Raw genomic sequence first — 57671 nt, forward strand, 5'->3', positions numbered from 1 at the left:
AAACCGTTCTCAATCAATGAAGTTCGTTTCTTACGAATCGAACCGCATTCGCATCTTTCGATGCTCATGTGTAAAGAATTTTCGAGAATCGTATGTGTTTCACTGTTTAGTTATCAAGGTTGTCTGTCTTGCGACAGCTTGTTTACTTTATCACATCTGTTTTTCTTTGTCAAGCACTTTTTTAAGTTTTTTTCAAAGTTTTTCGGACTCTTTCGATTTCTCGAAACGTTTCCCAGATGTATGACTGTCAGCTCTGTTCAAGCGACTTGATTACTTTAACATGTTTGTTTTAAGTTGTCAAGCACTTTTTTTAATTTCTTTTTTCTTTCAGAAATCTATTTAAATTGTTTTTATCTTATAAACAATTATTTCCGACAGCTCATCTAATATAACACCGAAAAACCACAATGTCAACAGTTAATTTCATAATTTGACAAACTTTTTTATTTCCACCTTAGAGCGTGTTTCAAACACACTCCAGGATTCACCCAGTCCACATCAGACATTCATCCCATCTGACACCTGAATTCCATCCCTCCGCCCTCATCCAGCCCTGCCCTACACACAGCACCCACATACCATATATACACAACACCCCAGCTTTTCCGTCCCATTCATACTATATATAGGAAACTTTTCTATTTCGCAAAACCAACAAACCACCATACCCCTTCTCCTTCAGCCGTTTCAGTCACAGCCAACAGCCAGCAAGCTCAAATCATTCTCTTCGGCGACATTTGCAGGGTCTTTAGAAAATCTTAGCCCCGGAAAATCTGCGTTATTCGCAGATCACTCACTGTCTGAGCGCAGCGAGTTTGAGTTATCTGCGAATGCTTTTAGCTGATTTTCCGGGGCTTAGCTTTTCTTAAGACCCGAAACCGAGCCGAAGAGAATGATTTGAGCTTGCGTCCACTTCAGCTGATCTTACAAAAACTTCACTATCTCTTCTGTATCCTTCCTCTTTGGTCGTCCAGGCTCTTCCCCCGGAACTCCGACCGCAATTACCGCAACAACTGTCTCCGTTTCCGGAACAGAACAAAATTCTCTGATCTTATCCGCATCCCTGATCCCCATAATAAGAGTTCCATATCCCAGTTCTTCTGCCTTTAATATCAAGTTCTCATTCTGCAGCCCGAGATCATAGCATCCCCATCCATTTCCAAGTTCATTATCCGCAGTTCCATCTTTTTGAAAACCAGCTCTGTTATGTACGAAAGTACTGACCAGCAATACTGCATTCTCACATTTACCTGCATTCATTTCCGACAGACATTCCCGTCTGAACTGATCCACATCCTTCGTATCCATAATACAGTAATAACGTCCTGTCTGAGAATTCTTCCATGAAGGCGCCTCCTGAGCAGCTTTTATCATACTCAGAATTTCATCCTTAGTCACAGTATTCCCCTCTGCGTATTTACGAACACTCCGCCTCTTTTCAATCAGATTCTGAAATTCCATGTTTGTACCTCCTCTATTCTTTCTCTTTGATCAGACAGACGAAATCCATCCTATATATCTTTAATAAATAATAATAGGATATCCTCCATCTATCGTATTATATATCAATGCTGCCTGATCTTCCGGCAGATTGATACATCCATGACTTCCATTTCCTGTCTTATATCTGTTTCCTCCAAATGCAGACTGCCAGGATGCATCATGAAGTCCCTGCCCATAAACAAATGGCATCCAGTATTTCACGTTCACTGCATATCCATATTCATCACTACTTAACGTAAACGGGCTTGCTTTATATGCTATTGGCCATGCACCTCTGTATGTCTCACGTTCTGCTGTCGGCGCGCCGCTGACAATATCTGTTTCTGTAACCAGTGCACCGTCTTTATACAGCCATAAATGCTGTGAATCAAGACTGACTTCTATATAACTGCCTGCCAGATCATCTGTTCCGTTTCTCTTCATGCCACTGCTGCTGTACACCGGCTCTCTGGATATATTTTCACCACTTTTAAGATCTTCAAGAAGCTGTGTCAGCTCTGCATCCTGATCGATCCTGTATCCATATTCATTATCAGAAACTGTCACATCTGTTCCCAGCGATGTATGAAAGGCACGTGGAACATAAATCGTATTATATTTGTTCGCCATATTCGATATGTAGTCTGCCACCGCATCCTTATCAAGGCTGATACCACTGTTTTTGATTTGCAGCCAGGAACTGATCGTATCTGATTCCAGCACCTGTGTTTCCTCACCAAACAGATAAGTAACTGTTGTACTGCGGTATTTTTTCAGCAGACTATTTAATTTCTTTACCTTCTGTTTCATTTCACCAGATTCTTCAATATCCGGCTGGCGGTAAACTTCTTCACCCAGATTGATTTTCACATCAGATGCAAGCAGTTTAGTCTTAAAATTTTTCTCCAGAGTTTCCTCCACATAGTTAAGCAGCCTGTTTTCATCAATCTGATTTCCCTGAACCTGTTTAACCAGAATATATTTTTTCTTCTTTTTACTGTATCTAATATGGGCATCCGCTGATTCTGTTCTTTCTTTATTATCGAAGTTCTCTGCTGCCAGAGCTGTCTTTTCCTGATTTTCATTCTTAATGATCTGATAATCAATTGTATAATCTTTCTCAGATGCAAAGAGCCTGAAATCCTGACTCCTCTCCTGCTGCAGTGTTTCCAACTCATTTCTCAGACTGTCCGGCTCCAGGCTGTATCCAAGCTGAGCCATAGAAACACTGTAAACATCCTCTCCATCTTCATGGAATATTATGTTTTTGTTATGAAATGCCTCATTTATCTTCTGCTGTGCTTTCTCTGCTGTAAGCTTTGACACATCCAAACCATATATGGAAATCTTCCGTCCCAGAGTTTTGGTATCGATCATATGTATATAGGCAAATAAACCAATTCCTATAGACAATACTGCCGCAATGCAGATTCCCAGAAGCAATTTCCATGTCCTTTTTGTGATCGTCTTTTTCGTCATAGTTTCTTCCCCTGCTTTTGTTATATTTTTGTAACTCTTCATCAACTGTTGTAAAGATACTGAACAGTTACATATTTTCATTTTATCCAATGCTTATTATATAAAAAGAAACGAAAGTATCTGTAACTCATACTTTCGTTTCTCGTTTTCTATTCATCGCAGTTATCTCGGATATTCTGCAAAAGCTGAGTTCCTCCCTGGGCATACCACTCCTGCACAAATTCATCGAAATAGGATAATGGCTGCCGTCCCATAATAATCTGGATAAATGCATCTCTTTCAAGAGTCTGAAGCATCTGTGGCACCTCAAGATCCGAAGTTTCCAGGTAAATTTTACCCGGTGGCTGATAGTGGGCCTCCACCAGTACTCCTACTGCTGAAATCCTTGACTTGTAAGCAGCCCAGTCCTCCCCTGTAACATTTTTACCTTTCAGATAATTCATACAGGCTGAATAATAAGATTTCTCAATGGCACTCAGTTCCTCCTCCTGCATTTTCCCTGCAATAACTTTCTGCATATCCTCCGTTACCTTATAAGTAGCCTCATTATAATCTACATTGATCACCAGTGGTCTTGCTGTAGGATCTACATTCAGGGCAAAATAACTGTTGACTTCCTCTGCATCATCTGCTTCATACCTGGTATAGTCAAACAGTACACTGAGTATTTTCATCACTATTTCCGGATGTTCATATCCTTTCCTGACTACCACATATTTATTATCACGAAATGAGGCATAGGTTTCCGATGCAGTCTTCATATCTGCCGGAAAATAATAAGGTTCCCAGTCTGATTCCGGATTCTTCTCATGTTCTTCCATCAAAGGATTGTTAGGGGTCCACCAAAGTCCGAAAAACGCTCCACATTTTCCGTTAACCACCAGATCCCTGAGATTATTAGAAGCCCGGAGTGCAAAGTTCTGATCCAGGATTCCACGTTCATACAGCTTATTCAGATATTGCAGTGCGTCTTTTGTCTCTTCTGTCAGTGAACCGTAAACAATCCTTCCATCCTCACTTCTCTGCCATCTCTGAGGATTAGCCCCAAATTCCTGAAAAACAGGATCTACTGAATAGCTGCTGCTGGTAGTCCCCACCAGAGAAGTATCACATACCAGACCAATAGGATTTTCCCCATCTTCTGCTCCCATACGGTTTTTCTGAAATTCCTCTATTATATTAAATGCATCTTCCAGAGATTCCGGCTCTTCAAGCCCCAGCTGTTCCATCCAGTCTTTTCTGAGCCACAGCAGACACGGGCCATGATCGATAACAGTCTCCGGCATTGCCATCAGCCTTCCGTCATAGCGTACAGAATCCAGAAGTTCAGCTCCATAGCTGTCATACATTTCCTTGATCTTATCAGAAGTACAGCAGTTATACACATCCGTCAGATCTTCCACAAGATCGTTTTCCACCATTTCATCCAGCGTATTTTTGTCAGAAATCACCATCACATCAGGCAGGGTCCTGTCCTTGATGAGCACATTTACAAATTCATTATATCTGTCCTCACTTTCCATATAAGTATTCTCATTCTGAATATTCAGCATCTCTTTCAGATATCTGGTATAAGCATTATCCTCATAAGTAGCACCCTGAGGCATATTTGAATTATTTGCCCCACTCATCTGTGCCAGAGTATAGGTCACTGTTTCCGGATATCTGTCATAAGGTGTTGTCTGCGCCTTCTCCCACTGCTCAGAATCTTCCTGTGTCATCCTGCTTTGTGTCTTTGATCCCTTCACTTTATCTTCAGATGTTTTACTACATCCTGCTGTTACGATCAGCCCAGCCATGATACTCACCAGAAATATCATCTTATATCTGTTGTTTTTGCCGCTTTTCTCTGCTCTCATGATATTTCTCCTTTCGGGATCCTCATCTCTACCCTGGTACCTTCGCCCACTTTACTCAAAATGCGGATAGTATAATCCTTTCCATACAACAGGCAAATACGGTCATTGACATTTTTCAGGCCATAACCTTCTGCCTGATACATGATCAGCCGCTGTGCCACCTCCTGCTCCATGCCAAGTCCATTGTCCTCCACTCGCAGGAGCACATCACTGCCATTATCCAGAAAAGAAAGTTTCAGGATTTTTTCCCCTTCTTCCTTCACATCCAGACCATGTTCCAGAGCATTTTCCACCACCGGCTGCAGAATCAGTTTCGGTACTTTTTCTGTTTTCACCTGTGGATCAATGTTCCATTCGATCTGAAAATCATTATCATGCATAACAAGCTGTATAGACAGATAGGCCTGGATATTGCGGATACAATTCTCCACTGTGACCATATCTTCCCCTTTGCTCAACGCTGTACGATAAAACGTAGATAAGTCCAATGTAACTTTACTAATCTCTTTCTGATCACTTCTAATAGCCATCCAGTTGATAATAGATAAAGAATTATACAGGAAATGAGGATTGATCTGTGCAGTCAGAGCCTTCAGTTCAAATTCCTTCAGTGCAATCTTATTCTCATATACTTCACTGATCAGCCTGTCGATTTCCCCCATCATCCTTCGGAAGCTGCGGATCAGAAGTCCCACCTCGTCTTCCGAATCACTGTAAACTGTAACTTCCCTGATGCCATGGTTCACCTGATCCATATTTCTTGTAAGCTGTTCAATCTTCCTGGTAAACAATCTGGAAAAAACCAGTCCCAGGATAAAAATGATCAGTACACATCCTATGATCAGAGGTATCTCTGTCAGCAACATCTGATATACTGACTGTTCAATGGATTTTCTGGTCTTGTACAGATAAAATTCCCATCCTGTATCCCTGCTGATGCTGCTTACAGATACATAATTCTTCTGCACGGCTTCCAGCACTTCCTGAGAATCTGTCTTATCTGCCAGATCATTCTCCTGTATTTCCTCTCTGCGGTACAAAATATTTCCTGATTTGTCCAGAACCATTCCTCCGGATTCCTCTACGATCACATTATTCAGTGGTTTAAAGATCTTATTGTAATCCAGAGTAATGCATAAAACAGCCTCCAGTTCCTTTCCGTTGTAAAGTTGTCTGACTGCCACGATTTCCGGCTTTTCGGTATTCACCATCCACTGCACCTGCACATCATCAGTGAGAGAATCACACCACCATTCCTGCTTCATCTCGCTTAAAGGCACCAGTGTATATTCATGGCGAACCTTAATACTCTGTGCAAAAAGCTGAATCTGTTCAATAGCATCATGATATGACTTCGGCACAGTCAGAAGAGGATCCACAATATAGGTATATTTCTCATATGCCATATAATTATCCATACTTTTCTCATTAATCACCTCTTCAATGTCCGGTGAGTACGTAAGATAGTTGAGCAGGCTGGTAAAAATCTCTATCTGGCTGTCAATGCTCTCCCTGGTCTGTTCCAGAATGGAGGATGTATCCTCCAGTTCATTGTGCCGTACCAGACGGCTCATGCTGATATGGCTGTATAAAGCAAGTACCGTCATAGGAACCAGGCTTGCGATCACAAGGAGGATCGTCAGCTTATGACGGTACTTCATATCCCTAAATTTCTTTCGGATGTTCTTCATCTTCACCTGTTCCTTTCCTGTAGGATTCAGGACTGCTGCCATAATATTCCCTGAAACTACGACAGAAATAAGATACATTGGAAAAGCCTACCTCTTCGCTGACCTGCGCTACCTTCATATTTGTACCACACAGAAGTTCCTTGGCTTTTTCCATACGGAACACCCTGATAAAACGATTCAGGTTCATCCCTGTCTCTTTCTTAAAAATAAAGCTTAGATATCCTGAAGAAAGGTATACCTTCTCCGCCAGCATCTCCAGACTCAGATCTTCTGCATAATGCTGGTAAATATAATTCTTCACTGATGCCACTTCATTTCTGGATTCACTCATAGACCTCTCCAGAAAAGCTCCGTACTCCTTAATATTTTCCTCTGTAACCTTAAGGATCTGAGAAATATCAGTGCAGTTATACAGACGATCGATTTCTTTATCCAGACGCCTTTCCTCTGAAAACTGTGTTTCCTCGAAAAGTGCCTGGATCACATTGGAAAACACAAATTTTATATACATGGCTGAAAACTGTGTACTTTCTTTATATTTATCAGCCAGACATTTAAAATGGATCATCAGTTGCTCCAGATCCCTGCGGCTGATATCTTCGGAAATCCTCTGCATCAGCTGTGAATCCTGCGCAGACCTGTCTACATGACGGAATTCCTCTTCTTCATTGGTAAATACATGATTTTCAGGATGATAGAAACGCTCCTCCATCTGCTGTTCCAGTTCTGCCAGGATTTCCGGCAGAGCTTCACACCCTTCAAACTTTCTGCTGACAGCCAGATGAAAACTCCCCTGATACTGACGTTTCATAATAGAATAAAGATGATTTGCCACCAGCACATAGTCACAGTACACATCATTAAACAGAAGCAATGACTGCCTGCCATTCAGATTCAGATAAAAAAATACTCTGCGCAGTTCCTTCTGAAGATTCTCTACCAGATCATCATCTGCTGTATCAAAAAATGCCTGTGAAGATTCTATCAGAATCCCACAGTGCCACTGATTCCATTTCTCCAGGTCCACCATATCCCTGGCTTTCTCCAGAATTTCTTCTTTTCCTGCATAAATGTAATTCTGCAGAAAATACTGCTGTAGGAAATCCTGTTCTTTCTGACTGCGGATTTTGTTATTTTTATTTTTTTCAATTTCCTGTTTTATTTTGCCGATAGTTTCATGAAAAATATCCGGATCTACCGGTTTCAGTACATATTCCTTTACTCCATACCGGATAGCTTCCTGTGCAAAAGTAAAATCATTATAACCACTGAATATCACGATCTGCAGTTCCTCATTTTCTTCCTTTGCACGCTTCGAAAGTTCCAGCCCGTCCATGTGCGGCATTTTTATATCTGTGAGAAGCAGATCAATATTTTCACTGCGCAGCACATTCAATGCCTGTTTCCCATTGGATGCTTCTAAAATATGAAAGTCCCCTTCTTCTCTGGAAAGAAGAAATCTGATTCCCTCTCTCTCTATCTTCTCATCATCAACAATTAATACATTATACATATGCGTCCCCCGCCTTATTTTTACTGTACTCCGATAATCCACCCCGGATATATCGAAAAGCAAATAAAGATAGCCCGGCAACGGAACTATCTTTATCCTGCTGATAACTCTATTTTATCATCCCTTTACAGCGCCTGCAACAACACCCTCAATAATATATTTCTGGCATACCAGGTAAACAATAACGATCGGGATAATATCGATCATAATACTTGCCATCATCGGTCCCATCTGTACATGACCGAAGCTTCCGCGGAAGTACTGTACTGCCATAGGAATGGTACGGTATTTCTTAATATCCAGTACCAGGGTCGGCAGAAGATAGTCATTCCATACCCACATCAGCTGAAGGATTGCAGTGGAGATAATGGTAGGCTTCAGGATTGGAATCAGGATCTTGAAAAATACCTGTAACGGATTACATCCATCGATCAGGGCAGCCTCTTCAATTTCCAGTGGGATTCCCTTTACAAAACCGGTGAACATAAATACTGCCAGTCCTGCACCAAATCCCAGATAAATAATACAGATATTATAAGGAGTGTTCAGTTTCAGTGTATCTGCCGTCTTTGCCAGAGTGAACATAACCATCTGGAAAGGAACTACCATACTAAATACGAACAGATAGTATAAAATCTTGGAAAGCGCTCCATTTACACGGACAATATACCATGCACACATAGAGCAGCACAGCAGGATCAGTACTACTGACATAACTGAGATCACAAGGCTGTACCAGAAAGATTTCAGGAAATCCATCTGTGTTACGCTGGCTACATAGTTTGTAACTCCATTCCATATTTCACCCAGAGGAAGTTCAAATACTCCTGTAGTTGTAATGGCTGATTCCTTTTTTAAAGAGTTTAAAAGGATCAGTATAATAGGATAAATCCAGAGAAGGGACAGTATGGTTAATATAATTATAGGAATAATACTTTTCTTTTTATTGTTTTCCATTACTGTTGTACCTCCTTAGATGATGTTGCTTTAAGCTGAATCAGGGCAATGGCTACAACCAGAATAAAGAATACTACCGCTTTTGCCTGACCGATTCCCTTCCACTGTGGTCCGCTTCGTGCATAGAATGTATCATAGATATTCAAGGCAAGGAGCTGAGACTGCTTGGCAGGATCTCCACCTGTAAGAGAAAGGTTCTGGTCGAACATTTTAAATCCATTTGTCAGTGTAAGGAAGGTACAGATTGTAACAGACGGCATGATCATCGGTATTTTAATCTTGAACAGAATCTGTCTGGATGTAGCTCCGTCAATCTGTGCCGCTTCGATAAGATCAGGTGAAACATTATTCAGACCTGCCACATAAATGATCATCATATATCCGATCTGCTGCCAGCACAGAAGGATCAGCATACCGATAAATCCGTTCTTTGCAGACAAAGCCAGCAGCGGTTGTCCCCATTTGGATAACAGACCATTTAATAAGGTCTGCCAGATGTATCCAAGAACAATACCACCGATCAGGTTTGGCATAAAGAATACAGTTCTGAATGCATTGGTGCCCTTGAATCCCTTTGTCAGCGCCAGTGCAATGGCAAATGCCAGAACATTGATCAGAATACTGGATATAAAGGCAAATGCTACAGTCAGCCAGAACGCATGGCTGAAAGTATTGTCAAGTAATATTTTCTGATAGTTTGAAAATCCTACAAAAGTAACATCCTGCACTGTGGTAAATTTACAAAATGAAAGGTAAATTCCCCAGATAAACGGCCACAAAAATCCAATTATAAATGCAGCCAGTGTAGGCAGGACGAAAATTGGCCACCACTTTTTGATTGTTTTTCCTACCATGGTAAATCTCTCCTATTCTTCCCATTCTCTGCTTAGAATCTATAAAAGGGAGACAGGAATCTCTGCCTCCCTTATTTTTTAATTCATTATTCAGAAAGTGCCTTCTCTGTTGCCCAGTTGTCAACAAACGCGCTCTTAACATCATCCCAGGAACCTGATCCTGCTGCATATGCTGTAAGAGCAGATCCAAGAGAGTTTTTCCACTCTTCAGATGGCATTGTTGTGAAGTTCCATGATACAGGTGTCAGACCAGCTTCTGTATACTCTGCATCCTGTTTTACAAATACGTTGCTTGGTGCCTCTGCTGTTTTGAAAGGAATTGTGAATCCCATATCTTCAGCCATGGATTTTGTTCCTGCTTCAGAGGTTACACACCAGTTCATGAAATCAAGTGTTGCTTTTACATCAGCTTCAGATGCATTCTTATTTACACACCAGTAATTCTCTGTACCAGTTGCAAGACCTTCGTTTGCATCATCTACACCAAAGTAAATCGGGATCATAGCCAGCTCATCATCTTTGAATGTTTTAGCAAGTTCACTATATTCCCAGGAACCATTCTGATAGAATACTGCTTCACTATTTACAAATTCATTTCTGGAGTCATCTGCAGTTTTTGCAGAAAGCTCAGAACCGTCACAGGTAGAATCTGTAATGTAAAGATCAAATACATTCTTGTAGTTATCAAGGTATGTACCTTTGATCGCATCTGTATCATCGACTCCGTCTTCTTTGTACTCATAGTAGATTGGAAGGTTTGCAAGATGTGTTTTAAATCTCCAGTCAGAGGATCCGTCCATACCTGCGGAAGTAAATGCTCCCTTAATTCCCAGATCATCTTTTTTGCTCTGGATATCATCAGCAACTTTCTTTAAATCATCAAAGGATTTAATATCGTCCAGAGTATATCCTGCTTTTTCAAGTAAGGTCTTATTTACGATCAGACCATAGGATTCGATTACATATGCGATTCCGTCCACTGCATCTCCATCCTTTAAGCTGTAGGAATCAGATGTCAGCTGTGAGTAAATATCGGAATCTTTCAGGTCATAGCAGTAATCTTTCCAGTTTTTCAAGCCAACCGGTCCGTTTACCTGGAATAAGGTAGGAGCATCACTCTTTGCCATTTCTGACTGAAGTGTTGTCTCATACTGTCCGGAAGCTGCTGTAACAACAGTTACCTCTGTACCAGTTTCCTCTGTGTATTCTTTTGCCAGGTTCTGCCAGTCTTCATCCTGCTCTGGTTTGAAGTTTAAGTAATAAACCTTTCCAGCGTCATCAGCCATTGCCGGTACTGCCGGGATCATAGTTGCTGCCATAAGTACTGCCATTCCCATTGCTGTTACTTTCTTCATCTTCATAATCGTTTTCTCTCCTTTTCCTATGACGTTTTCTGTTTCTTAACTTGAGTATATTGTAAATTTTTCAGCAGGATTTCGCCATGATAAAAAATCAAGAAACATGATAAATTTTTCAGATATTGATTTTTTTATATATACATTTTTTATGTCATAAAAAGAAGAAAAAAACAGACCCCGTCAGGTCAATCCTGTCAGAGTCTGTTCTCTCTTTATGCCTTTATGTCTCAGGCTTTGTCTACTGATCCGAATAATTCCATTTTCTCTTTAACAGTAGCTTTGATTGCTTCGAAGCCAGGTGCAAGAAGTTTACGAGGATCATATCCTTTACCCTGCTGATCTTTTCCTTCTTCGATGTATTTACGTGTAGCTGCTGCGAAAGAAAGCTGGCATTCTGTGTTTACATTGATCTTGGATACACCAAGGTCGATAGCTTTCTTGATCATATCTGCCGGGATACCTGTGCCACCGTGAAGTACCAGAGGCATCTCTCCTGTCAGTTTCTGGATTGCATCCAGAGTCTCAAAGCTTAATCCTTTCCAGTTAGCCGGATATTTTCCGTGGATGTTACCGATACCAGCTGCAAGGAAGTCAATGCCAAGGTCTGCGATCATCTTGCATTCCTGAGGATCTGCGCATTCGCCCATTCCTACAACACCGTCTTCTTCACCACCGATGGAACCAACTTCTGCTTCCAGAGACATTCCATGGTCAGCAACGATCTTAACAAGTTCTTTAGTTTTTGCAACGTTCTCTTCGATCGGATAATGAGATCCGTCGAACATGATGGATGAGAATCCTGCTTCAACGCATTTTAAGCATCCTTCATAGCTGCCGTGGTCAAGGTGAAGAGCTACAGGAACTGTGATGTTCAGTTCTTCCATCATTCCGTTAACCATACCAACAACTGTTTTATAACCAGTCATATATTTACCAGCACCTTCGGATACACCAAGGATTACAGGAGAGTTCAGTTCCTGAGCTGTTAAAAGGATAGCCTTTGTCCACTCAAGGTTGTTGATGTTGAACTGTCCAACTGCATAATGACCAGCTTTTGCTTTTTTCAGCATTTCTGTTGCGCTTACTAACATGATAAATTCCTCCTAATCTGTAGTAACTGTTGTTCTTTCCCAGTCACTCTAATCAATCTTTGATATGGAAGTAAATCTATATCCAGATATGGTTATCTTACCAGATTTCTGCTTTTTCGTCTACCATTTTGCTAAAAAAATGACAAACAAAATTAGACGGATATAATTTTTATTTTTGTAAAAAAAGTTCTTGCATTCTTTGTCTGTTTCATATATAATAAATTTCGGTTCAAGGATGGATTCCCGAGTGGCCAAAGGGGGCAGACTGTAAATCTGTTAGCAACGCTTTCGAAGGTTCGAATCCTTCTCCATCCACTAAGGTTCAGACAATTGTCTGAACCTTTTTTGTATTTATTTGTAACTATTCAGCAGTCTACTATCCCGCGAGGTGTGTGAACAGTAACAAAGATACTATTGAAAACAGAAGGAACAATAACAGCAGCAAAGGCAGTCTCTTATCAAAAAAGAAACTGCCTTTGCTGCTATTCTATATCTTCACTGTTTTTTCTATTAATTCTTATGATGCAATACCATCGTGCCAAATGCCGGCATAGTAATCTTTAATATTCCGGCAGTGGCTGTATATTCTTCCGGCTCCTCCGTGAATCCTTCTGCGGATGTCACAACAATCCTCTTAAGCTTCGTATCTGCAAGACGACTGATGCCTGCCTGCCATAACTGAATTTCCACGTCGCGGCTCTCGGCCTGGTTATTTATGATCACGATCATCTGCTCTTTTCTTGAAAATCTTGCATAGCAGAGTCCCTGATAATCATTCCAGAGGAATCCCAGCGAACCTGTCTTTAATACTTCATAGTTCTTATGGATACGGATCATCACTCTGTGGAAATCAATCATCTGATAATCCTCACGTCCCCATGGATACGTACGTCTGTTATCCGGATCTGTAAACCCGCAAAGTCCTGCTTCATCTCCATAATATACTGTCGGTGCACCCGGCCATGTCATCTGGATGGCAACCGCTTCACGCATAACTGCCGGATTTACACCCTCTGATGCAGCTTCTGCGCCTGCATAAGAAATTCGTCCGACTTTGTGATTCGTTCTGGTCAGGAATCTGGAATGGTCATGGTTTGATAACTCGTTCATCGCAGTCTGAAGAGCTGACATATGAAGGGATCTCATATGAGTTTTCATGGCTCCGATAAATGCCTCACTGTTTCCAAGCAGATCCTCACGATATTCATCACTATGTTTCTCCATACCTGTCAGAAACCATGTCAGCGGTTCCATAAACGCATCATAGTTCATGACTGTATCCCATTCATCACCCTGCAGCCATCCTTCCGGATTTCCATAATGTTCAGCCAGAATAATCGCATTTGGATTTGCAGCCTTCACTGCTTTTCGGAAATCTTTCCAGAACTGATGGTTGAAGTCATTACTGTGTCCTAAATCTGCTGCCACATCCAGTCTCCATCCATCTACATTGTAAGGTGCTGATACCCATTTCTGTCCAATACGCAGGATGTAATCATACAATTCCCTGGAACCTTCATAATTTAACTTAGGCAGCGTATCATGTGCCCACCAGCCATCATATGTGGTATTATACGGCCAGGCATTCTGATCATTAAAAGAAAAGAAGTTACGGTACGGACTGTCTGCTGAGATATAAGCTCCTTTCGGATATCCTTCCTGATTCTCGTAAATACGCTCTCTGTCCAGCCACTTATTGAAGGAACCACAATGGTTAAATACACCATCCAGGATAATCTTCATTCCTCTTCTGTGAATCTCTGCTGTCAGCTTGGCAAACAGCTCATTGCTGGCTTCCAGATTCTTCTTGTCGGTTACACGCTTAATATATTTCCATGCATGGGAATTATCACTGTCATCTCCGATAAGGATTCCTTCATCACAGTCTTCTACAATCCTGCCATAATGAGGATCTACATAGTCATAATCCTGGCAGTCATATTTATGATTACTTGGAGAGACAAAGATTGGGTTCAGGTAAATAACCTCAACACCCAGATCCTGCAGATAATCAAGTTTATTCATAATTCCCTGCAGGTCACCGCCGTAAAATTCACGCACACCCATCACTGCCGGAATCTTATTCCACTGTTCTACCTGTACACTCTTATCTCCAATATAATGATATTCTCCGGTTACAACATCATTGGTAGGGTCTCCGTTTAGGAAGCGGTCTACATAAATCTGGTACATAACCGCACCTTTTGCCCACTTCGGTGTATCAAATCCCGGATAGATCTCGAAATCCATTCTGCCTTCATGCTTCGTACTGATTCCAATGTTATTATAATAGCAGGTTACCCAGCCATACTGTATCTCAAAATAATAACGGAAGATGTCTTCTCCAATGGTTACCTGGGCAGAATAATAATCAAATCCGTTCTCTGTCTCGCAAATCTCCATCTGCACACGCTGCTCCTGGCTTACCAGATATACAGAATCTACATTATTTCTCTGGGTACGGAATTTGATCGTTACTGTATCTCCTGCCTTTGGTTCTGCAGGTGTTCTGTAATATTCTGTTCCGTCACTGAAAAGCGCCTCTTTATTAAACACAGGACGCATATTCAGGATGTACTGCATTCTTTTTTTTATATCTGCTTTTTCATGTTCCATTTCCGTCCAGTCCTCTCTGTCATTTATCATTTTATTATTTTATCCTAAAATAAACCATCTGACAACCATCTGTTTTTCCCAAAAATACTTATCTATTCAGTGATTCTGCACAAGTATATCTTCATTCATTTCTTTGATTATACATTTTTTCTCTCCGATATTCCATGAAAATCCACATGTTTTTATATTTTTCGCAGTTTATCCTTGTGATATTTTCACAAATCCGATATAATGCAGCTATAATTAATTATTATTTTCGGTACAAAAACCTGTTTCCGAAAGTGAAGACATCGTATGAAAAAGATTATTTCAGGAATTAGCAGACAGTGCCATGTATATGGTAAAAAAATCAGGAAAAGACAATATCGTCTTTTCCTGGGATATCTGCTGATCAGCGTATTTTTAAGGCAGTAAAAAAGCCAGCGGGATAAGCTGGCTTTTTTGGAGAAGGTATTTCTTCTTATGGGGTGTAGCAAAAACTATATAATGTATTGGGGGGTTTTTACGATTTATATAATAGCATGAGGCAAGGAAAAAGTGTGCACAAACTTCACAAAATTCGGCACACTTTTTTGTATATATTATATATCGCTATTTTCTGTTTCGTTTTCTTCTGTTGTAAAAAGTGCTTCAAATTCGTCTCTGTGCACCTTTTCCTTCTCGAGAAGAAGCTTTGCACACCTGTGAAGAACGTCCTCATGCTCCAGAATAATCTTCTTCGCCTGGTCGTGACATTCACCGATAATACGGCGGATTTCTTCGTCAATTGCCTTGGCTACGTCTTCACTGTAACTTCTGGTATGAGCCAGGTCTCTTCCGATAAATACTTCATCATCGTCATCACCATAAGAGATCAGACCTAGTCTGTCAGACATACCATATTTCATTACCATGCTTCTAGCAGTAGCTGTCGCACGTTTGATATCGTTGGATGCACCCGTCGTAATATCCCCAAAGATAATCTCTTCTGCCACACGTCCACCTAACAGAGTCGTGATATCCTGCAGCATCTGTCCTTTGGTATTAAACATCTCATCATTATCAGGAAGCGGCATGGTATAACCGGCTGCACCCATTCCTGTCGGGATAATGGAAATCGTATAAACAGGATCCATGTCCGGAAGTACATGGAAAAGAATCGCATGTCCGGATTCATGGTAAGCTGTAATTCTCTTCTCTTTCTCAGAGATTACTTTACTCTTCTTCTCTGCACCGATACCGACTTTGATAAAAGCTCCCTTAATATCTGACTGAAGGATAAATCCTCTTCCCTGTCTCGCCGCTTCGATAGCAGCTTCATTCAGAAGATTCTCCAGATCAGCACCTGTAAATCCGGCTGTTGTTCTCGCGATCTGAGCCAGATCTACATCCTCTCCAAGAGGCTTATCCTTGGCATGAACGCGAAGAATCTCCTCTCGTCCCTTCACATCCGGACGTCCTACTGCAACCTTACGGTCAAAACGTCCCGGACGCAGAATAGCAGGATCTAAGATATCCACACGGTTAGTCGCTGCCATTACAATGATTCCTTCATTTACGCCAAAACCATCCATCTCTACGAGAAGCTGGTTCAATGTCTGCTCTCTCTCATCATGGCCGCCGCCCATACCGGTTCCACGCTGTCTTGCGACTGCGTCGATCTCATCAATAAAAATAATACACGGTGCATGGCGTTTACCTTCTTCAAAAAGGTCACGCACACGTGATGCACCAACACCTACAAACATTTCCACAAAGTCTGAACCGGAAATGGAGAAGAACGGAACTCCGGCTTCTCCGGCTACCGCTTTTGCCAGAAGTGTTTTACCTGTTCCGGGAGGGCCTACAAGCAGCACTCCTTTTGGAATTCTTGCACCTACTTTTGTGTATTTCTGCGGAGATTTCAGGAAGTCTACCACTTCCACCAGATCTTCCTTCTCTTCCTGCAGACCTGCAACCTTGTCAAATGTCACTTTCTTATTATCATCCGGGGATGACATTCTCGCGCGGCTCTTTCCAAAATTCATCATCTTGGCATTTCCACCGCCGCCGGCTGACATCTGACGGTTCATCATCATGATCAGAAAGATCACAAGTGCCCCTGTGAGAAGAACAGGAAGCAAAGTTGTCAGAAATACATTATCTCCAGGCACATCCTGAGTTGTAACATCAATATCGTATTTATTCAGCAGTGAGATTGCCTCATTGACATCTGTCACATAGACCTTTCTCTGACCGGAATCAGTGGTATCCACGATCACTGCACCGGTAGGAACTTCTCTGTTCTGCTGAATCGTTGCATCAACCACCTTGTTGTCTTCAAGAGCCTGTTCCAGCTGCTTTTGTGTGTAACTGCTCTGTGAAACCACCTGGTTATTCAGATAGAAATATCCGGCTACCAGAGCAATGATCAGCACCAGATACAGACCAATTCTGCTTGGCTGTTTGTTCACTTAGTTAAATCTCCTTTCAGTCTTCCCCCAGTTCCACTACTCCGATAAATGGAAGATTCCTGTACTTCTGCGCATAGTCCAGACCATATCCTACTACGAATTTATCCGGAATATTGAAGCAGCAATAATCAACTTTGACATCTTTGACTCTGCGCTCTGGTTTATCCAGTAATGTACAGAGACGGATGCTGTTTGGATTTCTCTGTTTCAGAATCTCAATAAGATAGCTTAATGTTCTTCCTGAGTCAATGATATCCTCTACGATCAGAACATCTTTGCCTTCCAGTGGCTGGTCAAGGTCTTTGACGATCTTTACAACACCGCTGGACTTTGTGTCGTCGCCGTAGCTAGATACGGACATGAAGTCAAGAGAAACCGGTACAGTAATTCTTTTGGCAAGTTCACATGTAAAGAATACACCGCCTTTTAATACACAGATTAAATGAATCTCCTTACCTGCATAATCCTTGCTGACTTTTGCTGCGATCTGCTTAATACGGGAATCAACTTCCTCTTCGCTGAGTAAAACTTTGATTTTCTCACTCATTTTGATATCCTCCTTGGTAATTTAATACTAACACCTTCCTGGTTTGGGGGTTAATTTTATACCTCTCATTCATCCGGCTTCCAACCATCCACAGAACCTCATTCTCACACACGACCAGAGGAATTTTCTCTCTCTGATCTGCCGGGATTTTCGCATCGATCATACAGCGATTGAGTTTCTTTGTGTTTCCCTGCGCATTGATGATCATGTAATCTCCGGTTCTTCTGGTTCGAATACACGGATTCTTTTTTATTTTATCATAATCCAGCCATTTCGTATACTTTTTTTCTTCAATCTTCTGTCCTTCATATAAAAATATTTCTGCTGAAAAGGTCCCCAGCGGACAGATAGCCTTTCCCGGAACTATAAGTTCCCACTCTTCTGTTTTCCTTTTTCTTCTCTCTTCTTTATTCAGAAGATAAAGTTTCACGCCATCATAATCTTTTCTTGCCTCCATACAATAGGGCAGGCTGATTTTTCTTCCCGTCTGCATTTCGTAAAGTGCAAGAACCTTCTCATAATGGACTGCGGATATGTCTTTCCGCCTGCCTGCCAGGTTTTCCATCGCCTGCTGTAATGCATAGGTCTGGATAATCTGAGGCTGCACAAAGAATTTTTCTGTAAAATAATATCCTGTATCCGTATGGAATTCTTCCAATATCTGAAGACTCTGGCAAGTAAGATATTCCTCAGCCTGAGAAATCCTCTCCGCTGTTTCAGACATATGTGCCACTGCTTTCGCATTTATTTCCTGCTCCAGCATAGGAAGTATATGATGACGGATCCTGTTTCGGGTATATTCATCTGACAGATTCGTGCTGTCCTGGATATGTGGAATACTCTCTTGCTCTAAATACCGGGCAATTTTTCCTCTGCTTAAACATAAGACCGGACGAATGATCTCTCCTGCCACCGGGCGCATCGTGCAAAGTCCGCGCAGACCGGTTCCGCGACATAAATTATGGATCATGGTTTCTGCCAGATCTTCTTGATTATGCGCCAGTGCGATTTTAACTTTCCTGTCTTCTGTATCGTTGCCCGGATTATTTTCTTTTTTCCACTTTTCTCTATAAAAAGAGATTTCTTTGCCAAAGGCTTCTTTTCTGACAATTCTTCCAGTCTCTTCTTCACCCAGTTTCCATTCCCTGCTCAGTTTCGGCACATCATAATAGTGGATACTGCATGGGATCTGCCATTCTTTGCAGATCTTTTCCACAAATCTGCTGTCTCTGTCAGCTTCTTGTCCACGTATTCCATGATGTACGTGAACAACCTTCAGTGAAAAATCCACTTCCTCCTGCAATTCTCTTAAAATATGCAGCATTGCCATGGAGTCACTTCCTCCTGATACACCTGCCAGAATCATATCTTTCTTTTTAATCATCTTGTTTTGCTTTATGTAAGCAAGAACTTCTTTCTTCATCATTTATCCTTTTTATGTTTATTTATTTCTTCCACACCCCGGCAACCAGAACAGTCATGTCATCTCTTGCATGGTAATCACTGTACCCCAGCACCCGCTCCAGGATTCCTCTGCCGAAATCCTTCGGTGATTCTTCATGGACATCCATGATGATCTCCTTCATGGTTTCTTCCTCTTTCTGGTCCGGAAGTGCATCCAGCACTCCATCTGTCATCATGATCAGGTAATCTCCATGATAAAGCTTTCTGGATGCCGTCTCAAAATCAATCTGCTGCACAAGTCCTGCTGCCAGGCTTTCCGAAGTGATTGACTCCACCCAGTGATCTCTTTTTATAAAAGTCGATGCCGCCCCTGCCTTCAGAAAATTGCAGATTCCAGTATATAGGTCCACTGCACATATATCTACTGTGGAAAACATGCCATCCTGGCCTTTTAATACCAGAGCGGAGTTGACCATTTTTGCAGCTGTTTCCTGGGAAAACCCAGATTCCATAAACTGCTCTAAAAGCTCTACAACTGTTTCACTCTCCTTACATGCCTCCATCCCTGAACCCATGCCGTCAGAAAGACACATTACAAATCTGCCCCCGTCTTCCTGTCTGCACACATAATTATCTCCGGAAATTTTTTCCTCTTCTCTGGTCAGCCTGGCTGCCCCGTAAAGAACCTGGTAACTTACATCTTCTATAAAATGAACTGTATGGTATTCTCCATTTACAATGCATCGGCTTCCATTTACAGGTACCATGGAACTTTCGCAGGATTTTGAAAGAAGCTGAGCAATCTCTGTCATGGAAATACACTGCCCGCTTCTGGCACGCATGGTGAGAAAAACCTGTCTGCGGCCTTTCACCTTATCCATCATCCATGCCTGACGAAGAATCACATGATTTTTTCTCAGGCTCTTGCGAAGGTCTTCCTCGAATTGTGGGGTGCACCGCTCCAGATCATACAGATCACTTGCCACATTTTCCATGATTCTGGAAACCTCCATCAGCTGCTGTGCCACCGCCAGTCGATTCTCGATCATCCGGTTATCCCATATCAGGTTCTGCTTCTCTCTCTGGAAGTTCTCCGCAACAGCTTCATAATACTGTACAGAACGGGGACATATGCTTGTCCAGTCAGCCCGGATGCTCCGAATATCATCCTCGTTTCCGCTCTCCATAGACCGCACCAGCGCTTCCACGCCTTTGCATAGTTCCTGTTTATGTTCACCCCAGCAGATTTCCCTCTGATAGCATCTGTAGCAGACTTTGGCATTTGTATCCTCCATGATCCGCTCAACCTGCCTGCTGCTCAGGTAATCTCTGCGATATGGCATTCCATAAAAAGTATCTGCCAGTTTCTGAAAAGATGCTGCGTATTTCTCTACCCGTTCTTTCTGAGGATGACCTTCCTGCAGAGTCAGAAGTTCCTGTGTATCCGGCAGATTTTCCGCTAAAATAGTTTTTGCCATGTCCCGTATGATCAGCATAATGCTGATAACGAGCATGGCAATCATCCATTCCTGCATATTCTTCTTCCCTCCCCCATATGTTCCCCTTACCCGTTACCGTCCACTTCATTCACAATAACACGCTTCGCGTAATACTGCCAGTAAACAGCAATCTTTATACTTCCTGTCAGAGGAATATTATATGAAAAAGGGTTCGAAATATCTGTCAAACCCAGGCGAAAATTTCTCAAAAGTTTTCGACATAATTACCGCTTAGGTAACTAACTTATTATTGTTGTTTCTTGAAAACAGTCTCATTATCTTTCACAAGTCCCAGCTTCTCTCTGGCGACTTCCTCTGTATATTCGTCTGTCTCCATATATTTCTCTAATTTATCAATCTCTTCTGTACGGTTCTGCTCATCTTCAATCTGCTGCTGAAGAATGGCGGCCTTAGCATCATATCCTGTGAGGCGTTCCTGAAGGTCATTACTTTCTAGCATAAGTCCTCCCAGAAGGACTAAAACAACCAGCGCAATCGCAAGCATTCCAAGAGAGTTATACCTTACTTTTCTCTTTTTCTTTCTTTTCTTAGAATTACCCAATTTGCCAGCCTTCCTTTTATAGCACAATTATACGCTTTATACCACAGAAGTTTACATCTTTTGACCGGAAATAGCAACCATTTTATCAAAAATTTAATAATTATTACAGGAATCTCCAGGATTTTAGTACAACATTTTACAAAAATGTCTCCGATTGTTTTATGACAGGCATATGCTCCCAACAAAAATCCCAAAACCATAAATAAACGCAGGATTCCCTCATTTGTTCTGTAAATCTCCGAAAAAACAAAGAATGCGCAGCAAAGCCAGTACAGCAGATCTTCCGCCCCGGCAGCCTTGTCTGAATGTACAAAGACATTTCGAATTGCGATCAGAAGATCATAACACAAAAGGAGAACCGCTCCCGCAGCTATTGTCTGAACCAGTAAAAGTAATTCATGATGAATAAATGTACTCATCTTTTACCGAAACATCCTTTTGAGAAAAGATTCCTCCCTGTTATCTGTATTCTTTGACAGATAGGTAAGACTGTCCACTTTTCCTTCCAGATCTACTTCTCCTTTTTCCAGATCAAGCTGCTTCACATGAAGCTGTTCTCCCTTTATTACAAGTTTACCTGCCTGTGTAAAAAGCAGGATTTCTTTTTCATCAAAGGATTTGACATCCTTTACTCCGGTAATTCTGCCACCCTGACGGTTCTCCAGCATCAGGCTGTGAGGTGAAAGTATTTTCTTATCTTCCATCGCCGCCTCCTGTTCACCGCCTCCCGTCCTCTTGTCCGGAGACTATGAACTTCTGACATATCACTTATCAATAGTTTATGTTCGTAAACTATAAAATAGACAACAATCTATTACTTTTTTATATCTGCAACATCTGTCTGTACTATTACTATTCAATAACGTAAACAAATACTCATAATCAGATTGGCAGTTTTTATATTTTCAGACTGTTAAAGATATTTATACATACTCTCTACGTCTTCTTTTTTCACAGTTTCTTTCACATCCAGAACTTCCACTTTTACATTCTTGCTTCCGAACTGAATTTCGATGGTATCTCCTGTCTTTACCTGTACAGAGGCTTTGGCTGGTTTATCATTTACCAGGACTCTTCCCGCGTCGCAGGCTTCGTTTGCCACTGTACGGCGTTTGATCAGACGTGAAACTTTCAGATATTTGTCTAATCGCATATGCTCTTCTCTCCTATATTCTTTATAATCTGATATCAAGGTCATAAAGTCGTTCGTGCTTGCATGTTAAGACTTTTCATCCTGACATCATATCTGTAAGTAACAAAAAGGGGGAACTTTCGTCCCCCCTGGTTATCGCTTTAATTATTTACCGTTAACCATATCTTTTAAAGCTTTTCCAGCTTTGAATTTCGGTGCCTTAGAAGCTTCGATCTTCATTGTTTCACCAGTCTGAGGATTTCTTCCCTCTCTAGCAGCTCTTTCACTTACTTCAAATGTACCAAATCCAACTAACTGGATTTTTCCGCCATTTTTCAGTTCTTTAGAAACGACATCAACGAAAGATTTCAGAACATCTTCTACGTCCTTCTTGGATAAGTTTGTCTCTTTCGCCATAGCTGCTACTAATTCTGTTTTATTCATGGTGTTTCCTCCTCTAATGATCTCTTTCTTGTTTGGTGGCATCTGCCAAAAGCGACAGAGCTCTATCTTCTATATATATACCTTTTTGCCTATATTGTCAAGGTTTTTCAAAAGATTCGGGCGATTCTGCACACCCTCAAAACGCAGTTTTGGGTACATTTATCAATCTCTAAAAATCACCCGGATAATCCTGAAAACATTCATATCCGAAATTTTCCCATTTTTCTCTTTGTCTGATGAGATTCTGAAGCTTTTCCACATTTTTCTCAGAGATCCATACCTTCTTGTGTGAATAATAATGATTGGCAAGCTTCCAGTATTTTTCCGGATATGTGAAACGAACTCTTAAGTATTGCCACTCTTGAGACGATATCGGACGGATTTTATGATATTCCCGGAGCATTTCCCTCGCAAGCTTCAGGTCCCAGTTGTATTTTTCGAGGATTTTTCTCATAAAGCAATACAAATCTGACATCTGAATATCAAAGCTCCAATGTCCGAAATTCGTCACCGCAGTTTTGTCTGTATCACTTTTCAATATTAAAATATTGTGCTGATTATATTCCCCATGACAGACCTGACCTTCCTTCCAGGCTTTTTCCCTGAGATTTTCATATTCTATCTCTTCTAAGAGTTCTACTGCATACTGCGCTCTCTGTAAAAAACACTCCACGCTGGCCAGATAGTCTTTTTCAAATACACAGGATGCCCCTTTTTTTCGTATAAATTTGCGGATTTTGCGAAGTTCCTGATTATGTCGGAGATACACATCTTTCAGGGACTTTTCCCTGTATTCCTCCACAGGTTCCATTTTCATTAAAATATGTAACCTTGCCAGCGTCCGAACACTTTTTAAGATATCCTCCCGGGATTTAGTATCACACTCTCTCCCTTCATACCAGTGCTGAAGTGTAAATCTTTGTTCATCCTTATCTTTGCTGATCAGACTATCCTGTGTATTCTGTAAAAAATAATCTGTATTTATACCATTTTTCTGAAGATAGAGCAAAAGTTCCTGTTGTTTTTCCAGCTTCTTTTCAGAGCCACGAAATTCCCTCAAAATTAAAAGTCCCTGCGCTGTATAGCAAAGCAAAGCCCCCCTTGTCCTTGCAGAACGGTCTGCTGTCAGCTCATATTGAGCCAGAGTGCTAAGTCCGTAATCATACAATGACATATCCCCCTCTTATCTTAATACTTTCTATACATATGAAAAAAATCCGGGGGATATACCCTCGGATTTTTAATACTGTTGTTGTCCGTCCTGTTGTTACCGTTCACTTCGTATCCAGTAACGTATTTTGCCATGCATAGACTTTGCAGCTATTTACTTTTCTAACATACTTAGCAATATTTCTTTCTGATTCTTCTCCGGTGCTGCAAGAACTTCTTCCAAAAGACGATTCAGTGTCTCTCCGATTTCCCGTCCCGGCTTATATCCGGCTTCAATCAGGTCTTTGCCTGTGACAGCAAGTGTCTTTAACGATACGCACTGATGCTCTTTCAGAATAATTTCGTAAGCTTCTTTCACTTTATCCAGGCGCTCCTGCTTTTCAACGCGTTTGTAGTCGCTCTGCGCCCGCATATCCGCCTGCTGCACTTCCAGATAATATGGAAAAAGATCCTCTCCAATGCGGTTTACTGCGCGGCGTACCGACTTCGTCGTCCCTTCCGGTCTGTCATCATGCCATTTCACCAGACGGATCACCTTGCGTATCGTGTCATTGTCGAATTTCAGGCGACGAAGAATCTGCCCCGCCATCTTTTCACCTGCACTTCCATGCGTTTTGAAATGGTCTCTTCCATTCTCATCTGTTTTTCGCACAACGGGTTTACCGATATCGTGAAGCAGCATCGTAATACGAAGAACTCTGTCTGCGCGCACATAGCAGAGACTGTGCAGGATGTGCTCCCCCACCGTATAACAGTGATGAGGGGTATTCTGTGGTGTTTCCATGCAGGCATCAAATTCCGGCAGAAACTCTGCTGTGATTCCTGCTTCATAAGCTACTCTGAGATAATCCGGATGAGGTGACATAAGAAGTTTCACCAGTTCCACCTGAATTCGCTCCGCACTGACATGCTTTAAATTCGGCGCAAGAACCTTTAACGCTTTGCGGGTTTCCTCTTCAATAGTAAATCCCAGCTGTGCACTGAAACGGACTGCACGCATAATACGAAGTGCATCTTCTGTAAAACGCTCCAGCGGATCTCCCACGCAGCGAATGATATTTTTGTCGATATCTTCCATTCCTTCAAAAAGATCCACCAGACCTCTTGACGGATTATATGCCATGGCATTAATCGTGAAATCCCGGCGTTTCAGATCTTCCTCAAGACTGGCTGTGAAGGTTACCTCCTTCGGATGTCTCCCATCCTCATACTCACCATCTACACGGTAAGTAGTAACCTCATAGCTCTCTTTCTCCATGAGGACAGTCACCGTTCCATGTTGCAGACCGGTGTCTACCGTTCTGTGAAACAGGGCTTTTACCTGTTCCGGCTTCGCAGATGTAGTGATATCCCAGTCATCCGGGTTGCGGCCCAGAATAGAATCACGAACACAGCCACCTACCACATAAGCCTCATATCCTGCATTTTCAAGTATGTGCAAAATTGTTTCCGCGTTTTTTGGTATTTCTAGAATCATATGACCATCCTTATCTTTTTTATTTTGCTACAAAACCGGCACTCAGATTTTTCTGTTGCCGGTTTCCATAAGCAAATCAGACAAATGTCATTCCCTGATCTGTCACTTTCTAATTAGTATGCTCTGCCCCAGTAAACCATCTTCTTAGCCGGTTTTCCGCAGCATACGCAGACATCGCTTAAATGTTCCTGTTCAAATGGCATACATCTGGATGTAGCCTGAACATCCTCTTTGATCTTGTCTTCACATGCACGGTCACCGCACCACATAGCTTTTACGAAGCCTGGTTTGTTGACAATTGTATCTTTAAATTCTTCGTAGTTTGTAGCGACATAAGTATGAGCATCTCTGTGTGCACGGGCGCGCTCCAGCATGTCTTTCTGGATTGTTTCCAGAATCTCCTGTACTTTCTCTACAAGCTCTTCAAATGTAACTGTGTATTTCTCTCTTGTATCACGACGGCAAATCACAGCCTGTCCATTCTCGATATCCTTCGGACCGCATTCGATACGGATCGGAATACCACGCATTTCCTGCTCTGCAAATTTGAATCCCGGGCTCTTGTCTGTGTCATCTACTTTTACACGGACTCCTGCTGCCTTTAATGCTGCAAACATTTCGTCTGCTTTCTCCAGAACGCCTTCTTTTCTCTGCTGGATCGGAATGATGACTGCCTGTGTCGGAGCGATTCTCGGAGGCAGTACCAGACCGCTGTTGTCACCATGTACCATGATAATAGCACCGATCATACGTGTTGTCATTCCCCAGGATGTCTGATGTACATACTGAAGTTTGTTCTCTTTATCTGTATACTGGATGCCGAATGCTCTGGCAAATCCGTCACCAAAGTTATGGCTTGTACCGGACTGAAGAGCTTTTCCATCATGCATCAGAGATTCGATTGTGTAAGTAGCCTCTGCACCGGAGAATTTCTCTTTCTCTGTCTTCTGTCCCTTGATAACCGGGATAGCAAGTACTTCTTCACAGAAGTCTGCATAGAGGTTCAACATCTGAATTGTACGTTCTTCTGCTTCTTCAGCTGTAGCATGAGCTGTATGGCCTTCCTGCCATAAGAACTCACGTGAACGAAGGAACGGACGTGTTGTCTTTTCCCATCTTACTACTGAACACCACTGATTGTATACTTTTGGCAGATCTCTGTGAGACTGGATTTCTTTTGCATAGAAATCACAGAATAATGTCTCAGATGTCGGACGTACGCACAGACGCTCCTGAAGCGGATCCAGACCGCCATGAGTTACCCATGCAACTTCCGGTGCGAATCCTTCTACGTGATCTTTCTCTTTCTGAAGAAGAGATTCCGGGATAAAGATTGGCATGTATACGTTCTGTACACCTGTCTCTTTGAATCTTCTGTCCAGTTCATGCTGGATGTTCTCCCAGATTGCATATCCTGCAGGTTTGATTGCCATGCAGCCTTTAACGCTGGTATATCCGCACAGTTCAGCTTTCTTTACAACGTCGGTATACCACTGGGCGAAATCGTCTTCCATAGATGTGATGGCTTCTACCAGTTTCTTGTTGTTTGCCATGATTTTTCTCCTTTTTATGTGATTGTGTTGATCCTGTCAGGAACTTTATGCTACAGGAACTTCCGAAAAATCCCCGCATTTTCCTGCTGTTCCATTTTACAGGATATAGTCGCGGCGGAATGCGGACAAAAAAAGAAGCCCAGCATCCCTCACAAGGGACCGAAAGGCTTCGGCGGTACCACCCTAATTAGCACTGTGCCCAAATGCCTGCACACTGCTCGCTCTTCTTCCGATAACGCAGGAAAAAACGCCGTACTTCAATTGCACGGGGCTCCGAGGCCGGTTCCATAACTTGCGCACAAAATCCTTCCACCACATGGATTCCTCTCTGGGATTGCTCCTTATGTACTATTCTCTTCATCGCCGTAAATATTTCGCATTTAGTTTTATTTTATGCGAAATGACAGAGCGTGTCAAGAGCCAAATTACGTTACTGTTCACTCCTTTCTCAATAACATAGCCAAATTACACTTCTATCGTAATCTTTCTCCCTGTCCGGTTATATTTATAATAACGAACTCCCGCTGCATCCAGCATTCTCTTGGACGCGATCACTGCCGGAGTGTCCGCATATTTATCGCAGTCATAAACAATCGTTTTAATCCCGGCCTGAATAATTGCCTTGGCACATTCATTGCAAGGGAAAAGAGAAACATAAAGTTTCGCTCCTTCAAGGCTTCCGCCTCTGTAATTAAGAATCGCGTTCAATTCACTGTGTGTCACATAAAAATACTTTGTATGCAGGTCGTCTCCCTCGCGCGCCCATGGAAACTCATCATCTGAACATCCTTTCGGAAAACCGTTATATCCCATAGACAGAATCTTATTATCCTCACTTACGATACAGGCTCCCACCTGAGAATTCGGATCCTTTGAGCGCATTCCTGACATCATGGCAACTCCCATAAAATATTCATCCCATGATAAATAATCCGTACGTTTGCAGTTTTTATCCATCGTTAACCCCTCCTACTTGCAAAGACAGCCAGAGACTGCCCGAAAAGCCGGGAACATTCCCACTTTATCTTCGAGTCTCTGGCCATATTGTTTTTTCAAATTTATTCCGTCTCTATCTGATTAATTCTTCTGATATGTCTCTCATCATTGGAGAATGGTGTGTTTAAGAATGTATCTACGATTTTTACTGCCAGACCAGGTCCTACAACTCTTCCGCCGAGAGCAAGAATATTGGCATCATTGTGAAGTCGGGTTGCTTCTGCTGTAAAACAGTCCGTACAGACAGCAGCTCTGATTCCCTTAATCTTATTTGCTGTAATAGAAATTCCAATACCTGTTCCGCAGATCAGGATTCCCTTCTCACATTCCCCGTCAAGAATTGCATGCGCAACCTTCTTTGCATATACCGGATAATCTACAGAAGCCAGACTGTCACATCCATAATCTTTATATTCGATTCCCTTCTCGTCCAGATATTTCTTAATCTCCAGCTTTAATTCATATCCCCCATGGTCGCACCCTAAAGCTATCATTCTTTTTTCCTCCTGAAATTCAATTTATTTGTAACTGTTCAGTTTCCTCACAGTTAGCAGACCACTGAATAGTTACCTTTATTTCTCACTATCCACCCGGATAATTTTATGTCCCGCAGCTTTCAGCAGACGATTCATAATTGCCTGTCCCATTCTCGGTGTATAAAATGCCTCTGAATAAATAGATTTCACCGCGCTCTGGTCAAAATCTCTGAGCACCTCATACAGATGATGTGCAATACTCTCTTCCTCTTTCCTGCTTCCGATACTCACTACCAGACCTTCCGGATATCTGTCCTTCGTTTCATCCGTAGCAATAATACCAACCTGCTCTCCATGCTCCTTCGCCTGTGCCGCAAGCTGATTAATTTTATCAATAACAGCCTCCTGCGCTCCTTCCACAATAGCCAGATCAGCCTTCGGTGCATAATGACGATACTTCATTCCCGGCGCTTTCGGACGTACTTTACTATCTGCCGCGATCAGCCCCTTATCCATCCTCACATCACCAAGAGTCTCCTGAAGCATCTCCAGAGAAATATAACCAGGTCTTAAAACCACCGGCACATCCTCTGTAAAATCCACAATCGTAGATTCCAGTCCAATACCGACCTGACCACCATCAATGATCATCTCAATCGTCTCTCCAAGATCCTCTTCCACATGCTGTGCAGTAGTCGGACTCGGTCTTCCCGAAGTATTTGCACTCGGCGCCGCCACATAACCACCAGCAGCTTTAATCAGTTCCTGCGCGATCCTGTCACTCGGAAAACGAACAGCCACACTGTCCAAACCTCCCGTAGTCTCCTGCGGTACCAGATCAGACTTCGGAAGAATCATAGTAAGCGGTCCCGGCCAGTATTTCTCAGCCAGAATCTTCGCCTTCTCCGGAACCTCAGCCACGATCGGAGCCAGCTTATCAAACTCCGCAATATGCACGATCAGAGGATTATCCGACGGTCTTCCCTTCGCAGCATAAATTTTCATAGACGCCTGTGGATTCAAAGCATCTCCGCCAAGACCATACACCGTCTCCGTAGGAAATGCCACCAGACCACCCTGTTTTAAAATTTCTCCACCACGACGAATCGCTTCCATATCAAGCCTATCCGCAGTCATGGATACAACTTCTGCTCTCATTAATTTCCTGCCTTCTTTTTATCTCATATATTTTTATTATTTTATCTCATACTTCATATTGTACACGATTTTTATGATTTTGTCTCTACATTTATTACGATTTCCTATCCAATCCAATCCAGCAACACACCTTCTCTACTTTCACAGCCAGAACCAGTGTAGAAAAATAATTCATTTTGTGTGCATTTGCAGGGAACTAAGATATTCTTAGCCGCCAAAAATATGCGTTATGAGAAATCAGAGACACTGTCTGAGCCGCAGGCGAGTTTGGCTCTGATTTCTCATGCCTTTAGCAGATTTTTGGCGGCTTAGAATATCTTAGTTCCCGAAACCGCACACAAAATGAATTATTTTTCTACGCGTCCCTTTGCCAGCAAACAAAAACAGCGGTCCTAAAGCCGCCATTTTTGTTCTGCTATTATTTCTCAACCTTCAAAATATAAGTCCCATAATTCTCATCCCGGAACACCACCGTTCCAACAGAATTCAAGACTTCTTCATTCAGCTGCTCCCCATATTTCTCCCGCTCCGTAGAACCGACAAAAATATAAGAAACATCATACTCCTCCAGGAGTTCTCTCACATATTCTTGATCCGCAGAAGTATAAATACTCTCAATATCCGCACTCTTCTGATTCAGATCCGCAGTATCATCTCTCCAGAGCCATTCGTGTACATACCAGCCCAGCACTGTCGGCAGACCAGTCATAGCAGAAACTCTTTCATATTCACTATAACTGTCCCCATTCGCCTCAAGCACAACCGGTGAACCCTTGACATTCTTCTTCAGCCACTGAATGCCAGCCACGTCCTCCACAAAACTATTCTCCAGGAAAGAGGTCGCATTCAGGCCCTTATACTCTGATACATTCCATACATTTCCAAACCATGCATGAACACTGTTTCCAAAATATCCAAATGTCCAGCAAAGCAGCACCAGTCCGATAACAGACAGAACCTTAACTACCTTCTTACGTGCTGTCGCCAGCATTCGGAAAATCCCATATCCCATGGTCATTCCAAACAACATATACGCCTGATAAGTCAGCTTAAACATCGTATTCGCTCTGGCATTTCTGCTTTCGTAAATATCTCTTACATAAACAAACTCCGGAATTACAATCAGTCCGATTGCACAAAGCCCCATAATAATCACAAACAAATCTGGTACGGAAATTGCTTTCATCAGTCGATACAGACTCCGGTTTGCTCCACCGCGAAGTTTTTCCCAGATAATGCAGACGATCAGCAATACTGTCAGAAATACAGGCAGTCCCCAAAGAATCAAAAGCTGATGAATCATAGAGTGATTCTGTGCAATTCCGACACCCTTAAACATACTGTCAAACTGTAGCGTAAACGGCAGAGAAACCACATAAGAGATCACGATGATCTCAACAGCCTGTACCACCGTCACCGACAATATCTTCTTTACTTTCCCCTCAAACTGGACAATGTTTGTAAAAAGCACCACTCCACCGGTTACAACAAAATAAATGATGAAATCCCAGAAATTTGTAAACCGGAACATTCCTATCATTACTGCTGCCAGGATAATATGTGGTATCAGCAGCTGTCTCTTCCAGAACTGCTTTCTTCCAGGTCTCTCGATCACAGCCTCTCTCATACGTACACTACGCATCCATGTATACAGAAGTCCAACCAGAAAAAGCACAAACATTACATTTACCACATGCGCATGAAGATCACCCAGAACAAAGGAATAGCATGGAAATTCATGGATTGTCTTATCCTCCAGCACATCCGGATTATATCCGATATAGCGGGTTGCATCCGGGAACCAGTAACTGTCCACTTCTTTTCCCTGAAGTTTCTGAATCCACGGAATAATCTTACTATAAACCACATAATGCATATTTCCCGCAATCGATACGGAAAGACCGGCAGTGATTCCCGCTAACACCGGCACATATCGTTTCTTTCCTGTCAGATTTCCCTTTAGCTTGTCCACAGACATCTGATAAACCAGTGAAAAAGGAAGAACAAAAGCAAATGCCGCCACAAAAGTTCTCATCAGATTGTAGGTAAGCTCTACTTTACTTCCTGTTAATTTCGTGAGAAATACTGCAAAATACTGTCCGCCATAATAATAATTGATAGTACCTTCTGAATACCACAGATCCCTTGCCGGCAGTGTCGTACTCCGCATCATGGCTTCCATAAAACCATAATCCATAAACTTCTCAGTTCCATAAGCCTGCGGACGGAATCCTGCAAAATATGTCCACATCAAAAAGAATGCAAAAAACAGGATTTCCTCCCAGTAAACCAGATTTCCCTTTCCGGTCGGAATACAGTCAATTCCCTTCTTCACCTGAAAATGGTATAAAATACCACATCCAACAGCACACGCCAGAGACACGCCAATACATGTCAGCGCAGTAAACGGCAGAATCTTTACCGTCACAAGCAGCCATGTAAGAAATCCTGTAACCGTAATTGCCAGCACTTTAGAAAACATCCAGCCCTTATCTTCAAATCCTGCAAACAGTCTCCCAGTCAGCGGCATTGCCACCATTCCCATCAGAAACGCCAACAGCCACCATGTCCAGAATGTCCATACATCCCCTTTCAGTAAAAAAGCAGACAGTCCTGCAAGCGCTGCCGCCAGAAGCACTCGTGGTGCCCATTTTTTCATCCGTATCTCCTCCTATTCGTTTATTAATCAAGCGGCTAAACCTTTCCTCTTTTGCTATTTACTCATAGCCAGATAACCGCTTCTCAATTTGCTTAATTCGTTTTATATATCCGGATTCTTCCATCCTGAGTCTCGTAAACCTTCTCATATGTCGCAGCAATTGTTTCTTCCTGACACACCTGCTGTTCAAACTCAGAGCCTTCTTCAAACAGAATATAAGTAATCTTCTCCTGTTTTACAGTGCTTTTTAAAGTCTCACTGTCGGATGTCGTATAAATCGTTACCGCCTGCGCTGCTCTGTAATTCGTGTCATATCCTGCCGACCATGCATAATACGGCCATCCACAATAAAGCATCACACCAGACATTGTCACCTCATTCATACTATATTCCGGAGTCAGAAGCAGATCATTTTTATCCAGATGTTCTGCAAGCCAGCAGGTAAGATCACTGTTCATATTTACAGCCACACGTCTGCCCGGACCATTTCCCTTCACAATCACCGCAAAATCATAAATTCCGGTTATGCTAAGACATATGGTTAATATTGCTGCCAGTACCTTCCCGGCAAATTTCCTGATTTTTCTATCTCTACCAGTCTTAACGTCTGACTGGCTGGTTTCTTTTTTTATTTCATTTTCTATATCTTCGGTCTTTCTTTCATCTGCAATCTGAACATTCCGATTCACTCTTTCCCCTGTCCAGAGATTGCATATTGTCCATGCCCAGAAGATTGTCAGAAACGCATAAGAAATCATGATATATTTATGATTTACATTAATATCCGGTGTCATCAGAAGTACAAACGCAAAAATTGTTGGAAAGATAAATCCCAGCAAAATTGCTCTCTCCCGCCTTCTCATAAACCACACCAGCACTAACAGACCAAGAAAAAACACTCCACTCATCCAGAACAGATATTGCACCACTCCCCAGACAGTCTTATCTTCCGCCAGAAATCCCAGATAAATCTGCGGACTCATCGCACTTCCAGAAATAAATATTTTTGTCTGGAGATATGAAAAGAAAATCGTCACTGCGGCCATGATCAGATAATCCAGTTTTCCATCCGAAAAAACTGCAAATCCGCACAGAATCAGCAATCCGCCGATTACTGCGGCCCCATTCCAGAATGCACACAATCCGAGAAACAATCCCATAAGCAATGCCTGCTCCAGATTTCTGCTTCTCCATCCTTCTTTTGAAAAAAGCCTTTTCTTCATCCAGACGAAGCCTTTTTCCTCATGCATTGTCCCAGCTTCCAGCCAGTCCATAAACAGATATAATGCAAGCGTCACCATAAGAAGCCCAAATGCCAGATGTCTCTGATTCAGATAAACATTAAAGTTCCACAATCCCCAATTTTCATTGGTCGTATATCCAATGAAAGAAACATTCTCAGTCAAAGTCTCCAGCAAATTTCCAGCCTGTATATGTTCCCACACAAATCTAAAAAAAGCCATGCCGCTTCTGAAGAAAAACAGAAAAATCGTTAAAACACCGCAGCACATTTTCCCTGTGATCCGAAGTGCCAGCTGATACAACAGCATAAGAAAGCCAGTCAATGAAGTAAGGCTCACAATATTATAAGCAACATCCATGCGCATTCCCAGATATTCCAGATTTCCTGCCAGAAACTGAAACATAAAATGGTATTTTACATCTGCTCCTCCATAATGAGGATACTGTGTCGGGAAATTATTCCCCATAGAAAAAGAACGTATCATAGCCGTATGTGGCGCATAGTCTCCATATACAGTCAGTCCAGAATACAGAATTCCATCTTTCATGTAGAAAACATAGAACATCATATATGTAATAAATGCTGCCAGCAGTCCAAACAGGATTAATTCCTTCTTAAATCTGCTTTTATCTGTTATCAGGTTATCCATAGAGAACTTTCTGCTCTTTTTCTTTAATTTCCTGTCCTGATCAATCTGCTCAGTCAGACCTATCTCCATATTTGATCTTATCAAACTTGAATGGCTTCTGTATTTCTGTACTTCGATCAGTATTATAAATATCAATACGCCTGCCATTCCAATAGCATTTCCATATAAAAGTGGATTTTTTACTTTTCCAATCACACTGAAAAACCACGAAATGATATACACTACCCAAGTCAGCAAAAGCGTGCCTACTCCAAACGAAGCTGGCAGGGTAAGCCAGATACGATTAATAAAAGAAAACTTCGTTCCCTCTTCTATCAGTATCTTTGAAGCTTTATATCCCAGTATTCCCGCAAGAATCAGATAAATTATTCCAAGCATAATTTCTCCCTGTATGTTTTTACTATATTTGTATTCTGACTATAGCATTTGCTATAGTCCACTCAAATCTGTATCAGTATAGCAAAAAACTCTTCCTATTAAAAGTCAGTTCACATAAAATAAACAATTTTATCAACTATCCCTTGCAATCCGTAAAGAATTATCCCACTTATCACTTAAGCAGCTATGTTATAATTTTTTGCTATTTATTCTTACTGAAATACGCATCGATTCCCTCAGATATCGCATCTGCTACTTTAAGCTGATATTCATCTGTCTGGAGCAGCTCTGCCTCCTGTGGATTCGTCAGAAAACCACACTCCACAATATTCAGAACACTTTCACTTCTTTTCAGCAGATAATAAGTCTTATTCCCTTTCGCCACGCGCGGGCGCTTTACATCCAGCCTGGTGTTTAATTTCTCCTGAATCAGTTCTGCCAGACTTTTTCCCTGAGCAGAATCTTCATAATAAAATACCTGAGGTCCGTAAACTGCCGAATCCTGATAACTGTTCTGGTGAATGCTGATACATAATACCGGCTTACACTCCTTTACCAGCGCAATTCTCCGCTGCATATCCTGTGCTTTCTGATTCCTGCTTTCCTCATCATAAAGTCCCTTATCCTCTTCCCTTGTCATAATTACGGTAAAACCTTTTTTCTCCAGAATTTCTCTCAGTTTCATGGCAATCTGAAGATTAATTCCTTTTTCCTCCAGTCCGCCCACTCCGATCATTCCCGGGTCCGCGCCGCCATGTCCCGCATCCACCAGAATAGTCTTTGAATTATCAGTTGTTGCCATAGTGCCCGCTACCTGCGCAGCCTGCTTTGATAAGATCAGGAAACTCACAAGAAGCAGACACGCCATAAGCAGCTCCAGTCCATATTTTTTCATAATAAAAAACACCTCCTGAGACATTATCTGCAAGATTCAAAAGCTTATCACTTTCTAATTACTATACTTAATATATGTCTCAAGAGATGTTTTTTATTCTAATTCAGATTATCACTAATTACCTGCCAGATACCGCTATTTTCAAATCCAAGTTTCCATGCAGAAACTCCTGCAAGATTGTATTTCGACACAAGCTTAACCTTCTCCGCGATTGACTGAGAATCCTCAATCCAGATCTGATAGGTAGAATTATCAATATCATATTTTCCATAATTCTGAGATGTCGTCTTATCCCAATAGGTTTCCACATTATTCTCGGAAATCACCTGCTGCGCCTGATCCATACCAATTGCCTCACTGGTTACATTTCCGCCAGTAGTTCTCCACAATCTGGTATAGAACGGTACTGCATTGATCACACGCTCTGCCGGAACTTCTGCCAGAGTATCCTGAATTCCCTGTTCTACCCATGGAAGAGATGCGACAGAGCCCGCTTCAGATCCCACATAATGTTCATCATATCCCATAATGATCACGTAATCGACAACTCTTCCCTGTTCAGCGCGGTCATAATGACTGGTGAAATCTTCCGGAACCGGATTATCCACAGAAAGGACCAGATTATTCTTATGACACTCTATAGAAAGTTCTCTCAGGAACTCCAGAAAATGAATTCCAACATCTTCGCTGAGAGACTCGAAGTCCACATTGATGCCATCCATTCCCACACTTGTCGCAGCCTGAATCAGCTGACTGATAATATTCTGTCTTGCCGCAGTATTTGAAAGTGTCTCGGTCGTACTTACTTCCTGTGTAAAGTTATCGATCAGCCCCCAGACTTTAAGTCCTTTCTCATGAGCCTGTGCTACGTAATCTGCACTTGATATGTTTGCAATATTTCCAGATGTATCAAGCAGATAGAACCATGTCGGTGAAATTACGTTTACACCTGTCATATTTGCTGTTGCATCTGCAAAGTAAGCATTTGCATCCGTAGAAGTAACCTGATGCCATACCATATTGACCTTTCCATCCATTGTCAGGTATGAATACTGTTCTCTCTCAAAATTTCTGTCGAAAGTTGTCTCCGATGCTTTACCGACATTCTTCTTATCTATATAGCCAATATATCCATCATCTGTGGCTACCTGATCCCAGTTATCCAGTTCCTCAATAAGTCGAAGCTGTGCCCCTTTCTTTACCGAAGTGACAACCGGTGATTTAATTCCTCCGCGGTAACGTATACTTGTATTCTTTTTAACTGTAACAGTCTTTATATTATCAAACTGATACTGTATGGCAATTCTGTATGGCTCCTTACTGATATACGCATCGATATCTGTATACTGCTGTATATAGGTGAGATTCAGATATACTGTATCGTCCTTCAGCCATACCTGGTCACCTGACTCAGATGATGCAGCTACCGTGGTAAGCTCTGATGGAGTTGCATAAAGTACCTGCTGATTCGCAGAATCCCAGTAGTATCTCTGATTCAGATATGTATTGACTACATTCAGAGGCAGATAAACTCTGTCTCCGTCTACCAGGCCGCGCTCATCCAGTTTCTCAGTTCCCAGAACTATTGCGATCTCGCCCTCTGCCATTTCTCCATAATACTCATTTAAATCCATCTTCTCACCTGATGGGATATACTTCATCACTACATGACTGACAATTCCAAGTACTGCAACGAGAATGACCAATACCACAACTGCAACTATTGGTTTATATTTTTTATCCATATTTTTCTTCCTTTCGGTGTGATGTTGCTTCTGGTATTAGTATATCATAAATTATTACAATTGTATTGCGAAAAACCATTTTTCATAATTTTTTTAGATTATTTAAGATTTCTATGTTTTTTGCTGCCCGAAGGCATTATGGACACGGGGGACTTGTCCGGAATCTGTTCGGGCAGCTTTTTCTTTTGTTATTTGTTTTTGACGAAATCAAAATCTACACGAGCGATCCGTCCTTTTTCATCTTCTACGTAATCCCGCATATAGCCACCACCTTCTGCAATCTGACAGGCTTTTGCAATCGATTTGGGGTTACTTGGTGTACCATCAAGGTACAAAGGGATTCCCTGTTCAAAGTAACTCTCAAGTTCTTTTTTCAGTGGTTTACGCAGGACCTTTTTTGTTGCCCGTGATATATTTTCCGTAAGCTTACCTCCTTTCCTTTAAAAATAAGATTTTAGAAAGCACCTCATCGGCTGTTGAAAAAACAATATCCCTGCTGTACTTATCTTATCCTGGGAATTTACCTGTACATTGTCACGGCAGGAACGCCGTATGAATAATCGACAATGAGGTTTTGAAATAAATAGATTACTGTTGCTCAGTAATGTAAGTAAATCATTAGAGTTAATGTTTCAGAGTTACTGGTTTCTTCGTTCTCAGTAACATTTCAAATCTTCGTTTATACGAACCGCAGATTTATTGTTTCTTCTTTTTTTATTATACCTGTTTTTTGTTTTGACGCAAGAGCTTTTCTGCATTTATGTAATTTTTACCGTTTTGTTTCCAAAAATTTAATATTTATGCTGATTACTCATCTTTACATTTTGCTGTTCTCTGTTATATAATATAGTGTATAAAATTGTATGTAATTTGCAACGCTATTTAGGATAGGATGTGACAACATGAAGATAGAAAAAATCAATGACAACCAGATACGCTGCACCTTGACAAGAGAAGACCTTGAAAGTCATCAGATCCGTATCAGTGAATTAGCCTATGGTACTGATAAAGCCAAAAAGCTTTTTCGCGATATGATGCAGCAGGCGCAGATACAGTTTGGTTTTGAAGCAGATAATATTCCATTAATGATCGAAGCAATCCCGGTAAGCACTGAGAGTATCATCCTGATCATCACCAAAGTAGAAGATCCGGAAGAACTGGATACACGCTTTTCCAAATTTGCGCCATTTAAAGGAAATGAGAAGTCAGATACTGTTCAGCTTGACGGAGCTGACAATATCATCGATATTTTCCAGAAACTTTATGAGGCAAAGGTAAAGAGTTCCCAGGCAAAAGAGAAGAACGCGTCTCAGGGTAACACTGCAGGCGAGAAAGATGATACTCAGGTTCCTGATGTAAATCTTATCCGCCTTTACGAGTTCGATACACTGGATGATGTAATCGCCGCAGCACATGGATTGAACGGCTATTTCTCAGGTGCTAACACGCTCTATAAGGATCCGGCAGATGAGATTTATAAGCTGGTTGTTCACCAGTCCTCTCTCTCCCCGGAAGACTTTAACAGGGTATGCAATATTCTTACTGAATATGGACGTGGAAGAGCTTTCACAGCTTCAGGTGAAGCATACCTGACAGAACATGGAGAACTTATCTCTGCCTCCGCACTTCAGCAATTAGTGCAGTTATAAGAAATTTTCACAAAAAATGGGATGTCCTGAAATTAATCAGAACATCCCATTTTTTACATATTGCTTTAATCAGCCAGCTGATTATTCTCCAAGAAAATCATTGATCTGGTTAACAAGTACATCTGCATCCAGTCCATGAACCATAGCTGCTTCTTCGAGAGATTCCATCTGAGAAGACGGGCATCCAAGGCAGTGCATTCCTGCTCTCATAAGAATTGGTGCGATATTCGCATCTACCTGAAGAAGCTGACCGATCAGCATATCTTTTGTCACTTTAGCCATTGTAAATTTCCTCCTTAATTTTTATTCAGCATTATCGTTTCCATATCCTCTGTCCCGCATTCATCCTGCAAACTCAAGGCATACGTACACTTACTACTTAGCTTTTCTAGCTTCTGATATTATAATACTATTTTACTCTGGAATCAACCGCAAACGCCTAATTTTATTATCTTTCTTCCCTGAAATATGGAAGTCCCAGCGCGGCAGGCGGCTGATGTTCTTTCTTCTTTCGGAAACTTGTAAATATCAACACAATGATTGTTACCACATATGGCAATGCCTTAAATACTTCCTGCATGCTTCGTCCCAGTCCCGGAATATACAAATACAGGATATAAAGTGCTCCAAACAGGAATGCTCCCCAGATTGCATTTAATGGTTTCCAAAGTGCAAAGATTACAAGCGCAACTGCAAGCCATCCACGATCTCCAAATCCATTATCTGTCCAGGTACCACCTGAATATTCCATTACGAAATAAAGTCCGCCGAGTCCTGCCAGTCCTGCACCGATACAGGTAGACAGATATTTATACTTAATAACATTGATACCTGCCGCATCTGCAGTTCCCGGATTCTCACCGATTGCACGAAGGCTTAAACCAGCTCTGGTCTTAAACAGAAAATATGACAGTACAACTGCTGCAATGATACATAAATATGTCAGGAATCCATAATTAAAGAAAATCCCTCCGATGACCGGTATCTTAGATAAACCTGGGATTTTCGCCGTATAAGCGCTTCCCGTTACTTTTACGGAAATCTGTCCTACACCACCTGCAAGCTTGGAAATAGAACCACCAAAGAAGTTACCAAATCCTGTACCAAAGATGGTAAGGGCAAGACCTGTTACATTCTGATTTACACGAAGTGTAATAGTCAGAATACTATAGATCAGACCACCGATAGCCGCACACGCAAATGCACATAAAAACGATATTAAAACACCGATAAGTGCATTTGGATTCGGATTGTCTTTCTCATAAAGAAATGCTCCCATCAGACCTGAAATGCCGCCCATATACATAATTCCCGGAATACCCAGATTAAGGTTACCGGATTTCTCTGTCATAATTTCGCCAAGCGCACCATACAGAATACAGATGCCCTGGACAATTGCTTTTTGAATAAAAATTATCAGTACACTCATTGCATCTACCTCCTATTTCTTTGCACGCTTTACTCTGTAGTTGATAAAGAATTCTGCACCGATCAGGAAAAACAAAATGATTCCCAGAAGAACATCTGAAGCATTCTCATTCAGACCATACTGAGTTGCAATCTGCACAGCACCCTGATTCATAAATACGATACCAAAAGAAACCGCAACCATGATAAATGTGTTAAATTTTGAAAGCCATGCAACGATGATAGCGGTAAAACCTCTGCCACCTGCAGTTGCAGTAGAAATTGTATGGCTTGCACCACTTACGATAACGAAACCTGCGATACCACAGATTGCACCGGAAATAGCCATTGTACGGACAATAACTTTTTTTACCTGAATACCTGCATATCTGGCTGTATTCTCGCTCTCACCAACTACTGCGATCTCATAACCCTGTTTGCAATATTTCAGATAAATAAACATTCCTACTGTCAGAACCAGAACGATCACAACATTCCAGCCATATTTCTGCCCGAAAAGTTCCGGAAGCCATCCTGCCTTTGTAGCCTGATTGATAATGCCGACTGTGTTGGAACCTTTCGGATTTTCCCAGAATACGATGCAATATGTAATAACCTGCATGGCAACATAGTTTAACATCAGAGTAAATAAAGTTTCATTTGTATTCCAGTGTGCCTTAAATACTGCCGGGATCATTCCCCAGATCATTCCGCCAAGTGCACTTGCCACAAACATTACGATCAAAAGTAATCCTGTTGGCATTTTGTCCCCAGCATAAATCATAACAGCTGCTGAGCAAGCTCCACCGATCAGAATCTGGCCTTCCGCACCGATATTCCAGAATTTCATTTTAAATGCAGGTGCAAGTCCAATGGAAATACACAACAGAACCATTGTGTCTCGTATCGTCTGCCATAGACGACGTTCTGAGCCCATGGCACCATCCCAGATTGCTTTATAAACATCTACCGGATTCATCTTTACCAGTGCAACGATCACCGCACCGCATACGATCAGGGCCAGAAGCAATGCAATAAAGCGGATCAGAAGACGCTCCTGCCATCCGGCTTTATTTCTTCTTTTACTTACCTGTAAGAGAGGTTCTTTCTTCATGCCTGCGTCCCTCCTTTTTCATGTTTCGTCATAAGAAGTCCGATTCCTTCTTTTGTCGCAGTTCTTCCATCTGCGATTCCGCTGATCTTACCTCCACAGAACACTGCGATTCTGTCACACAGTTCAAGAACCACATCCAGATCCTCGATTACACAGACTACTGCAACACCTTTTTCTTTCTGTTCATTTAACAGTCTGTAAATAACATGAGAAGTGTTGACATCCACGCCTCGTGTCGGGAACGCTACAAGAAGTACCTTCGGATTCTGGGCAATTTCTCTTCCTACTAAAACCTTCTGGACATTTCCTCCTGACATCTGACGGACAGGTGCTGAGATACTTGGAGTCATAACCTCAAGCTGCTCCTTGATCTTCAAAGCCAGAGCTTTCGGACCTTTTCGGTCCAGGAAAGGACCTTTTCCATTTCGGTAGCTTCGAAGCATCATATTATCAGTCATATCCATATCACCCACAAGTCCCATACCGATACGGTCTTCCGGTACAAAGGCAAGGCTGATTCCTGCTTTATTGATAGAAATGGAATCCATTCCGGCAAGTTCCATACCCTTTCCATTATCGTCAAGCAGGATGATGGAACCACTCTCCAGCTCCTGAAGTCCTGCGATCGCCTCCAGAAATTCTTTCTGTCCGCTTCCGGAAATTCCGGCGATACCAAGAATCTCACCTGTATTTACAGTAAGATCAATGTCATCAAGCGTTTTCACATCGTCTTTATCTTTGCAATTCAGCCCCTTAATGATCAGTCTCGGTTTCACATTCTCTGGCTCAGGACGGTCGATATTCAGGTCTACTCTGCCTCCTACCATCATCTCTGACAGACTCTGTGCATTTGCCCGTGCTGTTTCTACCGTATCTATATATTTTCCTTTTCTTAGAATCGCAACGCGGTCAGATAAAGCCAGCACTTCCTGCAGCTTATGTGTAATGATCATAATGGAACAGCCATCTTTACGCATATTTCTCAGAATATCAAATAACCGGTCAGCTTCCTGAGGTGTCAGAACCGCAGTCGGCTCATCAAGAATCAGGATTCTTGCCCCACGATATAACATCTTTATGATCTCAACTGTCTGCTTCTGGGATACAGACATTTCGTAAATCTTCTGGGAAAGATCCAGTTCAAATCCATATTTATCTACCAGTTTCTGGATATCTTCTGTGATCTTCTTCATATCCAGTTTCCCTTTTCCAGGAAGTCCCAGAACAATATTCTCGGCTGCTGTCAGTACATCTACCAGTTTGAAATGCTGATGCACCATACCAATTCCCAGTTCGTAGGAATCTTTTGGCGAGCGGATCGTTACTTCTTTTCCATTTACGAAGATATGTCCTTCGTCCGGATAATAAATTCCATAAATCATATTCATCAGAGTAGTCTTACCGCTTCCATTCTCTCCGAGGATGGCAAGAATCTCTGATTTTCTCAGTGTGAGATTCACATGGTCGTTTGCCTGTACTGAACCGAAACGCTTGGAAATATCTCTAAGTTCAAGTGCATAGTTTTCTCCCACTATCGTTCCCTCCTTTTATCTGTTCATACAAAAAAGCGGAGCTGCCGACAAGCAGCTCCGCCAGTTTCATTCTTTATTCTGTGATAGATGTGATTCCGTCGATTGCAATGTCGAATGCCGGTGCTGAACCATATTCAGATTCATGGAAATATCCGTCAGAAATATATTCTGTTCCGTCTTTCTCATATGTATCAAGTTCTTTACCATCTACTGTAAATGTAGAAGTGTCAAATACATGAAGAGAACCATCACTGATCGCGTCTTCTACTTCTTTTACTTTCTCTTCTGTGCCTTCAGCTACAACTTTATCATTGAGAGATGTGATCTTATCTGCGCTTTCTGCAAATCCTTTGCACCAGTCAGTGTCAATAGCTGTTCCATCAATCATGCACTGTACTGCATATGTGTAATATACACCCCAGTCCATAGATGCGGAAGTAAGTGCTGTATTCGGAGCAACAGATGTCATATCAATGTTATAACCAACGCAAGGAACGCCGGCTGCCTCACATGCTGTAGGAGCACCTGTTGTATCTGCGTGCTGGCTGATAAGTACGCAGCCATCAGAAATTAAAGCATCTGCGCATTCTTTTTCAAGGTCAAAGCTTGCCCAGCTGTTTGTATATTTTACTTCCATTGTTGCAGACGGGCATACGCTCTTTGCGCCAAGATAGAAAGAAGTATATCCGGAAATAACCTCTGCATAAGGGAATGCACCTACGTAACCGATCTTACATGCATCCTCTTTTACAGTGCCGTCTTCGATCATCTGATTGAGTTTCAGACCTGCCACTACACCGGATACATAACGTGCTTCATAGATGTTTGTAAAGTAGTTATGCATATTGGAAAGTCCGCTGGATGCTGCCTGAGTTCCTGTCGCATGACAGAACTGTACGTCCGGATACTCTCCTGCTGCTTCCAGGATATAAGTTTCATGTCCAAAGCTGTTTGCAAAAATAATCTGGCATCCCTGGTCTGCAAGGTCTGCTGCTGCATCGTAGCATCCTTCATCTTCACCGATCAGAGTTTTCTCAATAACCTGAGAATCATCAAGACCAAGATTTTCTACCATCTCATCAATTCCAGCCATGTGAGCTGCTGTATAACCTTCGTTCTCATCACCGATATAAATCGCACCAATCTTGAGATCTTCTTTTGCGATTCCTGCACCACTTTCGCTGTCATCACTCGCAAATACCGGTGCACTCATAGAAACTGCCATTACTGCTGCAAGTCCAATTGCCAATGCTTTTTTCATTCTTCTTCCTCCATTCTCTCTACTGTTTTCTGACTTCTTGTTACAGACTGCTATCCGTCTCACAGTCAGCAGTCCTTACGGAACAAAAGAGGCACAACTTTCTATGTCATGCCTCTTTGCAACTACCTTTACTATACCTTTCTATTTTTAAATTGTCAATAAATTTAGAAAAAACGCATTATTTTTTTGACAGTCTTATTTTTTTTGTATGTTCATAACCTATTTTTCAAAACTTTTCCTATAGCAATTTCAGAAAATAATGCAAATAAGACAGTCCTTCAAAGCGCAAAGGACACGAAAGAAACGCAGTCTCAAAGTAAGCACAATCTAACTTGATATTATTTTATAATGTATCTGATTTTATACTTGTAATTCCGACAAAGATATATTAAAATGAGTTCAGAACCCCAATAGGGGCACTAAAACGTTATTATAATAAGGAGGATTATAATTATGGCATATGTAATTTCAGACGAATGTGTAAGCTGTGGAACATGCGAAGGTGAATGTCCTGCAGAAGCTATCTCTCAGGGAGATGAGCATTATGTAATCGACGCTGATGCTTGCTTAGATTGTGGAACATGCGCTGATGCCTGTCCAACAGAAGCTATTCATCCGGCAGAATAATTTATGAATTTAAAAACAGCTTCATTTCTGTTCAATTAGAAATGAAGCTGTTTTTTATTTTTCAAGTATTTCAATATCTCTCCCAAAATAATTTTTAAAGGTGTCTTTTTCCCTTTTTTTTATTTCCTCTATTCTTTTTCTCCAGCGTAACTGCTGCTTCCTTTCTTGCAAGTTGACGATTGCGTATCGCCTCATCCAGATCCCGGCACTGGTCTTCTCCTTCTTTTTTCATATGTAATTCCTGCGTGATCAGGCGCTCCAGGATTTTCTGAAATTCCAGAAGTTTTTCTCTCTCAGGCTGCTCATCTTCCAGGAGTTTCACTTTACTGTCTGTGCTTCCGGGAGCTGTCCTTGAAATTCTGGGAAGCAGTTCTTTAATCGCACGTAAAGCAAGTCCTCTCTTCTTAAGTTCCTTTATATTAGCCAGAAGCGTAATATCATTTCCGGTGTAGTAACGATGTCCCTGCTCGTTTCTGCAGATCCTCAGTTCCAGTTCTTCCTCCCAGTACCGGAGAACTGATGCCCTCACGCCGAGGATTTCCGCTGCCTGTGTCACAGTATACCGTTGCTCCATGCTATCCCTCCTGTCTGCTGACTTGCCGTTTAGATCATAAACCTGATTTGATTAAACAGCAAAGTCTCTCACACTTTATTATAAAAATCCTTATAGTGAATTGCAAGAAAATCCCATTGACAAATTCTTCTCCAAATTGTCTCTCAATACCAAAACAGGACGATTGCTCCCGGCATTCGCCTTCTGCATTCGTCCTGTATATTTCTTATTTCACAACTATTCAGAATCCTTTCCTTTACAATCCAAAACTTCTCGCAAAATAATGGAGTACTGAACAGTAACTTTATTTCTTCATATTTACAAACTGTGTATATCTCGGCAGCCATACCAGTTCAACGGTTCCGATCGGACCATTTCTCTGCTTTGCAATGATGATCTCCGCGATATCTTTCTTCTCTGTATCTTTATGATAATAATCATCTCGGTAGATAAACATTACCACATCGGCATCCTGCTCAATGGCTCCTGACTCTCGAAGGTCGGAAAGCATCGGTCTGTGATCCGGACGCTGTTCTACCGCACGGCTAAGCTGCGATAATGCGATTACCGGCACATTCAGCTCTCTTGCAAGAGCTTTCAGTGAACGGGAAATATCTGAGATCTCCTGCTGACGGGAATCACTTTTACCACTTCCGCTCATCAGCTGCAGGTAGTCGATCATAATAATCCCAAGATTATGTTCCAGCTTATATTTACGGCATTTGGATCGCATTTCTGCGATAGAGATACCTGGTGTATCGTCAATGATCAGATTCGATTTACCAATAATATCTGCACCTTCTACCAGCTTCGTCCAGTCCTCGTCTTTCAGATTACCGGTTCTCATATTCTGGGAATCGACATGTGATTCCATTGCAAGAAGTCGGTTGACAAGCTGTTCCTTTGACATTTCCAGACTGAATATCGCAACTGTGACATCTTTACGAAACGCCATATACTGGGCAATATTCAGAACGAAAGCCGTCTTTCCCATAGAAGGACGTGCTGCGATCAGAACCAGATCTGACGGGTGCATTCCGGAAGTTTTGTAATCCAGATCCACAAAACCTGTCGGGATACCTGTTACAGAACCTTTCAGTTTCGATGCCTTCTCAATGTTATTGATCGCATTGAGGACAACCTGCTGAATCGGCACATATTCCTCATTGTTACGTCTCTGAAGAATGTTAAACAGCTTTTTCTCCGCTTCCTCCAGAATCACTTCTGTATTCTCTTTTTCCAGATAACAGGTATTTGCAATCTCCTCATTTGCTTTGATCAGTCTTCGCAAAACCGCTTTCTCGCTGACAATGTTCGCATAATACTTCACGTTGGCAGATGTAGGGACCGCCGAAATCAGATCTCTTACATATTCCATGCTGCTGATATCCGGCGGCAGTTCCTTCTCTTTTAAACGATTTTGAAGGGTCACCAGATCTACCGGTTTCCCTTCATTACATAACTCTACCATCGCATCAAATATGATGCCATACTGTTTCTGATAAAAATCGTCACTGGTAAGTATCTCAGATGCAACAAGAATCGCATCTCTATCCAGGATCATTGAGCCGATTACAGACTGCTCTGCCTCCATGCTGTGGGGGAGTATTCTTTTAATCAGCGCTTCTTCCATTCTTTATCCCTCCAGGGAAAGCCTACGCTTCTTTTACCCATACTTTAAGAGTTCCGGTTACCTTAGGATGTAATTTCACAGGTACCTGTGTCACACCAAGTACACGAATCGGCTCCGGCAGCTGCAGTTTCTTTTTATCAATGTCCAGATTTAACTGTTTCTTTGCAGCTTCTGAAATTTCTTTGGAAGAAACTGAGCCAAATGTTCTTCCGCCTTCTCCTGTTTTCAGGGTAAGGATGACTTCTTTTGTCTCAAGATCTTTGGCAAATGCCTGTGCTGCTTCATAAACTTCTTTGGCAACTTTCTCTTCATTTGCTTTCTGAAGCTTCAGATCATTCAAATTCTTAGGAGTTGCCTCCAGTCCCAGTTTCTTAGGAAGGATCATATTTCTTGCATATCCGTCACTAACGTTTACAATCTGTCCCTTTTTTCCAAGTGCTTTTACGTCTTCAAGTAAGATTACTTTCATTTTATGTTTTCCTCCTGATATTCCTGATCTATGATGTCTTTGAGCATTCTCTCTACTTCATCCGGAGAAGCCTTTACCTGGGCACCGGCAATATTCATATGACCACCTCCGCCCATCTTTTCCATCATTACCTGTACATTGATCTCGTCAATTGCACGGGCACTGATATAAATTTCATTATTGTACTGTGTCAGTACAAAAGATGCCTTAACTCCTGCAATATTCAGAAGTTCATTGGCAGCCTGCGCACCTACAACTGTAGGGCTGTCCAGATTCTCGCTCGGACATGTAGAAATAGCAAAACAGTTTCTGTAAATATGGGCTGTCCGCACTGCGTCTGCGCGAGCCTGATAAGATTTCAGATCATCTCTCAACAGCTTACGCACTCTCGTCACATCTGCCCCGCTTCTTCTTAAGAATGCAGCTGCTTCAAAAGTACGGACTCCTGCGCGCGTTGTAAAGTTATTTGTATCAATCACAATTCCCGCATAGAGACAATCGGCCTCAATATTGCGGATGCGCAGATCGTCTGAAAAATATTGCAGGATCTCTGCTACCATCTCGCATGCTGATGATGCATAAGGCTCAACATAAGAAAGCACCGCATTCTCGATTACCTCACTGCCACGTCTGTGATGATCCAGTACAACAACTGTCTTTGTCATATACAGCAGTTCTTCGCATTCGGTATAGCTTGGTCTGTTCGTATCAACTACAACTACTACCGTATTATTATCTATAAGGTCTTTTGCCTGCGCGCTGTCCACAAACATAGATGGCTCATACTCTGAGTTATTCGTGTATTCCGCAATCAGAGGGCGGATGGATTTCGTCGGATCATTTACTACGATATGAACAGGTTTTCCAAGTGTCTTACCTGCACGGTAAATACCGATTCCGGCACCCAGGGCATCCACGTCTGTAATCTTATGCCCCATAACCACAACGCGATCCTTGGTACTCATAAACTCTTTTAGCGCCTGTGCTTTTACACGTGCCTTTACGCGGGTAGCCTTCTCCATCTGCTGGGTTTTACCGCCATAGTAAGTAATATTGTTTCCGTTCTTGATAACAACCTGATCGCCACCACGTCCAAGCGCCATCTCTATGGCAATCCGGGAATACTCATAGTTCTGAATATAAGTGGCGGCATTAAGTCCGACACCGATACTCAACGTGATTGCCATCTCATTTCCGATATTAACAGTCTTAACTTCATCCAGAATATGGAATCTCTGCTCTTTCAGAGTATCCAGAGAACTCTGGCGCATGATAAGGAAGTATTTATCCTTCTCAAGCTTCTTTACAAGGCCGTCAAAATTGGAAAAGTATTTCGTAATCTTTCGATCGATCAATGCAATCAACAGAGAACGTCTCACGTCTTCCACACTCTCCAGTGCTTCTTCGTAGTTATCCAGATAAGCCAATGCCACAACCAGCTTATTATCTTCATTCTTCTTGATATACTCTTTCAGTTCTGTATCGTCATACATATACATAGCGATAAGACTGACATTTTTGTCTGTATTCTCCAGCGTCTCACTGCCAGCCACGATCTCACCAAGTTCTACCCTCTGCATGGAAACACGGTAAATCTTTTCTCCAAACTGGGTACTGATCTCGCTGATTTCCTTCTTGTCTGCAACCGGAAGCTTATCAGCTGTCACATCTGGAAAAATTGTGCTGATATTTTTCTTATAAAACTGATCCTTTCCGGTAAGTTCTGCAAATACCTTATTTGACCAGATCATTCTGCCATTCATATCCATGATGGCATAGGGCAAAGCCAGTTCCTCCAGAATTCTCTTCTCAAGTGAATCGTACTGATTTGCAAAAGCAATCAGCTCATTTACGATAAAAGGTCTGTGACATCGAAGTACCACGACCGCAATCCCTACATAAATAAGAACTCCGGCCGATACAACAAGTCCGGCCTTCACGCTGACGCAATATACCAGAATATTAAGTACGATCAATAAAGCTGAGAGAATCAAAGGCCACCTCATAAAAGCTTTCATGTGCCCTTTTAATTTCAGTTTATCATTCATATTTTTCTTTCCGTTTTTCATTCTATTAATTTACCTCTGTACAGCAAATCGCGTGAGTGCAACGTTGCTGTTCACTTCATGCCCGGAAACAGTGTCACTACTCTTTCACGCTGTACAGGAACGTGTTGAAAAACGCCCTTTTGTAGGTATTATAACAGATTTCAACAGGATTTACCATACTAACTGCAAAAACGTTACAGCCCGCTTCATTTCCGGTAATTTTCCCGTTCCACCTCAAGGCGGTCCTGCCGGGCTTTTATATCACGGGAAGATTGCAAAATGATTTTCTGTGATACAAAAAACCGCTGCCTCCACAATTTTTACTGTGGAAAACAGCGGTTTTATTATTCATCTTCAGAATTAGTCCTGGATGTATGGCATCATAGACATATGACGTGCTCTCTTGATAGCTACTGTCAGTGCTCTCTGATGTTTTGCACAGTTTCCTGTGATTCTTCTTGGGAGGATTTTTCCTCTTTCAGAAACATATTTTCTTAATTTTGCTACATCCTTGTAGTCGATTTCGTTATTCTCTTTACCACAGAATACACAAACTTTTTTTCTTCTGCGGCCGCCTCTTCTCTTCATTGGAGAGTCTGGTCTTTCGCCTCTATTGTAAGCCATGATTGCTTTCCTCCTATTTTATTCTATCAGTTTGTAATAAGCTCTAATTAAACGGCAGTTCTTCATCAATTCCATCCGGAATATTCATAAAGCCGTCTGCACTGGCTGCTCCCGGAGCCGGCATGGATGGTGCAGGTGCTGATGTCTGAGGATGGGAAGCCGCGTAATTATCGCTGGCTGACTTGCTCTCAGCAAACTCCTGTTCCTCAACTACAACCTCTGTTGTGTAGACCTTCTGGCCATCACGATTGGTGTAGCTGCCTGTCTGGATACGTCCTGAAACAACGATTTTAAGTCCCTGACGATAATACTTCTCAGCAAACTCAGCTGTACGTCCAAAGGATACACAGTTGATGAAATCTGCTGTCGCCTCACCGTCACGACGGAATCTTCTGTCTACTGCCAGTGTATATCTGGCAATTGCCAATGCGTTCTCTCCCGCGGAATATCTCACCTCAGGATCTCTTGTTAAGCGTCCCATTAAAATTACTTTGTTCATGTAAATACCTCTTCGTTTCTGCTGTGAATGGTTGAACGGATCAATTAATGGTGCCTTCTAAATCCACTCTGTATAAGATTATGCGTCTTTTCTTACGACTAAGTATCTTAATACATTGTCCATGATACGAACGTGTCTTTCAACTTCCGCTGGGCACTGTGCGTCTGCTTCAAACTGAATGAAATAGTAGAAGCCTTCATGCATTTTCTGAATTTCGTAAGCTAATTTCTTCTTACCCCATTCTTCTACTTCTGTGATAGTGCCGTTGTAGCGTGTGATGTATCCTTTTGCTTTCTCAACAACTGCATCACGTACTTCGTCTTCAACTTTTGCACTAACAACTAATGCTAACTCGTACTTGTTCATGTCTTGCTTTACCTCCTTATGGTCTGTTGGCCCTTTGCCTGTCAAAGAGCAAGGATATAAAATATATCACGAGTGTTGATTCTAACATATTTTTTTGTGTCTGTAAAGTGTTATTTTTCTTTTTTTATCAAATTTTTCGTATTTTTTTCTACCATTTTGCGCGGAACCATGATCTGATGTCCGCATCCGGTACATTTCAGTCGAAAATCTGCGCCTACTCTTAAGATTTCCCAGTCTCTGCTGCCGCAGGGATGGACTTTTTTCAGTGTAACTGTATCACCAACTTCGTATAGAAGTCCCATAATCTCGCTCCTTGTTTTTCTTTATCTTACATTTTTCTATAAATCATTTTCTAATAATGCTTATGCCACACTACATATGACCGACATTCATAATCTGCCTGAGCAGCATAAAAATTCTTCAGATATATCATCTGTTAGTCAATCGGATATTCGCAATCCGCTTTCGCTACTTGCTCATAACCAAATAACTGCTTCGCAGTTTATCAGAAGGGGCTTGTACCCCTTCTGATACAAGCAAGTCCCCACCCACTGCTTATTGCTCTTCGCAATTGAAGCAGGGGACTTACTTGATTTGATTAATATGTCAGCAGTGAATCTGCGAAAATACCTGTCCGATTGGCTCCTGGATCAGCAGATCTGCATAACTGTCTCTTGGTGTCGGAGACTTATTGATTACCACCAGATGTTCTCCCCGGAAATAATCGATCAGTCCTGCTGCCGGGTAAACTGCCAGAGAAGTTCCTCCGATGATCAGCACCTGCGCTTCTGAGATTGCCTTCACTGCCTCATTGATTGTCTGATTATCCAGACCTTCTTCATACAATACCACATCCGGCTTGATAATTCCACCACATTCACATCTCGGAACACCTGTGGAAGCTTTCATATGTGCAAAACCATAAAATCTGTGGCACTTCATACAATAATTACGGTGTACACTTCCATGAAGTTCCAGGACTTTCTTACTGCCGGCCATCTGATGCAGATTGTCAATATTCTGGGTAATGACAGCTTTGAGCTTGCCTGCCTGTTCCAATTCTGCCAGTTTCAGATGTGCCGCATTAGGTTTTGCTGTGTCGCAGAGCATCTTGTCTCTGTAGAATTTAAAAAATTCTTCCGGTTTTCTCATAAAGAACGTATGACTTAAGATCGTTTCCGGCGGATAGTCATATTTCTGGTGATAAAGACCGTCCTGGCTTCTGAAATCCGGAATTCCACTCTCTGTAGAAACACCGGCACCGCCAAAGAAAACAATATTGTCATATTTTTCCACAAGTTCCTGTAGTTTCTCAACCTCTCCTGCCATTTTTATTCCTCCCTGCTGAAATATTTCCTTCTTCATATTTCTACCATGTTATACACTCTGATTCCATATAAAATTTTTTTCAAATATTTTTTCAAATATTATTCCACATCAAGTGTATCTACGCGTTTACCCTGGACTACATAGCGGGTTGCCTCATTTCCTGTACATGTAGATAACGTAATGATCTTGTCTTTCATATTCAGTCCTTCGGCATCTGTCTTAATTTCCGAATATCCTTTAATCTTCTCCAGATATTTTTCAAATTCTTCGCCAGGTCCCTTAAACAGTGTATAGGTATCACTGTTCACCCCTGTTGTGTAAGCTGAGATAATCTCATATCTGTAATTCTTTTCAGGTGTAAAGATCCAGAAATATTTACTCTTCTTATAGGTTTCTTCATTCTGGGAAAATTTCTTCAGCTGCGCAAACATAGAGCCGTTTTTCATATTATGACCATATACGATCGTATTGCAGTCACTGAAATCCCCTTTATTCTCATAGTCTACAAAAATAGTTCCTGCAAAGTTATAGTTCTTCTCATAGGTTCTGTGAAGGTAAGTTTCGTTGTCCTTGCCATGCACGATCGGATAATTGATATCCGGCACTGCCTCCACATAAATCCATCCGACAACATCATCATTTACACTCTTAAGTGAGGCAAAATCGATATTCATCGGAGCTTTCAGTTCTCCTGCTGACGGCCCTGCTTCTTCACCGTCCGGATCACGTTCAGTCACTGCCATCTGAGCAATCTCATTATACTCATCTGTTCCTTTTTTATATTCCGTATAGATATGAAACAGATTATATCCCGCATAACAGAATACGCAGATTGCCGCGATCAGAACAACCGTCAGTACAATGTCTCCTGCTGTTTTCTTTTTTTTAGGCTGTTTTTCTGACATGCTTCCTCCATTTCCGCTACAATTCTCAGCTGTAGCTTTGCCTTTATTTTGCCACTGGCACACTGCCCTCTGGTATCATTATATCCGCAAATGGGATTTTCTCTGTAGTTTCCAGTATTCCGGCACATAAATCAGGATATCTGCCTGTATCGCCCCATACTCTCATATCGCCTGTATTGCCTCTGCGCAGGCTTTCTGTAAATTTTTTTCTTCTTTATTATATAGAAGCATTTCACTATACTGAAAATACGCCGGGCATCCATTCTCTGCAATAAACGTCGTCATCGTATTATCCGCAGTAATTCCTGTCACTAAAAGCAGCATTTCCTGACTGTCACCAAAACTTTCTTTGATAAAAGAAAAAGCACTCTGCAATTCTCTGTGCATTTTCTGCACCAGATTTTCCCTCCGTGCAGCCTCTTCCTCAAAGTATTTGCAAATTCGCTTAAACCCATTTTCAGCTGACCTTAAATGTTCTTTCTTTGCTGCCAGAATATATTCTCTTAATCTGCGGATCGCTGTCTCCTGAAATTTCTGCTCTCTGAGCGAAAGCAGCTCCATTTTTATCTTAACCTGCAGGCTGTTATCCTGTTCCTGCGCAAACTCCTCCAACGCCGAAATCCCCGATGGCAGCTGATCCCGCTCTTTCTCATCCTGGGAAATTTTTTTCACATGATTTCTCAGATGCAATAACAGTTCATGCAATACCTCAATCTGATGAGTCACATTCTCATACCTCTCCGCCGTCTCTCTCAATGTTCCCTGTATCAGATTTACAACCGCAAACCGTTCTTCAAAAGTCCCGCCTGCCGCCATCTGTTGCTTCTGCTTTAATTTCTCACTGCTAAGTTCTCCATTCAAAATCGCAGGTATCTGATAATCCTCTCCATATTTTGTATACAACTGGTAAAATCCTGCAAAATCTCTGGCCGTTTCCTCTTTTTGCAGAAATTCTCCCACCAGCTCCGCATTAATCTCAATTCCCAGTTTCTCATAACTCTGGATCAGTCTGGAAAGATCTTCCCATCCTCTGGCCGTCACAAAGAACTTGCCATCGACCGTATTCTCAACACTATAAAATCGTTCCTTTTTCATGGAAAGATAGGAAAGAATTGCCTGATGTACATTCTGTCCTCCGGCATATCGCAGCCATACCTCACAGTCCGGCTCTATTACCAGCTTACGGACACGATCCAGGGTAACAATATCAAACTCTCTTACCGATTTATTATACTCCGGAGGATTACCTGCTGCCACCAGAACCCATCCTTCCGGAATCTTATGACTTCCAAAAGTCTTATTCTGAAGAAGTGCCAGCATCGCCGGTGCCAGGGTTTCCGATACGCAGTTGATCTCATCAATAAAAAGGATTCCCTCTTTTTTTCCTGTTTTCTCCATACAGTCATAGACAGAAGCTACGATCTCGCTCATCGTATAATCTGTAACCATCATTCCCTTACCGCCATAGTTACGTTTCACGATCTCCGGCAGACCGATAGCACTCTGACGGGTATGATGCGTGATCGTATAGGACACAAGCCCAACCCCGCACTCAGAAGCCGCCTGTTCCATAATGGCAGTCTTACCGATTCCCGGAGGACCGATCAGCAGAATTGGTCTCTGACGTACCAGCGGATAAATATAATATCCATTCTCATCCTTCGCTAAATACGCGCGAAGTGTATTACAGATTTCTTTTTTTGCTTCCTGTATATTCATTTCTGTATATGCTCCCGTCAGTTTCTTCGTCTCTCTTTCACTTTGTGATCAGGCATTTCGCCCACGCAGGTACCAGTTTCATCTTATCGGTACGCTGCAAAAACACAAACGCAGTCTCATAGTCCGGCTTCTGCCTTGGATAAATCCCGTCACCATCTGTAAAATAAATCAGTGCCCGGAGATTTTTCAGTTCTTTTTTCTCTTTCTCCTGCCTGATCAGTTCAAATACCGGGCGGAAATCTGTCCCACCCCGCCCCTGAATCGTCACTTTGCGACTGTATTCTTTCCATTCTTCCTCAGAATGAATCACATCTACCTTCTGAATGAAACAGTCGCATTGAACGATATAAACTTTCATTCTGCTGAAAAAATTCTCTTTTTCATTCAGAATCGCATACGTCTCTCCCAGAAATCTCCGGACAGTTTCTTTCGAACATGACCCCGAAGTATCAATGGCGATCACCAATTCCTCCAGGCGGTTTACTTCCTTATATTCCAATGGTTCTATCAAAGGAAGATTTCCGTAATGTTTCATTCCATAAGAATAAAAAATATAATCAAAGCTCTCTGTATCCAGTTCGACTTCCTCTCGAAGTCTGCAAAACTGTTTCAAAAATTTCCGGTAATCATATCTGCTTTTGTATATCTCATCCAGTTCTTCCTGACGGTTCATGGTCTGACTTCCGGCTCTGCTCTGGGTTCCGGTTTTATTCTGAGAAGTGTAGGCAAGGATTCTCTCCCATTTTTCCTTTGTTCTCCTGCCGCCGGAGGCCTGACCGGAATTCTTCAGCCAGACAGAATGGTCGTCAAAACAATTTTCCAAATGCTCATACATCCCATAATCGTTTCCTGTCTGTTTCTTACTTTTGAGACTGGAAATTTCTCTCTCACTGACTGCTTTATCAATCAATCCTTCTACAAAAGCATCGCATTCTCTGTCCCATTCACTCACATCTTTATCCGGTTTCAGGAAGACATGAAGATACAGGCAGTGCAGCAACATATGTAAATACCCTCTTCTTACCAGAGCAGAATCTTCTACATATTTTTTCATAAGAAATTCCGGATTAAAATAGATTTTCTCTCCGTCTGTGGCAATCGTGGAAATATTGTTATCTGCCTCATATTCCAGACTTGCAAACGCTCCATCGAGGTATGGAAAATCCAGATACAGTTCGTTTCTGCAATTCTGGAGAATCTTCTTTCCAAGAAAATCCTGCTGGTTTTTGTCGCTCATGCCTATCTTTTCCTTTTTCTCTGATCATTTTAATGTTTGTCGCATCTTCTGAAAATATTACAGTGAAAACTCCCTCTTCTGATATCCATATTTCTTATCTTTCAGATGAAGCAGCCATACCAGAGCGCGGAGTTTCGTTTTCTCCTGAGCGTATCTGATAAAAACCATGAGTTCGTTTTCAGAAAACCAGCCGCATTTCTCCAGCTGTTCCATTCTCTCTGTGTCTTCTTTCTCTATCAGAAGCTCCATTGCAGAACGTATCCTGAGTTTCAGATATTTCTGTGCTTCCCGGAATTCTTCTGATTCTCCGGCGGGTATGTTCTGAAAATAAATTTCCAGTGCCTGCTCAAGCTTTTTGTCCTGCATGGTTTTGCTTCCCTTCTCTTTTCAATACAAATGTTTCCTCTTGTGTCACTATTCTCAATATAGCACAAAAAAACTTTTTTTTAAAGCTTAACCCGGTCAGTAATCTGCATCATTATGATTTTTCATATAATTATCTTTACAAAAAAGCTCCGACAAGAACCATTATCAGTTCTAGCCGAAGCCTTTTATCGTCAACAATCAGATATCTTCAATTAATCCAGTATAAGCTCAATCCTGAAAATATAAAGCAAGACCTTCAATCAGGTCTTTTCCTGCTACTGCACCCTGATCTTCTGTTCCTTTTGCTTTTGCTGCAAATACCGCAGCTTTTCCAAATTTAGGAACCATTTCCTTTGTGTTCTCCACACCTTTTTTCGCACCTTCAAGAGCTGCATTTACAACATCCGCAAGTCCTGCTCCTTTCTGTGCTGCTTCCTGAGCTGACTCTCCGGCTGGAAGAAGTGCATCATAAATAGTTCTGTCCCCAGCCTGACACTTTCCTCTTTTTGCAAGTCCATCTGCAAAATTACTGATAAAATCTGCCATTTCTGCTGGTCCTATCACACTCTTTCCTGCGATAGCCTTTCCTCCTGCCATAATTCCACTTGCCATCAAAGTTCCCATTGTTGATGGAACAAGGCCAGCCATCTTCATTCCTGCTTTCATCAAAGTTTTTCCAATATCATCTGGTGCCATATTTGCTCTAATCAAGTCCGGTAATGCACCATATCCTTTATTCATTGTCAAACCAAGATCACCATCGCCCATTTGTGCATCCATTTCACATAAATGATCTTTTTCTTTTGCAAAAACACTGGCAACACTTTCAAAAAGTACCGGCAGTTCTTCCATTGTTATTTCTGTTTTACCCATGATGCTCAACTCCTTCTTAAACCTGTGTATAAAACGGTGTATGTACCGGCATATTGATCTGTTCTTTCATCTCTTCATCAGCCATCTTACAGATACTGATAGATGCTCCTGCCATTTCCATGCTCGTCGCATATTCACCTA

At 41.9% G+C, this 57671-nt stretch carries 53 protein-coding genes and 1 tRNA gene (1 of these 54 running past the window's edge); 3 read left to right on the forward strand and 51 right to left on the reverse strand.

Annotated features, from left to right (window positions below; genetic code table 11):
- Positions 1 to 924: 924 nt before the first annotated feature.
- The 9 genes from WKT11_RS06890 to fba form a co-directional block, all read right to left on the reverse strand.
- Entirely contained in the window at positions 925 to 1461 is a 537-nt protein-coding gene (locus WKT11_RS06890; protein ID WP_117844006.1) for a nitroreductase family protein, read from the reverse strand.
- 60 nt (positions 1462 to 1521) lie between these two features.
- The gene (locus tag WKT11_RS06895; RefSeq protein WP_340283410.1) at positions 1522 to 2961 is read right to left on the reverse strand and encodes a L,D-transpeptidase family protein; all 1440 of its coding nucleotides are present in this window, start codon (positions 2959 to 2961) and stop codon (positions 1522 to 1524) included.
- Positions 2962 to 3110: 149 nt separating this feature from the next.
- Positions 3111 to 4820, reverse strand: coding sequence for an extracellular solute-binding protein (locus WKT11_RS06900; RefSeq protein ID WP_340283412.1), 1710 nt, complete (start codon positions 4818 to 4820; stop codon positions 3111 to 3113).
- Positions 4817 to 6589, reverse strand: coding sequence for a cache domain-containing sensor histidine kinase (locus WKT11_RS06905; protein WP_243009548.1), 1773 nt, complete (start codon positions 6587 to 6589; stop codon positions 4817 to 4819). The genes WKT11_RS06900 and WKT11_RS06905 overlap by 4 nt, the downstream gene beginning before the upstream one ends.
- Entirely contained in the window at positions 6486 to 8024 is a 1539-nt protein-coding gene (locus WKT11_RS06910; RefSeq protein ID WP_117844004.1) for a response regulator transcription factor, read from the reverse strand. The genes WKT11_RS06905 and WKT11_RS06910 overlap by 104 nt, the downstream gene beginning before the upstream one ends.
- A 117-nt stretch (positions 8025 to 8141) precedes the next feature.
- A complete protein-coding gene (locus WKT11_RS06915; protein WP_119242486.1) occupies positions 8142 to 8981 on the reverse strand; it encodes a carbohydrate ABC transporter permease in 840 nt (279 codons plus the stop codon).
- Positions 8981 to 9835, reverse strand: coding sequence for a carbohydrate ABC transporter permease (locus WKT11_RS06920; RefSeq protein WP_117844002.1), 855 nt, complete (start codon positions 9833 to 9835; stop codon positions 8981 to 8983). Before WKT11_RS06920 ends, WKT11_RS06915 begins: the two co-directional genes overlap by 1 nt.
- Before the next feature lie 86 nt (positions 9836 to 9921).
- On the reverse strand, positions 9922 to 11196 hold the full coding sequence (locus tag WKT11_RS06925; RefSeq protein ID WP_119242487.1) for an ABC transporter substrate-binding protein: 1275 nt from the start codon (positions 11194 to 11196) through the stop codon (positions 9922 to 9924).
- 224 nt (positions 11197 to 11420) lie between these two features.
- Complete coding sequence (fba, locus tag WKT11_RS06930; RefSeq protein WP_117844000.1) at positions 11421 to 12284, reverse strand: class II fructose-1,6-bisphosphate aldolase; 864 nt, start codon at positions 12282 to 12284, stop codon at positions 11421 to 11423.
- A 233-nt stretch (positions 12285 to 12517) separates the two neighbouring features.
- Between fba and WKT11_RS06935 the strand changes: the two genes are divergently transcribed.
- Positions 12518 to 12599, forward strand: a tRNA-Tyr gene (locus tag WKT11_RS06935).
- A 195-nt stretch (positions 12600 to 12794) separates the two neighbouring features.
- Here WKT11_RS06935 and WKT11_RS06940 read toward each other — a convergent pair.
- From WKT11_RS06940 to WKT11_RS07045, 21 genes are all read right to left on the reverse strand, one after another.
- Positions 12795 to 14930, reverse strand: a complete 2136-nt coding sequence (locus tag WKT11_RS06940; protein WP_340283420.1) for a glycoside hydrolase family 13 protein — start codon at positions 14928 to 14930, stop codon at positions 12795 to 12797.
- Positions 14931 to 15481: 551 nt separating this feature from the next.
- The gene (ftsH, locus tag WKT11_RS06945) at positions 15482 to 17332 is read right to left on the reverse strand and encodes an ATP-dependent zinc metalloprotease FtsH (protein ID WP_117843998.1); all 1851 of its coding nucleotides are present in this window, start codon (positions 17330 to 17332) and stop codon (positions 15482 to 15484) included.
- A gap of 16 nt (positions 17333 to 17348) precedes the next feature.
- Entirely contained in the window at positions 17349 to 17879 is a 531-nt protein-coding gene (gene hpt, locus WKT11_RS06950; RefSeq protein WP_117677066.1) for a hypoxanthine phosphoribosyltransferase, read from the reverse strand.
- Complete coding sequence (tilS, locus tag WKT11_RS06955; protein ID WP_243010066.1) at positions 17872 to 19263, reverse strand: tRNA lysidine(34) synthetase TilS; 1392 nt, start codon at positions 19261 to 19263, stop codon at positions 17872 to 17874. The genes hpt and tilS overlap by 8 nt, the downstream gene beginning before the upstream one ends.
- Positions 19264 to 19324: 61 nt before the next feature.
- Positions 19325 to 20818 carry a SpoIIE family protein phosphatase gene (locus WKT11_RS19975; protein WP_117843996.1) on the reverse strand — a complete coding sequence of 498 codons (1494 nt, stop codon included), beginning with the start codon at positions 20816 to 20818 and terminating at the stop codon, positions 19325 to 19327.
- 211 nt (positions 20819 to 21029) lie between these two features.
- Positions 21030 to 21242, reverse strand: a complete 213-nt coding sequence (locus WKT11_RS06970; RefSeq protein ID WP_340283425.1) for a septum formation initiator family protein — start codon at positions 21240 to 21242, stop codon at positions 21030 to 21032.
- 62 nt (positions 21243 to 21304) lie between these two features.
- Positions 21305 to 21763 carry a spore cortex biosynthesis protein YabQ gene (gene yabQ / locus WKT11_RS06975; RefSeq protein ID WP_117843995.1) on the reverse strand — a complete coding sequence of 153 codons (459 nt, stop codon included), beginning with the start codon at positions 21761 to 21763 and terminating at the stop codon, positions 21305 to 21307.
- Positions 21764 to 21766: 3 nt separating this feature from the next.
- The gene (gene yabP, locus WKT11_RS06980; RefSeq protein ID WP_117677070.1) at positions 21767 to 22048 is read right to left on the reverse strand and encodes a sporulation protein YabP; all 282 of its coding nucleotides are present in this window, start codon (positions 22046 to 22048) and stop codon (positions 21767 to 21769) included.
- Between the two features lie 209 nt (positions 22049 to 22257).
- A complete protein-coding gene (locus WKT11_RS06985) occupies positions 22258 to 22497 on the reverse strand; it encodes an RNA-binding S4 domain-containing protein (RefSeq protein WP_008707948.1) in 240 nt (79 codons plus the stop codon).
- Between the two features lie 144 nt (positions 22498 to 22641).
- Positions 22642 to 22920: an HU family DNA-binding protein gene (locus WKT11_RS06990; RefSeq protein ID WP_117677071.1), complete on the reverse strand. Its 279-nt coding sequence runs from the start codon at positions 22918 to 22920 to the stop codon at positions 22642 to 22644.
- A gap of 169 nt (positions 22921 to 23089) precedes the next feature.
- Positions 23090 to 24094 (reverse strand): phosphotransferase, encoded by a 1005-nt coding sequence (locus tag WKT11_RS06995; protein ID WP_178761681.1) that lies wholly within the window; start codon positions 24092 to 24094, stop codon positions 23090 to 23092.
- Between the two features lie 150 nt (positions 24095 to 24244).
- Positions 24245 to 25567, reverse strand: coding sequence for a CCA tRNA nucleotidyltransferase (locus WKT11_RS07000; protein WP_340283434.1), 1323 nt, complete (start codon positions 25565 to 25567; stop codon positions 24245 to 24247).
- Positions 25568 to 25680: 113 nt separating this feature from the next.
- The gene (proS, locus tag WKT11_RS07005; RefSeq protein ID WP_117677073.1) at positions 25681 to 27120 is read right to left on the reverse strand and encodes a proline--tRNA ligase; all 1440 of its coding nucleotides are present in this window, start codon (positions 27118 to 27120) and stop codon (positions 25681 to 25683) included.
- A 465-nt stretch (positions 27121 to 27585) separates the two neighbouring features.
- Positions 27586 to 28077, reverse strand: a complete 492-nt coding sequence (locus WKT11_RS07010; protein ID WP_117677074.1) for a deoxycytidylate deaminase — start codon at positions 28075 to 28077, stop codon at positions 27586 to 27588.
- Positions 28078 to 28178: 101 nt separating this feature from the next.
- Positions 28179 to 28610 (reverse strand): ribose 5-phosphate isomerase B, encoded by a 432-nt coding sequence (gene rpiB, locus WKT11_RS07015; RefSeq protein WP_117677075.1) that lies wholly within the window; start codon positions 28608 to 28610, stop codon positions 28179 to 28181.
- A gap of 78 nt (positions 28611 to 28688) precedes the next feature.
- On the reverse strand, positions 28689 to 29750 hold the full coding sequence (locus tag WKT11_RS07020) for an L-threonylcarbamoyladenylate synthase (RefSeq protein WP_119244192.1): 1062 nt from the start codon (positions 29748 to 29750) through the stop codon (positions 28689 to 28691).
- Positions 29751 to 30168: 418 nt separating this feature from the next.
- A complete protein-coding gene (locus WKT11_RS07025; protein ID WP_340283438.1) occupies positions 30169 to 32409 on the reverse strand; it encodes a DUF2298 domain-containing protein in 2241 nt (746 codons plus the stop codon).
- Positions 32410 to 32501: 92 nt separating this feature from the next.
- Positions 32502 to 34679, reverse strand: coding sequence for a hypothetical protein (locus WKT11_RS07030; RefSeq protein WP_340283440.1), 2178 nt, complete (start codon positions 34677 to 34679; stop codon positions 32502 to 32504).
- Between the two features lie 202 nt (positions 34680 to 34881).
- Positions 34882 to 35574, reverse strand: a complete 693-nt coding sequence (locus WKT11_RS07035; protein WP_119244194.1) for an N-acetylmuramoyl-L-alanine amidase — start codon at positions 35572 to 35574, stop codon at positions 34882 to 34884.
- Between the two features lie 98 nt (positions 35575 to 35672).
- A complete protein-coding gene (locus tag WKT11_RS07040; protein ID WP_340283443.1) occupies positions 35673 to 37319 on the reverse strand; it encodes a glycosyl hydrolase family 18 protein in 1647 nt (548 codons plus the stop codon).
- 188 nt (positions 37320 to 37507) lie between these two features.
- Complete coding sequence (locus WKT11_RS07045; RefSeq protein WP_242986877.1) at positions 37508 to 37654, reverse strand: hypothetical protein; 147 nt, start codon at positions 37652 to 37654, stop codon at positions 37508 to 37510.
- 567 nt (positions 37655 to 38221) lie between these two features.
- Between WKT11_RS07045 and WKT11_RS07050 the strand changes: the two genes are divergently transcribed.
- Complete coding sequence (locus WKT11_RS07050) at positions 38222 to 38968, forward strand: adaptor protein MecA (RefSeq protein ID WP_118629736.1); 747 nt, start codon at positions 38222 to 38224, stop codon at positions 38966 to 38968.
- Between the two features lie 81 nt (positions 38969 to 39049).
- Here the strand turns inward: WKT11_RS07050 and WKT11_RS07055 are convergent, their stop codons facing one another.
- The 5 genes from WKT11_RS07055 to WKT11_RS07075 all read right to left on the reverse strand — a co-directional run bounded on the left by WKT11_RS07055 (position 39050) and on the right by WKT11_RS07075 (position 44246).
- On the reverse strand, positions 39050 to 39250 hold the full coding sequence (locus tag WKT11_RS07055) for a DUF1858 domain-containing protein (RefSeq protein ID WP_117677081.1): 201 nt from the start codon (positions 39248 to 39250) through the stop codon (positions 39050 to 39052).
- Between the two features lie 166 nt (positions 39251 to 39416).
- The gene (locus WKT11_RS07060; RefSeq protein ID WP_117677082.1) at positions 39417 to 40397 is read right to left on the reverse strand and encodes an ABC transporter permease; all 981 of its coding nucleotides are present in this window, start codon (positions 40395 to 40397) and stop codon (positions 39417 to 39419) included.
- 12 nt (positions 40398 to 40409) lie between these two features.
- The gene (locus WKT11_RS07065) at positions 40410 to 41489 is read right to left on the reverse strand and encodes an ABC transporter permease (RefSeq protein ID WP_117677083.1); all 1080 of its coding nucleotides are present in this window, start codon (positions 41487 to 41489) and stop codon (positions 40410 to 40412) included.
- Entirely contained in the window at positions 41486 to 43021 is a 1536-nt protein-coding gene (locus WKT11_RS07070) for an ABC transporter ATP-binding protein (RefSeq protein WP_117677084.1), read from the reverse strand. Before WKT11_RS07070 ends, WKT11_RS07065 begins: the two co-directional genes overlap by 4 nt.
- A 73-nt stretch (positions 43022 to 43094) precedes the next feature.
- Complete coding sequence (locus tag WKT11_RS07075) at positions 43095 to 44246, reverse strand: BMP family ABC transporter substrate-binding protein (RefSeq protein WP_445291930.1); 1152 nt, start codon at positions 44244 to 44246, stop codon at positions 43095 to 43097.
- A gap of 489 nt (positions 44247 to 44735) precedes the next feature.
- Between WKT11_RS07075 and WKT11_RS07080 the strand changes: the two genes are divergently transcribed.
- The gene (locus WKT11_RS07080) at positions 44736 to 44909 is read left to right on the forward strand and encodes a DUF362 domain-containing protein (RefSeq protein WP_118137571.1); all 174 of its coding nucleotides are present in this window, start codon (positions 44736 to 44738) and stop codon (positions 44907 to 44909) included.
- A 94-nt stretch (positions 44910 to 45003) separates the two neighbouring features.
- Here WKT11_RS07080 and WKT11_RS07085 read toward each other — a convergent pair whose 3' ends face one another.
- The 16 genes from WKT11_RS07085 to WKT11_RS07160 form a co-directional block, all read right to left on the reverse strand.
- Positions 45004 to 45483, reverse strand: a complete 480-nt coding sequence (locus WKT11_RS07085; RefSeq protein WP_118247735.1) for a MerR family transcriptional regulator — start codon at positions 45481 to 45483, stop codon at positions 45004 to 45006.
- Between the two features lie 283 nt (positions 45484 to 45766).
- Complete coding sequence (gene dnaB, locus WKT11_RS07090; RefSeq protein ID WP_118516876.1) at positions 45767 to 47095, reverse strand: replicative DNA helicase; 1329 nt, start codon at positions 47093 to 47095, stop codon at positions 45767 to 45769.
- A gap of 22 nt (positions 47096 to 47117) precedes the next feature.
- Positions 47118 to 47564, reverse strand: coding sequence for a 50S ribosomal protein L9 (rplI, locus tag WKT11_RS07095; RefSeq protein ID WP_117677089.1), 447 nt, complete (start codon positions 47562 to 47564; stop codon positions 47118 to 47120).
- Positions 47561 to 49612 carry a DHH family phosphoesterase gene (locus WKT11_RS07100; RefSeq protein ID WP_117677112.1) on the reverse strand — a complete coding sequence of 684 codons (2052 nt, stop codon included), beginning with the start codon at positions 49610 to 49612 and terminating at the stop codon, positions 47561 to 47563. Before WKT11_RS07100 ends, rplI begins: the two co-directional genes overlap by 4 nt.
- A 360-nt stretch (positions 49613 to 49972) precedes the next feature.
- Positions 49973 to 50236, reverse strand: coding sequence for a 30S ribosomal protein S18 (rpsR, locus tag WKT11_RS07105; protein WP_008707906.1), 264 nt, complete (start codon positions 50234 to 50236; stop codon positions 49973 to 49975).
- Positions 50237 to 50279: 43 nt separating this feature from the next.
- Positions 50280 to 50735, reverse strand: a complete 456-nt coding sequence (locus WKT11_RS07110) for a single-stranded DNA-binding protein (protein WP_117677090.1) — start codon at positions 50733 to 50735, stop codon at positions 50280 to 50282.
- 78 nt (positions 50736 to 50813) lie between these two features.
- Entirely contained in the window at positions 50814 to 51101 is a 288-nt protein-coding gene (rpsF, locus tag WKT11_RS07115) for a 30S ribosomal protein S6 (RefSeq protein ID WP_020993443.1), read from the reverse strand.
- Between the two features lie 110 nt (positions 51102 to 51211).
- Complete coding sequence (locus WKT11_RS07120; protein WP_117677091.1) at positions 51212 to 51403, reverse strand: DUF951 domain-containing protein; 192 nt, start codon at positions 51401 to 51403, stop codon at positions 51212 to 51214.
- Between the two features lie 304 nt (positions 51404 to 51707).
- Complete coding sequence (locus tag WKT11_RS07125) at positions 51708 to 52430, reverse strand: NAD-dependent protein deacylase (protein WP_117677092.1); 723 nt, start codon at positions 52428 to 52430, stop codon at positions 51708 to 51710.
- 98 nt (positions 52431 to 52528) lie between these two features.
- Complete coding sequence (gene srtB / locus WKT11_RS07130; protein ID WP_117843987.1) at positions 52529 to 53335, reverse strand: class B sortase; 807 nt, start codon at positions 53333 to 53335, stop codon at positions 52529 to 52531.
- Positions 53336 to 53378: 43 nt separating this feature from the next.
- A complete protein-coding gene (locus WKT11_RS07135) occupies positions 53379 to 53501 on the reverse strand; it encodes a hypothetical protein (protein ID WP_278308808.1) in 123 nt (40 codons plus the stop codon).
- Positions 53498 to 55054, reverse strand: coding sequence for an AAA family ATPase (locus WKT11_RS07140; protein ID WP_117677094.1), 1557 nt, complete (start codon positions 55052 to 55054; stop codon positions 53498 to 53500). Before WKT11_RS07140 ends, WKT11_RS07135 begins: the two co-directional genes overlap by 4 nt.
- Positions 55055 to 55091: 37 nt before the next feature.
- Entirely contained in the window at positions 55092 to 56291 is a 1200-nt protein-coding gene (locus WKT11_RS07145) for a vWA domain-containing protein (RefSeq protein WP_118247733.1), read from the reverse strand.
- A gap of 57 nt (positions 56292 to 56348) precedes the next feature.
- Entirely contained in the window at positions 56349 to 56657 is a 309-nt protein-coding gene (locus WKT11_RS07150) for a hypothetical protein (RefSeq protein WP_340283468.1), read from the reverse strand.
- Between the two features lie 228 nt (positions 56658 to 56885).
- Complete coding sequence (locus tag WKT11_RS07155) at positions 56886 to 57530, reverse strand: dihydroxyacetone kinase family protein (protein WP_340283470.1); 645 nt, start codon at positions 57528 to 57530, stop codon at positions 56886 to 56888.
- A 16-nt stretch (positions 57531 to 57546) separates the two neighbouring features.
- Positions 57547 to 57671, reverse strand: the 3' portion of a protein-coding gene (locus tag WKT11_RS07160) for a dihydroxyacetone kinase subunit DhaK (protein ID WP_340283472.1). The gene runs 868 nt beyond the window's last position; 125 of the gene's 993 nt are visible here — the last part of the coding sequence; the start codon falls outside the window, past its right edge — the gene reads right to left on this strand; it ends in the stop codon at positions 57547 to 57549.

The sequence above is a fragment of the Blautia sp. HCN-1074 genome, assembly GCF_037890165.1.
Lineage (GTDB): Bacteria > Bacillota > Clostridia > Lachnospirales > Lachnospiraceae > Blautia_A.

Excerpts from the sequence above, each read along its gene's own strand:
- WKT11_RS19975 (WP_117843996.1), bottom strand. The coding sequence starts at position 20,818 with ATGCAGGAATGGATGATTGCCATGCTCGTTATCAGCATTATGCTGATC.
- WKT11_RS07125 (WP_117677092.1), bottom strand. The coding sequence starts at position 52,430 with ATGGCAGGAGAGGTTGAGAAACTACAGGAACTTGTGGAAAAATATGAC.
- dnaB (WP_118516876.1), bottom strand. The coding sequence starts at position 47,095 with ATGGAAGAAGCGCTGATTAAAAGAATACTCCCCCACAGCATGGAGGCA.
- WKT11_RS07135 (WP_278308808.1), bottom strand. The coding sequence starts at position 53,501 with ATGAGAGTATGGGGCGATACAGGCAGATATCCTGATTTATGTGCCGGA.
- WKT11_RS07040 (WP_340283443.1), bottom strand. The coding sequence starts at position 37,319 with ATGGATAAAAAATATAAACCAATAGTTGCAGTTGTGGTATTGGTCATT.
- WKT11_RS07020 (WP_119244192.1), bottom strand. The coding sequence starts at position 29,750 with ATGAGAGCAGAAGTTGTATCCATGACTGCGGATAGGCTTGATATGGAA.
- WKT11_RS07065 (WP_117677083.1), bottom strand. The coding sequence starts at position 41,489 with ATGAAGAAAGAACCTCTCTTACAGGTAAGTAAAAGAAGAAATAAAGCC.
- WKT11_RS07075 (WP_445291930.1), bottom strand. The coding sequence starts at position 44,246 with ATGGCAGTTTCTATGAGTGCACCGGTATTTGCGAGTGATGACAGCGAA.
- WKT11_RS07150 (WP_340283468.1), bottom strand. The coding sequence starts at position 56,657 with ATGCAGGACAAAAAGCTTGAGCAGGCACTGGAAATTTATTTTCAGAAC.
- WKT11_RS06940 (WP_340283420.1), bottom strand. The coding sequence starts at position 14,930 with ATGATAAATGACAGAGAGGACTGGACGGAAATGGAACATGAAAAAGCA.
- yabP (WP_117677070.1), bottom strand. The coding sequence starts at position 22,048 with ATGGAAGATAAGAAAATACTTTCACCTCACAGCCTGATGCTGGAGAAC.
- WKT11_RS07100 (WP_117677112.1), bottom strand. The coding sequence starts at position 49,612 with ATGAATGATAAACTGAAATTAAAAGGGCACATGAAAGCTTTTATGAGG.
- WKT11_RS07110 (WP_117677090.1), bottom strand. The coding sequence starts at position 50,735 with ATGAACAAAGTAATTTTAATGGGACGCTTAACAAGAGATCCTGAGGTG.
- WKT11_RS07055 (WP_117677081.1), bottom strand. The coding sequence starts at position 39,250 with ATGGCTAAAGTGACAAAAGATATGCTGATCGGTCAGCTTCTTCAGGTA.
- WKT11_RS07120 (WP_117677091.1), bottom strand. The coding sequence starts at position 51,403 with ATGGGACTTCTATACGAAGTTGGTGATACAGTTACACTGAAAAAAGTC.
- WKT11_RS07085 (WP_118247735.1), bottom strand. The coding sequence starts at position 45,483 with ATGGAGCAACGGTATACTGTGACACAGGCAGCGGAAATCCTCGGCGTG.
- WKT11_RS06905 (WP_243009548.1), bottom strand. The coding sequence starts at position 6,589 with ATGTATCTTATTTCTGTCGTAGTTTCAGGGAATATTATGGCAGCAGTC.
- WKT11_RS07050 (WP_118629736.1), top strand. The coding sequence starts at position 38,222 with ATGAAGATAGAAAAAATCAATGACAACCAGATACGCTGCACCTTGACA.
- WKT11_RS06900 (WP_340283412.1), bottom strand. The coding sequence starts at position 4,820 with ATGAGAGCAGAGAAAAGCGGCAAAAACAACAGATATAAGATGATATTT.
- WKT11_RS07060 (WP_117677082.1), bottom strand. The coding sequence starts at position 40,397 with ATGAGTGTACTGATAATTTTTATTCAAAAAGCAATTGTCCAGGGCATC.
- rplI (WP_117677089.1), bottom strand. The coding sequence starts at position 47,564 with ATGAAAGTAATCTTACTTGAAGACGTAAAAGCACTTGGAAAAAAGGGA.
- WKT11_RS07010 (WP_117677074.1), bottom strand. The coding sequence starts at position 28,077 with ATGGATAAAAACTGCAAACGTACGGATTATTTATCATGGGATGAATAT.
- WKT11_RS06985 (WP_008707948.1), bottom strand. The coding sequence starts at position 22,497 with ATGCGATTAGACAAATATCTGAAAGTTTCACGTCTGATCAAACGCCGT.
- WKT11_RS07140 (WP_117677094.1), bottom strand. The coding sequence starts at position 55,054 with ATGAATATACAGGAAGCAAAAAAAGAAATCTGTAATACACTTCGCGCG.
- WKT11_RS07080 (WP_118137571.1), top strand. The coding sequence starts at position 44,736 with ATGGCATATGTAATTTCAGACGAATGTGTAAGCTGTGGAACATGCGAA.
- WKT11_RS06970 (WP_340283425.1), bottom strand. The coding sequence starts at position 21,242 with ATGCTAGAAAGTAATGACCTTCAGGAACGCCTCACAGGATATGATGCT.
- WKT11_RS07025 (WP_340283438.1), bottom strand. The coding sequence starts at position 32,409 with ATGAAAAAATGGGCACCACGAGTGCTTCTGGCGGCAGCGCTTGCAGGA.
- srtB (WP_117843987.1), bottom strand. The coding sequence starts at position 53,335 with ATGTCAGAAAAACAGCCTAAAAAAAAGAAAACAGCAGGAGACATTGTA.
- WKT11_RS06910 (WP_117844004.1), bottom strand. The coding sequence starts at position 8,024 with ATGTATAATGTATTAATTGTTGATGATGAGAAGATAGAGAGAGAGGGA.
- WKT11_RS06990 (WP_117677071.1), bottom strand. The coding sequence starts at position 22,920 with ATGAATAAAACAGAATTAGTAGCAGCTATGGCGAAAGAGACAAACTTA.
- WKT11_RS06890 (WP_117844006.1), bottom strand. The coding sequence starts at position 1,461 with ATGGAATTTCAGAATCTGATTGAAAAGAGGCGGAGTGTTCGTAAATAC.
- rpsR (WP_008707906.1), bottom strand. The coding sequence starts at position 50,236 with ATGGCTTACAATAGAGGCGAAAGACCAGACTCTCCAATGAAGAGAAGA.
- WKT11_RS07035 (WP_119244194.1), bottom strand. The coding sequence starts at position 35,574 with ATGAAAAAATATGGACTGGAGCTGCTTATGGCGTGTCTGCTTCTTGTG.
- rpsF (WP_020993443.1), bottom strand. The coding sequence starts at position 51,101 with ATGAACAAGTACGAGTTAGCATTAGTTGTTAGTGCAAAAGTTGAAGAC.
- WKT11_RS06915 (WP_119242486.1), bottom strand. The coding sequence starts at position 8,981 with ATGGAAAACAATAAAAAGAAAAGTATTATTCCTATAATTATATTAACC.
- proS (WP_117677073.1), bottom strand. The coding sequence starts at position 27,120 with ATGGCAAACAACAAGAAACTGGTAGAAGCCATCACATCTATGGAAGAC.
- WKT11_RS06995 (WP_178761681.1), bottom strand. The coding sequence starts at position 24,094 with ATGTCATTGTATGATTACGGACTTAGCACTCTGGCTCAATATGAGCTG.
- hpt (WP_117677066.1), bottom strand. The coding sequence starts at position 17,879 with ATGAGTGAGAAAATCAAAGTTTTACTCAGCGAAGAGGAAGTTGATTCC.
- WKT11_RS07000 (WP_340283434.1), bottom strand. The coding sequence starts at position 25,567 with ATGATTCTAGAAATACCAAAAAACGCGGAAACAATTTTGCACATACTT.
- WKT11_RS07030 (WP_340283440.1), bottom strand. The coding sequence starts at position 34,679 with ATGCTTGGAATAATTTATCTGATTCTTGCGGGAATACTGGGATATAAA.
- WKT11_RS06925 (WP_119242487.1), bottom strand. The coding sequence starts at position 11,196 with ATGAAGATGAAGAAAGTAACAGCAATGGGAATGGCAGTACTTATGGCA.
- WKT11_RS07155 (WP_340283470.1), bottom strand. The coding sequence starts at position 57,530 with ATGGGTAAAACAGAAATAACAATGGAAGAACTGCCGGTACTTTTTGAA.
- fba (WP_117844000.1), bottom strand. The coding sequence starts at position 12,284 with ATGTTAGTAAGCGCAACAGAAATGCTGAAAAAAGCAAAAGCTGGTCAT.
- rpiB (WP_117677075.1), bottom strand. The coding sequence starts at position 28,610 with ATGATAGCTTTAGGGTGCGACCATGGGGGATATGAATTAAAGCTGGAG.
- tilS (WP_243010066.1), bottom strand. The coding sequence starts at position 19,263 with ATGATTAAAAAGAAAGATATGATTCTGGCAGGTGTATCAGGAGGAAGT.
- yabQ (WP_117843995.1), bottom strand. The coding sequence starts at position 21,763 with ATGAGTACATTTATTCATCATGAATTACTTTTACTGGTTCAGACAATA.
- WKT11_RS07145 (WP_118247733.1), bottom strand. The coding sequence starts at position 56,291 with ATGAGCGACAAAAACCAGCAGGATTTTCTTGGAAAGAAGATTCTCCAG.
- WKT11_RS06895 (WP_340283410.1), bottom strand. The coding sequence starts at position 2,961 with ATGACGAAAAAGACGATCACAAAAAGGACATGGAAATTGCTTCTGGGA.
- WKT11_RS06920 (WP_117844002.1), bottom strand. The coding sequence starts at position 9,835 with ATGGTAGGAAAAACAATCAAAAAGTGGTGGCCAATTTTCGTCCTGCCT.